General features: G+C 65.5%; 46 protein-coding genes. 12 read left to right on the plus strand and 34 right to left on the minus strand.

Annotated features, from left to right (window positions below):
* The 16 genes from EZM81_RS16225 to EZM81_RS16295 all read right to left on the minus strand — a co-directional run.
* The coding region (locus tag EZM81_RS16225) for a phage tail tape measure protein (protein ID WP_136646437.1) at window positions 1-1,693 on the minus strand (1,693 nt) is incomplete at its 3' end.
* Window positions 1,686-1,817, minus strand: a complete 132-nt coding sequence (locus tag EZM81_RS18695; protein ID WP_256371634.1) for a hypothetical protein — start codon at window positions 1,815-1,817, stop codon at window positions 1,686-1,688. The genes EZM81_RS18695 and EZM81_RS16225, both read right to left, overlap by 8 nt.
* 98 nt (window positions 1,818-1,915) lie before the next feature.
* A complete protein-coding gene (locus tag EZM81_RS16230; protein ID WP_136646438.1) occupies window positions 1,916-2,353 on the minus strand; it encodes a hypothetical protein in 438 nt (145 codons plus the stop codon).
* A 2-nt stretch (window positions 2,354-2,355) separates the two neighbouring features.
* Entirely contained in the window at window positions 2,356-3,294 is a 939-nt protein-coding gene (locus EZM81_RS16235; RefSeq protein WP_136646439.1) for a phage tail tube protein, read from the minus strand.
* A gap of 22 nt (window positions 3,295-3,316) precedes the next feature.
* Window positions 3,317-3,739 carry an acyl-CoA transferase gene (locus tag EZM81_RS16240; RefSeq protein WP_136646440.1) on the minus strand — a complete coding sequence of 141 codons (423 nt, stop codon included), beginning with the start codon at window positions 3,737-3,739 and terminating at the stop codon, window positions 3,317-3,319.
* A gap of 3 nt (window positions 3,740-3,742) precedes the next feature.
* Window positions 3,743-4,261, minus strand: a complete 519-nt coding sequence (locus EZM81_RS16245) for a hypothetical protein (protein ID WP_136646441.1) — start codon at window positions 4,259-4,261, stop codon at window positions 3,743-3,745.
* Between the two features lie 20 nt (window positions 4,262-4,281).
* Window positions 4,282-5,139, minus strand: coding sequence for a phage minor head protein (locus EZM81_RS16250; RefSeq protein ID WP_136646442.1), 858 nt, complete (start codon window positions 5,137-5,139; stop codon window positions 4,282-4,284).
* 88 nt (window positions 5,140-5,227) lie between these two features.
* Complete coding sequence (locus EZM81_RS16255) at window positions 5,228-5,848, minus strand: DUF6441 family protein (RefSeq protein WP_136646443.1); 621 nt, start codon at window positions 5,846-5,848, stop codon at window positions 5,228-5,230.
* A gap of 6 nt (window positions 5,849-5,854) precedes the next feature.
* Complete coding sequence (locus EZM81_RS16260) at window positions 5,855-6,169, minus strand: hypothetical protein (protein WP_136646444.1); 315 nt, start codon at window positions 6,167-6,169, stop codon at window positions 5,855-5,857.
* 11 nt (window positions 6,170-6,180) lie between these two features.
* Window positions 6,181-7,203 carry a major capsid protein gene (locus EZM81_RS16265; RefSeq protein WP_136646445.1) on the minus strand — a complete coding sequence of 341 codons (1,023 nt, stop codon included), beginning with the start codon at window positions 7,201-7,203 and terminating at the stop codon, window positions 6,181-6,183.
* A 27-nt stretch (window positions 7,204-7,230) separates the two neighbouring features.
* On the minus strand, window positions 7,231-7,611 hold the full coding sequence (locus tag EZM81_RS16270) for a head decoration protein (RefSeq protein WP_136646446.1): 381 nt from the start codon (window positions 7,609-7,611) through the stop codon (window positions 7,231-7,233).
* 40 nt (window positions 7,612-7,651) lie between these two features.
* Complete coding sequence (locus tag EZM81_RS16275) at window positions 7,652-8,962, minus strand: S49 family peptidase (protein ID WP_136646475.1); 1,311 nt, start codon at window positions 8,960-8,962, stop codon at window positions 7,652-7,654.
* Window positions 8,962-10,473 (minus strand): phage portal protein, encoded by a 1,512-nt coding sequence (locus EZM81_RS16280; RefSeq protein ID WP_136646447.1) that lies wholly within the window; start codon window positions 10,471-10,473, stop codon window positions 8,962-8,964. Before EZM81_RS16280 ends, EZM81_RS16275 begins: the two co-directional genes overlap by 1 nt.
* Before the next feature lie 2 nt (window positions 10,474-10,475).
* Window positions 10,476-10,691, minus strand: coding sequence for a phage head-tail joining protein (locus tag EZM81_RS16285; RefSeq protein ID WP_136646448.1), 216 nt, complete (start codon window positions 10,689-10,691; stop codon window positions 10,476-10,478).
* On the minus strand, window positions 10,691-12,799 hold the full coding sequence (locus tag EZM81_RS16290; protein ID WP_136646449.1) for a phage terminase large subunit family protein: 2,109 nt from the start codon (window positions 12,797-12,799) through the stop codon (window positions 10,691-10,693). The genes EZM81_RS16285 and EZM81_RS16290 overlap by 1 nt, the downstream gene beginning before the upstream one ends.
* On the minus strand, window positions 12,747-13,283 hold the full coding sequence (locus EZM81_RS16295) for a hypothetical protein (RefSeq protein WP_136646450.1): 537 nt from the start codon (window positions 13,281-13,283) through the stop codon (window positions 12,747-12,749). The genes EZM81_RS16290 and EZM81_RS16295 overlap by 53 nt, the downstream gene beginning before the upstream one ends.
* Window positions 13,284-13,398: 115 nt before the next feature.
* On the opposite strand from EZM81_RS16295, the gene EZM81_RS16300 reads away from it, so the two are divergent.
* Both EZM81_RS16300 and EZM81_RS16305 read left to right on the plus strand, forming a co-directional pair.
* A complete protein-coding gene (locus EZM81_RS16300; protein ID WP_136646451.1) occupies window positions 13,399-13,626 on the plus strand; it encodes a hypothetical protein in 228 nt (75 codons plus the stop codon).
* Window positions 13,627-13,721: 95 nt separating this feature from the next.
* The gene (locus EZM81_RS16305) at window positions 13,722-14,279 is read left to right on the plus strand and encodes a DUF3489 domain-containing protein (RefSeq protein ID WP_136646452.1); all 558 of its coding nucleotides are present in this window, start codon (window positions 13,722-13,724) and stop codon (window positions 14,277-14,279) included.
* Between the two features lie 51 nt (window positions 14,280-14,330).
* On the opposite strand, the gene EZM81_RS16310 is transcribed toward EZM81_RS16305, so the two are convergent.
* From EZM81_RS16310 to EZM81_RS16335, 6 genes are all read right to left on the minus strand, one after another.
* Window positions 14,331-14,528: a hypothetical protein gene (locus tag EZM81_RS16310; RefSeq protein WP_136646453.1), complete on the minus strand. Its 198-nt coding sequence runs from the start codon at window positions 14,526-14,528 to the stop codon at window positions 14,331-14,333.
* A 17-nt stretch (window positions 14,529-14,545) separates the two neighbouring features.
* The gene (locus EZM81_RS16315) at window positions 14,546-15,064 is read right to left on the minus strand and encodes a hypothetical protein (RefSeq protein ID WP_136646454.1); all 519 of its coding nucleotides are present in this window, start codon (window positions 15,062-15,064) and stop codon (window positions 14,546-14,548) included.
* Between the two features lie 523 nt (window positions 15,065-15,587).
* A complete protein-coding gene (locus EZM81_RS16320; protein WP_136646455.1) occupies window positions 15,588-16,916 on the minus strand; it encodes a site-specific DNA-methyltransferase in 1,329 nt (442 codons plus the stop codon).
* Window positions 16,913-18,175 carry a site-specific DNA-methyltransferase gene (locus EZM81_RS16325; RefSeq protein ID WP_136646456.1) on the minus strand — a complete coding sequence of 421 codons (1,263 nt, stop codon included), beginning with the start codon at window positions 18,173-18,175 and terminating at the stop codon, window positions 16,913-16,915. The genes EZM81_RS16320 and EZM81_RS16325 overlap by 4 nt, the downstream gene beginning before the upstream one ends.
* Before the next feature lie 528 nt (window positions 18,176-18,703).
* A complete protein-coding gene (locus EZM81_RS16330) occupies window positions 18,704-19,714 on the minus strand; it encodes a substrate-binding domain-containing protein (RefSeq protein ID WP_101754935.1) in 1,011 nt (336 codons plus the stop codon).
* Window positions 19,711-21,081 (minus strand): ROK family protein, encoded by a 1,371-nt coding sequence (locus EZM81_RS16335; RefSeq protein WP_211195432.1) that lies wholly within the window; start codon window positions 21,079-21,081, stop codon window positions 19,711-19,713. The genes EZM81_RS16330 and EZM81_RS16335 overlap by 4 nt, the downstream gene beginning before the upstream one ends.
* Window positions 21,082-21,304: 223 nt before the next feature.
* Between EZM81_RS16335 and EZM81_RS16340 the strand changes: the two genes are divergently transcribed.
* The 8 genes from EZM81_RS16340 (at window position 21,305) to EZM81_RS16375 (ending at window position 29,569) form a co-directional block, all read left to right on the plus strand.
* Entirely contained in the window at window positions 21,305-22,126 is an 822-nt protein-coding gene (locus EZM81_RS16340; RefSeq protein WP_136646457.1) for a sugar phosphate isomerase/epimerase, read from the plus strand.
* 55 nt (window positions 22,127-22,181) lie between these two features.
* Window positions 22,182-23,303 (plus strand): substrate-binding domain-containing protein, encoded by a 1,122-nt coding sequence (locus EZM81_RS16345; protein WP_136646458.1) that lies wholly within the window; start codon window positions 22,182-22,184, stop codon window positions 23,301-23,303.
* Between the two features lie 110 nt (window positions 23,304-23,413).
* Window positions 23,414-24,580 carry a Gfo/Idh/MocA family protein gene (locus tag EZM81_RS16350; protein ID WP_136646459.1) on the plus strand — a complete coding sequence of 389 codons (1,167 nt, stop codon included), beginning with the start codon at window positions 23,414-23,416 and terminating at the stop codon, window positions 24,578-24,580.
* Window positions 24,577-26,148: a sugar ABC transporter ATP-binding protein gene (locus EZM81_RS16355; protein WP_136646460.1), complete on the plus strand. Its 1,572-nt coding sequence runs from the start codon at window positions 24,577-24,579 to the stop codon at window positions 26,146-26,148. The genes EZM81_RS16350 and EZM81_RS16355 overlap by 4 nt, the downstream gene beginning before the upstream one ends.
* Window positions 26,141-27,097: an ABC transporter permease gene (locus tag EZM81_RS16360; protein WP_136646461.1), complete on the plus strand. Its 957-nt coding sequence runs from the start codon at window positions 26,141-26,143 to the stop codon at window positions 27,095-27,097. Before EZM81_RS16355 ends, EZM81_RS16360 begins: the two co-directional genes overlap by 8 nt.
* Before the next feature lie 2 nt (window positions 27,098-27,099).
* Entirely contained in the window at window positions 27,100-27,399 is a 300-nt protein-coding gene (locus EZM81_RS16365) for a putative quinol monooxygenase (RefSeq protein WP_136646462.1), read from the plus strand.
* Entirely contained in the window at window positions 27,396-28,460 is a 1,065-nt protein-coding gene (locus tag EZM81_RS16370) for a sugar phosphate isomerase/epimerase (RefSeq protein WP_058099352.1), read from the plus strand. Before EZM81_RS16365 ends, EZM81_RS16370 begins: the two co-directional genes overlap by 4 nt.
* A complete protein-coding gene (locus tag EZM81_RS16375; RefSeq protein ID WP_058099351.1) occupies window positions 28,457-29,569 on the plus strand; it encodes a Gfo/Idh/MocA family protein in 1,113 nt (370 codons plus the stop codon). The genes EZM81_RS16370 and EZM81_RS16375 overlap by 4 nt, the downstream gene beginning before the upstream one ends.
* Before the next feature lie 77 nt (window positions 29,570-29,646).
* Here EZM81_RS16375 and EZM81_RS16380 read toward each other — a convergent pair whose 3' ends face one another.
* Genes EZM81_RS16380 through EZM81_RS16400 form a run of 5 tightly spaced genes read right to left on the minus strand, consistent with a single transcriptional unit; the run spans window position 29,647 to window position 32,195 of the window.
* The gene (locus tag EZM81_RS16380) at window positions 29,647-30,324 is read right to left on the minus strand and encodes a hypothetical protein (RefSeq protein ID WP_136646463.1); all 678 of its coding nucleotides are present in this window, start codon (window positions 30,322-30,324) and stop codon (window positions 29,647-29,649) included.
* The gene (locus EZM81_RS16385) at window positions 30,321-31,328 is read right to left on the minus strand and encodes a helix-turn-helix domain-containing protein (RefSeq protein ID WP_136646464.1); all 1,008 of its coding nucleotides are present in this window, start codon (window positions 31,326-31,328) and stop codon (window positions 30,321-30,323) included. Before EZM81_RS16385 ends, EZM81_RS16380 begins: the two co-directional genes overlap by 4 nt.
* The gene (locus tag EZM81_RS16390; RefSeq protein ID WP_136646465.1) at window positions 31,325-31,720 is read right to left on the minus strand and encodes a VRR-NUC domain-containing protein; all 396 of its coding nucleotides are present in this window, start codon (window positions 31,718-31,720) and stop codon (window positions 31,325-31,327) included. Before EZM81_RS16390 ends, EZM81_RS16385 begins: the two co-directional genes overlap by 4 nt.
* On the minus strand, window positions 31,717-31,956 hold the full coding sequence (locus tag EZM81_RS16395; protein WP_136646466.1) for a hypothetical protein: 240 nt from the start codon (window positions 31,954-31,956) through the stop codon (window positions 31,717-31,719). Before EZM81_RS16395 ends, EZM81_RS16390 begins: the two co-directional genes overlap by 4 nt.
* Window positions 31,956-32,195, minus strand: coding sequence for an AlpA family transcriptional regulator (locus tag EZM81_RS16400; RefSeq protein ID WP_248298252.1), 240 nt, complete (start codon window positions 32,193-32,195; stop codon window positions 31,956-31,958). The genes EZM81_RS16395 and EZM81_RS16400 overlap by 1 nt, the downstream gene beginning before the upstream one ends.
* A gap of 592 nt (window positions 32,196-32,787) precedes the next feature.
* Here EZM81_RS16400 and EZM81_RS16405 point away from each other — a divergent pair.
* Window positions 32,788-34,053, plus strand: a complete 1,266-nt coding sequence (locus EZM81_RS16405; RefSeq protein ID WP_136646468.1) for a site-specific integrase — start codon at window positions 32,788-32,790, stop codon at window positions 34,051-34,053.
* A 25-nt stretch (window positions 34,054-34,078) separates the two neighbouring features.
* Here EZM81_RS16405 and EZM81_RS18580 read toward each other — a convergent pair whose 3' ends face one another.
* Together EZM81_RS18580 and EZM81_RS16410 are read right to left on the minus strand one after the other, a co-directional pair.
* Entirely contained in the window at window positions 34,079-34,261 is a 183-nt protein-coding gene (locus tag EZM81_RS18580) for a hypothetical protein (RefSeq protein ID WP_248298253.1), read from the minus strand.
* On the minus strand, window positions 34,258-34,677 hold the full coding sequence (locus tag EZM81_RS16410) for a hypothetical protein (protein WP_248298254.1): 420 nt from the start codon (window positions 34,675-34,677) through the stop codon (window positions 34,258-34,260). Before EZM81_RS16410 ends, EZM81_RS18580 begins: the two co-directional genes overlap by 4 nt.
* Before the next feature lie 461 nt (window positions 34,678-35,138).
* Between EZM81_RS16410 and EZM81_RS16415 the strand changes: the two genes are divergently transcribed.
* On the plus strand, window positions 35,139-38,948 hold the full coding sequence (locus tag EZM81_RS16415) for a hypothetical protein (RefSeq protein WP_136646469.1): 3,810 nt from the start codon (window positions 35,139-35,141) through the stop codon (window positions 38,946-38,948).
* A 496-nt stretch (window positions 38,949-39,444) separates the two neighbouring features.
* Here EZM81_RS16415 and EZM81_RS16420 read toward each other — a convergent pair whose 3' ends face one another.
* The 5 genes from EZM81_RS16420 to EZM81_RS16440 all read right to left on the minus strand — a co-directional run.
* Window positions 39,445-40,446 carry a hypothetical protein gene (locus EZM81_RS16420; RefSeq protein WP_136646470.1) on the minus strand — a complete coding sequence of 334 codons (1,002 nt, stop codon included), beginning with the start codon at window positions 40,444-40,446 and terminating at the stop codon, window positions 39,445-39,447.
* Window positions 40,447-40,572: 126 nt separating this feature from the next.
* Window positions 40,573-40,917: a DUF2190 family protein gene (locus tag EZM81_RS16425; RefSeq protein WP_136646471.1), complete on the minus strand. Its 345-nt coding sequence runs from the start codon at window positions 40,915-40,917 to the stop codon at window positions 40,573-40,575.
* A 2-nt stretch (window positions 40,918-40,919) separates the two neighbouring features.
* Complete coding sequence (locus tag EZM81_RS16430) at window positions 40,920-41,129, minus strand: phage head-tail joining protein (RefSeq protein ID WP_136646472.1); 210 nt, start codon at window positions 41,127-41,129, stop codon at window positions 40,920-40,922.
* Between the two features lie 2 nt (window positions 41,130-41,131).
* Window positions 41,132-42,934 (minus strand): prohead protease/major capsid protein fusion protein, encoded by a 1,803-nt coding sequence (locus EZM81_RS16435; protein ID WP_136646473.1) that lies wholly within the window; start codon window positions 42,932-42,934, stop codon window positions 41,132-41,134.
* Window positions 42,927-43,766: phage portal protein (locus tag EZM81_RS16440; RefSeq protein ID WP_136646474.1), on the minus strand; the 840-nt coding region annotated here is incomplete at its 5' end. The genes EZM81_RS16440 and EZM81_RS16435, both read right to left, overlap by 8 nt.

A 43,766-nucleotide genomic window follows, 5' to 3' on the forward strand; every position in this document is an offset into this window, starting at 1 on the left:
CATCCTTCAGCGCCTGCCAGCTGGCGAGCGGCCGACCAGCGGCGTCGGCGAGCATGCCTGCGGCCTCACGATAGCCGTCGGCTCGTGCTCGGGCGTCGTCGGCCATGGCACCGAGGCCCAGATCGGGCGGCTCGAGATAGGTGCGCGCCAGCGCGGCGGAGAAGGCATCTGCGGCGGCGGCACCAGCCGCTGTCGCAGCCCCCTCGAACGGGTTGCCGATGCGACCGAGTTCCACCGGGTCGAGGGTGCCGATCCGCACGCCGCCTTCGCCGGTGGCCCATTCCGGCAGCAGCGCCAGCGCGGCGTTCAGCGTCTCGATGAAGCTGTTGATGCGGGTGACGACGCCGTTCAGCATCGCCTCGACGCCGGAGATCAGCCCGTTCGCTGCCTGGAAGGCGAAGTCGCCGATGGCGCCGGGCAGACTGCCCCAGATCGCGACGGCCGCGTCATAGGCCCCCTGGAAGATCGCAGCTGTCCGGTCGCCGAAGCTGACCACGCCCGCGATGGTGCCTTCGAGCGCCGAGAGACCGGCGGCCTTAAAGCCCTCCCACCCGGCCGCCACGCGCGCCAGCGCCGCGTCCAGAGACAGGCCGATGCGAGACCAGACCTCCTTGGCCAGATCGCCGAGCAGGCGGAACGCTTCGCCCACGCCGCCGACCCGCGCGACGAGTTGCGAGAACTGATAGACCAGCTCGCCCGCCCCGACGATCAGCGCGCCGATGCCGGTGCGGATCAGGGCGCCGCGCAGGAACACCAAGGCCGTCGCAAGGCCCCTTACCGACAGGGCCGCCGCAGCCATTCCCGCGACCCAGCGCCCGGCCATCACGGCCGCGAAGGTCGCGGCATAGGTGGCCAGCCGCCCGAGGTTGTCGAAGAGCGCTGTGATCGCCTGCCCGATGGGCCCCGTCGCGCGCGCCATATCGGCGAGCTTGGTCGCGACACCCTCCAGTGCCGGGGCGACGGCGACGGTCAGGCGGTTGACAAGGCCGGTCCAGATCAGGCCGAGCCGTGCAATGGCGTCGCCCGTCCGCTCGATCTGGGCGGCATCCGCCGCGCTGACCGCCACCCCGAAGTCCTGCACATCGCGCGCGGCATCGCGCAGGGTGGCGCTGTCGATCCGCAGGAACGCGAGCGCTGCCCGGTCGCCGAAGAGGTCCGAGGCCACCGCCGCCCGCTCGGCCTCGGGCACGAAGCGGGCCAGCGCTTCCTGGATCGCCACAATGCGCTGGTCGAGCGGCAACGCCTGCAACTCGGCCGCCGTCAGGTTCAGCCGCCGGAGCGCGCCGACCGCGGCGCCCGACCCGCTGGCCGCCTCCGACAGGCGCGTGGTCAGCTTCTTCGTCGCCTGCTCGATCTCGCCCATCGAGACGCCCGCAAGCTCCCCGGCCCAGGTCAGGGTCTGGATGCTCTCGACGGTCGTGCGCATCGACTGCGCGAGCTTCGCTTGCGCGTCGATGTTGGCGAGGCCCGAGCGCACCATCGCCACCCCGGCCGCCGCGGCAGCCGCAGCGACGGCCGCCAGAGCAATCCCGGCCCGGCGCGCGAAGTTCGCGAGGCGCGTGTTGGCCAGTTCCATCTCGGAAGACAGACGACCGAAGCCGCGCGCTCCGGCCTCACCGATCCCCTCCAGTTCGGCGCGCACCTGGCGCCCGCCCTCCGCTACGAGGCGGACGGAGACCTTCTTCTCAGCCATTCCGGCGTCCTTCCATCTGCTCGTTCAGTTTGCGCACCATCACCGCCTCGATCTCGGGCAGCAGTTCGGCGGCGATCAGCGGCGCAATGCCCAGCGCCTGCGCCAATGCGAGCGCCGAGCCCATGTCCCATCCGATGACGGCACCAGGCGAGACCCGCAGCTGGCCGCCAAGGCGCTGGGTCAGGTCCCAGACCTGCCAGCCCTCGACGGTCTGCGGCCGGTTCAGCCTTGCGGGGCAGTCGGGGCAGGGGCCCGTGCAGGCCGCGCAGTAGCTGTCGCCCCCGCCGAAGGACCAGTCGGCGAGGGCGCGGAGGCGTTTTTTTCCGCATCCAGCATCAGGCCGCGGGCGACGTATTGCGCCTGGAAGGCCTCGAAGACCGGCCAGATGTCCAGCAGGGCGTCGATCCCGGCCGGGCTGACGGGCACAAGGTTGCCGTCATCATCGCCGACACCTTCCCATTCCAGCAGCGCGCGGCGCGCGACGGCCTTGGCCATGGCCAGCGCCATGTCCTCCTGGCTGGCGGTTTCCGACAGGCTGTCGATTGCCGGGTCGGCGCGCGCCGAGACCATCAGCGCGGTTGTGAGCGGCGCCACCAGGACGCGCAGGCCGGGCAGCAGGTTCAGCCATTCGGGTCGGTTCGAGAGGTTCAGGCGGATCATGGTCAGTATCCCGTGACGGTGTTGACGAGGACGGCGGTGCACATGCGGGCGGGGCTGGTGGCCTTGGCGGCCTGCCAGTCGAAGGTCGCCTGGATGCCCTGGGGCCCGGGAATCTCGATCCGGGGGACCGGCAGGTAGACGGCATGGGCCGTGAAGGTGAAACTGGCATTCGCGCCGAGGCTGTAGGCGAACTCCAACTCGCAAGGCGTGCCGTCGATGGCTTGGGTGACGAGGGCAGAGTCCGCGAAACGGACCTCGATCCGGCCGGTCAGCGCCGCCATGCCCGGATCGGCACCCTCGATCTTGCCGTCGTTGCGGATGGTCTCGATCCGGTCGAGGCCGTTGGCATAGGTGATCTCGGCCGAGACGACGTTGCCCAAGGCGGAGCCGTTGCGCTTCACCACCCCGTTGAAATGGCCGAAGCGTTGCAGGCCCAGCGCGGTCGGCGTGCCCGCAGCTGTGGTGGCAGCGATGGCCTCACCCTGTGCGATCAGCCGGGCGGTTGCGGTCAGAAGGCCGGAGCGGTTCATCTGCCAGCTGAGCTGGTCCATCACGCAGCCCGCATACATCGCGAACCGCGGCACCTCGGGCATCGCCACTTCGATGGCCATCGAGGGCAGTGTCCAGTTGCCCGACTGGAAGGTGTGGGTCTTGGGCGTGGTTCCCGTGGTGGTCGGGGCACCGAAGGCCGCCTTCAGCCAGAAGCCGAAGGCCTCCACATCGATCGGCACAACCACATCGCCATCGGAGGTGACGGCATCCTTGATCGGGGCCAGGGGATCGCGGCCGTAGCCGAGCGATTCCGAATTCAACAGCGGCTGCTCTGCGCCCAGTGTGGTCCGGGCGAAGGGCATCAGGCGGTAGCCGCTGGCGGGCGGGGTGCCGTAGACGGTTTCGAACGCAAGCGCCATCTGCGCCCGCGCGCCGTGTGCGCGTGCCATGGGGGTCTCCTATGTGGGGGTGTCAGGCCAGAGGGCCGGTCGTGGTGTAGTGCAGGACGACGGTGATCACCGCCGCCTTCAGGGCGGCTGCGCCCTCGACGGGCAGATCTACCGAGGCCGGGGCCTCCGGTTCGACCCAGTCGCAGAGGCCGCCCAGCGTCCGGTCCGCCTCAAGCGCCGCGCCGATGGCGGCGACCAGGTCGTCAAAGGCGCTTGCCCGACCGTTGCCCGCCTGGACGACCACCTCCAATTCCGCCCGGTGCTGGTAGTGGTAGCGCAGGGGCGACAGCGTCACCTCCGGCTCGCCCGGCTGGCCGTCGCGCAGGATGATCAGCCCGGCCGCCGGGATTCGTTCGGGCAGTACCTCGTCACGCAGGACAAGGGCGGCAAGCGGCTGCAGCCGCGCCTGCAGCGCGGCGAGGATGGTTTCGCGGGTGGTGGTCATTCATCACCAGGTGAGAAGCGACGTAGGGCAGCGGTCACTTGCAGGCTGCCGCCGCCTGAGTAATTCGTTGAGGAGCCAGCCAGTGTCTACACTGTCAATATCAATATCTAAGCTTGCAGGACCAGCCTCAGCGATCAGGGCGTCGTAGGTCGCGTGATTGTCTTGCTGACGTACCAAGCCAACGTCTGATCGCCATGCGAAGCGAAAGTCCTCGTCGGGCGACGGACCCATGGCCAAACCATATATGGTTGTTTCGGTCACATAAATTGCCCATGTCTCGTCGCGGATCAGCGGAGTTCCGTCCGGGAACTTCGGCACGGCGATGGGCTTGAAATATGGCCTGCTCAAATCGAAGATTGCCTCGTAGCCTAGGTACAGCCCGTTTTCCAGCGGTACACAAACCCGGTACTGCCTGTCGTAAGCATTGAACAGCCATGCGGCCGGGAGCAAAAGGGCAATCAAGGCGAAGGCAATCGCTGCCTTTGCCGTTCCTGCCAGATGGCTGTTTCCGTGGCCCTTCAAGCGAGTTGCCCACCCTTCCGCTATCGGAATGCGCTGTACCGCGGATCGGTGCGGACCTGTCCCTCAAAGCGCCCCGACCATGTATCTGTTATCGCATATGGCTCGCCCGTATGGATGCCCAGCCTCTGGGGGCCGCTGGAAGGTAGGCCCAGACGATTGCGCCCGTGATCCTCGAGAGGTCGGAGCAGATTTTCGAAGATCGTTTCAGGGATATCGATTGCCTCCACGCCGATATCGAGCGGGTCTGCAAATTCGTCCCTGAGGTAGAATTCGAGTTCGCCGAAGACGTAAATGTTGCCGCTGCGCTCTCTTGCGTGCCCCATGAACGTCCCGCCAATTGTTGTGTCACCCACGCTGAAGACGAGGCCTGTCATGTCATAGGTTCGAACGAAATCGCCTGAAACTGCCCCGTTTCGAACTTCTCTCGCCTTTTCTGCAATTTGCCTTTTGATCCGATCCTCTGCGATCTCCATGTATCTTGCGACCACCCGCCCAAGATTGCCCGTCTCACGCACCGTTACAGCGCGACCACCTCCCTGATAATAATGCCTGACAAAGTCGCGGCTGCCCCAAATGGTCGAACTGTCGGAAACGCCGTGCAATGAAATTGTGAGGCTTTCGGCTGTCTCAGGATCGTACGGCTCGGCCGTGCAACGGCACCCATAGTCTTCGCCAGGATGGCCTGTCGGGGGCGGATCATCCCACGCAAACACCTGTCCGTTGTTGGCAGCATGACTGGGACGCACATTTTCGTCGCCTTGGGTCCGCCAGATATAATGCGTCGTGGGGCGTTCCTGCTTGATAGACCATTCGATGGGCGTCCCCTTGCGCAGGTACGCCTGAAACGCCTTTTGATACAGTTTCTGGTCAACAAACATGAAACGGTCCCTATGAAGGTTTTGGGCTCCTGCCTATCAGGATTTCGTTAAGGATTTCGTAACCGTCCGAGCGCTGAGTCCTGCTTGCTCACCCACCCCACCCCGCCACGATCCGCCCCGGCACGCCGTCGATGGCCTGTTCTGCATCCCGCGCCAGATCGAGCCGCTTGCGCAGCCTGACCTGTGGTACCAGCAGGAAGATCGGCACGGTGGTCAGCCCACGGCCGGTCTTCGACCGTGACGCAACTGCACGTCCCTTGCTGTTCAGCCTCCCCTCAGCCACCAAAAGGCTCGTACCCCTGCGCCGGTAGATGAAGCGCAGGCGCAGGCCGCTGCGGCGTTCCCATTCGCCGGGGGTGATCCGGCCGCCGCGGGAGGATTTGCCCGCGGCCGGGGTGGGGATGGCCAGCCAGAACCCGTCGCGCGACCGGATCAGTGGCCCGGTGTCATGCGCGCCGACGATCACCGGGGCGTTCGACCAGACCAGCGCAGCGGCGTTCAGGCTATCGCCGCCCTTGGGATAGGTCACCAGCCGGATCGAGTTGCCGAGCCGGGTACCAAGCCCAGCGCCGCTGATCTGGCTGCGCCAGGCGGATTTGAGGCCCGCGCCCGACGCGCGCATGGCGTTGGTGACAGCCTTGTCGCCCGCGCGGATTTCGGCCTGCATCATCGCGACGATGTCGGGATCGATGGTGAGCTTCAGTTTCATCGTGGGTCACGCCGGGCGGAGATCGAGGGTCCAGATCAGTCGTTCGCGGTCGCGCAGCGGTTCCCCCTGGATGACGTGGCTGTCCGCGCCGATGACGATCACATCGCCCGGCCGTGGGGTGGGCAGGTCGGCGACGCGCACGTCGACCACCGTTGTATCGCTGACGAACCGGCAAGCGCCGAAGTCGTTGACTCGGTCCGGGGCGCGGCGGATGATGCGGATCGGGCGTTCCTCGGACGTCGTGGCCGAGATCCAGAGGGCCGGGGCCGCCATGTCAGCCTGGGTGAAGATGCGATCCATGGCGGCGGCAAAGGCGAACATCTGTCGGTCCGTCAGTTCGACGTATGCAGGCGGATCGCCAGCCGGGGCCGCTTGTTCACCGGCAGGATCGAGGCCTCGGTCATCACGTCGATCCAGCGGCCCTTCTCGTCGAGATGCTGGCGGGCGTAGAGCGGCAGGCCGATGGTGTTGGCGGTTTCCAGCAGGTTCGCCGGGCCGCCATAGGTGGTGAAGGTGTCCATCGTGCCCAAGGGGAAGGCGATGCCCTCGTTCGCCGGGACCAGCCGTTCGGTGGCCTTGGTCGAGAGGGTCACCGTGCCCGAGTATTCCTCGAACAGGATCCCGCCGAAGGGGAAGTTGCGACGGACATCCTCGCGCAGGGGCTGGGCGCCGGTCGAGGCATAGAACTTGTAGGCCTCTTCGGTCTTGGGGTGCGCGATCAGCTTGTCGAAGAACTCGCGGCTGACCAGCGCATGGACCGAGGTCATCGCCTCACCCAGAAGATTGTCCTCGATGGCGCGCAGCACCTCGCGGACCTTGCCCTGCACGTTCGTTCCGGCCGTGCCCAGCACGAAGTCCACCGAGATCTGCGCGAGGCCGAACTCGGTGAAGTAATTGTAGAGCGTGGTGCCTGCCCCGTCCTTCACGATGCCGCGCAGCGCGTTCATCTCCATGTATTCCCGCGTCTGAGAATGCTTGCGGCGCATCAGCAGGAGTTTCCGGTTCATCACCTCGACCAGGGGATCGGCCGCATCGAACGCCCCGAGCGCTGGCTGTCCCTGGATGTCGGCAGGCAGGACCACATCGTCATGCGGAATCCACGGCAGGGCGAAGGACCGCATGGACCGGCCTTCTCGGGTGCCGACGGTGGCGGGGCCGCCGAGGGGGACGGAGGGCAGAAGGCTCAGGACGCCTTCGTACTGCTCGATGATGACCGAGCGCTGGCTGACGCCTTCGAAGCGGAAGAGGCCGATCTGGGCGAGGCGGGTGTAGAGGTTGGGCAGGATGTTGATGGCCTGCGTCATCTCGGCCAGCGAATAGCCGCCAGCGTCGAAGGGATTGCGGACGAGGGTCATGGTGGGGCTCCGGTGGAATAAGGGGGATCAGACGCCGTCGCGGGCAATGATGCCGACGGCGGCGAGCTGGGTGAGTTTCGCGGCGATCTTGGTGCCGTCATCGACGGTGGCGCCGTAGGCGAGGGCCGCGCGCGACACGATCGAGGGGCCGCGCACGAGGACGATACCCACGGCATCGGCCAGCGTCGCATCGACGGCATAGAGCAGGACGGCCGTTGCGACCTGCGATCCGTCGGCCCCGGTCGCGGGAGATAGCGTGTACTTGCCGCTGGCCGTGATCTTCCCCAGCACCGAGCCGACGGGGTAGGGCATGCCTGCGAGCAGCGTCACCACCTCGCGGGTGTAGTTCGGGTTGACCTCGTATTTGAGGACATCGCCCATGCTGGGCGGTTTCGTCAGGACGGGCATGGTTCAGTCTCCGGGATGTTGGGGATGGGATGCGCCGGGATCAGCGCGAGGCGGCGGCCGACTTTTTCGCGGCCGCGACGATGGGGCTTTCCTTCGCGCCAGCCGAAGGAGCGGTGGCGATGATGCCCGCGGCATCACTCCGCGCGGCGAGATCAGCCAGGATTTTGGCGCGCAGTCCCTCGGGTTTCACGCCCTTGGCGACCGCATCCGCAGCGTCGATCTGAATGCCAAGGCGGGCGGCCTGCGCGACCTCGGCCGCCTCGGCGCGGATCGCCTCGGGCGAAATGGCGGCCGCCGCGGTTTGCGGCGGCGCGCTTGCCGCGGGCGGGGCCGGTTCCGGCGGGGTGCTCGCGGCAGGCGCAGTCGCAGGCTGCGCATCGTCTTCGGGGGCAGTGGTCATCATCGGGCCCTTTCCCTTGGGGTTGGATTTGAGGGTGGATGTGCCGCGGGGGGCGGCGGCGAAAGCGCGGAAGGCGGTGACGGGATCGGCCACCTCGTCGGCGAGACCTGCGAAGACCGCCGCCTCGCCGCGGAAGACGGCGGCCTCGGTGCCGAGCGCGCGTTGGGTGTCGAGGCGTCGGCCGCGCCCTTCGGCGACGGTTTCGGCGAAGAGCTGGCGCAAATCCTCAAGTTCGCCTGCGATCCGGTCGCGGACGGCCTCGGGCAGCGGCTGATAGGGATTGGCATCGACCTTGCGGGCCCCGGCGTGGATCAGCGTGACGGCGATGCCCTTCTGATCGAGCGCCCCGCTCATGTCGCTGTGCATGGCCACGACGCCGATGCTGCCGACAGCACCGGTGCGGGGCAGGATGATCCGGTCGGCCTGGGAGGCCAGCGCATAGGCGGCCGAAAGGGCGTGATCGGCGACGAAGGCATGGACCGGCTTCTGCGCCCGCGCGGCGCGGAGGCGATCCGCCAGATCGAAGGCTCCCGCGACCTCTCCACCGAAGCTGTCGATATCGAGGGCGATGCCGCGGATCGCAGGATCTGACAGCGCCGCCTGCAACTGCGCAGCGATCCCCTCATAGGAGGTCAGACCGGAGGATTGCCCGATCCATGCCCCGCGATGCACCAGAGTGCCCGCGATCTCGATGACGGCGATCCCGTCCACGACCCCGAAGGGTTGGCTTCCGTTCCGCGCCTGGCGGTTGGTCAGGTCGTCGCCGAACAACGACGCCCGGACGGGCAGGGTGGCGGCCTCCTGCGCTTCGGCGGCGATTTCGACTCCCTCCACGCTGATTTCGCTGCCGGTGATCCGCGGACCAAGCCCGGCAAGGAAGGCCAGCGCCTTGGCCGGATCGACCATCAGCGGGGTGTTGAAGACGCGCTGGGCGATCTGGGTGTGATGCATCATTCTTCCTCCGCAGGCCGGGGTTCCCGGTCCTCGCCATCGTCTTCCCGATCACTGGCGTTCTGCTGATCTTGCTGCGGGCTTTCGGTGCCGCTTTGCCCCGCGCTGCCGCCTGCAGCCTGCGCTGGGGATCCCGGCCGCCGGAAGTCGAGACCAAGCTCCGCCTCGCGTTTCCGTTCTGCCGCGATTTCCCGGTCTACCTGCTCGGCGTCGTAACCGCGTTCGGCGATGGCCTGCGTGCGGGATTTCAGGCCCGCCTCGATCTGCAGGATCTCGGCCGAGGCGTCTTTGGCGGGGTCGATCCAGTCCCATTTCGTGGGTAGCCAGTCGCAAGCGAGGTATTGCCGCCGCTCCGTTGCATAGCCGGGCAGGTCGATGGCGCCCGCCAGCACCGCCATGTCCATCCAGCGGGTCCAGACCGCGCGGCAGAGCTGATAGACCATCACTGAATGCTGGAAGGCCGAGATGCGGCGGCGGAAGTCGACCAGCGCGATCCGGGTGTTGGAGAAGTTGCCCTTCGCCGTATCGCCGGTCAGATAGCCATAGGGCACGCCCAGCGCCGCGCCGATCTGCAGGAGCGTGCGGTACTGGAAGGGTTCGTAAGTGGACCCGGAATCCGGGGTGGATGGCGTGGTCACGTCTTCACCAGGATCGAGGCGCACCACCTGGCCCGGTTCCACCTCCAGATCGTCCTCGGCCGGGTCGAGGGCCGTTTCCGGGGCGGGGGAGGTGATGAACATCGCAAACATCGCTGCGGTCTTTTTCCGCTCCAGCTCCGCATCGTCGTAGAGGTCGAGGGTGAACAGCTTCACCACGGCCGCCGCAAATCGGGACACGCCGCGCAGCTGCCCCGCCTCGACCGGGTCGAGGATGTGTATGACCTCGGATGCAGGCACGCGCACCGTCTCTCCCGCCAGCCCCGGATCGGTCATGTCGCCTGGGTGGCGGCGCAGGAAGTGGTAGGCCACGCGGCGTCCGATGCCGTCGAACTCGATGCCCTGACGGATCGACCCAGCACCGGGCAGCAGGCGGGTCATGTCCTGGGGCAGCATTTCCGATGGCAGCATCTGCAGCTGCATGGGCACCGTCAGCCCGTCCTCCGGCCGCCGCGTGCGGATGCGCAGGAAAACCTCGCCCGCCAGAAACACCTCCCGCGCGGCTCGGCGCTGCAACCCGAAGAAGTCGGTCAGCCCCTCGGCATCGGCCTCGTCGGTCCAGGCGAGCCAGAGCTTCTGTAGTTCCTCCTTCTTTGCGGCATCGGCCAACTTGGACGAGGGCTTGATCCCGTCGCCAACGACATGGTTCGCAAAGGCGTCGACCGCGTTCGCGGCGTAGCCGTTGTTCCGGACCAGCCAGCGGGCCCGGGCGGTGATGGTCTCACCCGAGGCGGCGATCAGCGTGTTCACATGCGCCCGGCTGGCCCGGAACCCGCGCATACGGCGATGGGATTGCGCCGCATCGAACCCGCCGATGATGTTGCCGAGGCGGGCGCGGAAGGCGTCGAGCACCATGGTCACAGACCCTTGGTCGCGACGGTGCCCCATCTACGGCGCCGGGCAGAGGTGCCGCTGGCGGTGGCCATCCGCGCTTCCAGATCGCGGATGGCAGCGGCCAGTTCGGCATCCGAGCCATAGGTCACGGTCTTGCCGTCATAGCTGACGCTGCGCAGCCCGGCGAAGCGGGCTTCCTGCAGCGCGGTCAGCAGGGCCTGCATGCGTTCCAGGTCCATCAGTCCCTCATGAAGTTCGGGGTGTAGGCCCGCCGTTTCCGGCGTGGCGTAGTCAAGGTTCCGGCCTTGACCTGGGCCGGGTCCGGAGTGGTTTCGGCCGCCATGGCCGTTGGCATGCGCGTTTCTACGCCCGCCTGCGCCTCGAGCCGCCGCCAGGTCGCCTCGTCCCATCGGTCGGCACCGAGGATCCACGCCGCGGCACGGGCGTAGACCCGGCAGTCCAGCGCCTCGTTTCGCTCGCGGATCTTCTGCCATTCCTGATGGGCATAGCCGCGCTTGTTGCGGATCGTGACCAGCTGCTCGGCCACCAGCTGCTTCAGCCATTCGGTGTCGGCCCAACCGGGGATGTGCAGGGTCCCCGGCGCATCGAGGACGCCCAGCGCGCGGTCCTCGTCGGAGGGCCGTTCGATCCGCAGGAAGCGGTAGGTCTCCGTCTTGAACGTCGCCGTGGCCACCGACCAGAGCCGCGCGCCGCGGCGCAGGCGCTTCCCGCCGATGGTGGCGTCGACAAAGGTCGGGCCCGAGACCGGAGCCGACCGGTTGAAGCCCTCAAGCCCCTTCAGCGGTGCCACCTGTTCGAAGCCGACCTTGCGCGACCAGGCATAGACGGCCGCAGCTTCGTAGCCGGTGTCGATGCCGAGCCGCGCCACGGTCATGAGGGCGCCGTTGGCATGTTGCCAGGAGCGGCCGAGCAGGGCCGTCAGCTTGTCCCAGGCGCCCGCATCGTCAGGCCCGCCCGGAATGACGATGTGATCGACGAGCCAGCTTTCCATGCCCCGGCCCCAGGCCCAGATGTCGACTTCGATCCGGTCCCTCTGGACGTCGGCACCCGCGGTCAGGAACAGCCCGGCCATCGGAACAGTGCCCGGTTTCCAGGATTCACGCCGATCCGCAAGCCGCTGCCACTCCGGCGCGTCGCCCGACTCGACCCATGTCTCGCCCAAGAGCGTGTTGCGTGCGGCGCGCAGCGTCTCGTCCGATCCTTGGGCCGCCAGCCATTCCCGCGCGACGTCGGACCAGCTTTTCCAGCCCAGCGGCGAGTAGAGCGCCGAGAGATGGAAGCCGATGGCCTTCGGATCCCTGGAGACCGCTGTCGCCCGCCATTCGCCGCGGGCGAGCATTTCGGTCTTGTGGTGCTCGGCGATGGGGCGTTCGCAGCCTTCGCAGAGATAGGCCGCCGTTTCCGGCTTTCCCTTCGCCCAGCGCAGCCGGTCGAATTGCAGCCATTGCATCGCCCCGCAATGCGGGCAGGGCACGAAGTAGCGCCGCTGGTCGGAGGCTTCGAATTCCCGCTCGATCCGGCTCAGCCCCCGGATCGTGGGCGTCGAGACCATGAACACCTTGCGCCGGTGCGAGAAGGTGGTGGTCCGGGCTTCCGCCAGCGTGACCGGATCGCCTTCCTCGTCGGCCGAGGCCGGATAGGCGTCGACCTCGTCGAGGAAGACATAGCGCGCGGGCATCGACCGCAGGCCGGTGGCGCNGTCGACCTCGTCGAGGAAGACATAGCGCGCGGGCATCGACCGCAGGCCGGTGGCGCTGTTCGCGCCGGTCAGCACCAGGATGCCGCCGGGGAATTCCTTCGACAGCATCGAATTGCCCGCATCGCGGGATCGGACCGGGTTCACCCGTTCGCGCAGCGCCGGGCTATCCGCGATCAGTGGATCAAGACGGCCGCGCGAGGTGCGCTTCGCCAGTTCCAGGCTCGGCAGCACCGCCAGCATCGGCCCCGGCGCGTGATGGATGACGAAGCCGATCCAGTTGTTGCCCGCCTCGGTCGCGCCCACCTGCGCGGCCTTCATGAAGGTGATGCGCTGGGCCGGATGGCCGGGCGAGAGCGCATCCATGATCTCGCGCAGGTAAGGGGCCCGGGCGGTGCGATAGCGCCCCGGCTCGGCCGCGCCGCGCGACGATAGCCAGCGATGCTGATCCGCCCATTCCGATACCGTCAGGTTCGGGTCGGGGCGCAGCCCCTGCCGCCAGACCCGGAGCAGGTCCTCGGCCCCGTCGAAGCCGAGGTCGAGGTCGGCCGTCAGATCATTGTCGGCCAGTTCATCGTCACCCGAGGGAAACCCTGAGGTCGGCGAGGGCGTCGAGCTGTTCGCGGACATGGGCTTCCAGCACCCTCTGCATGATCGCGGTCTCGATCGTCACCGATGCCCCGGATTGCCGTTCCACCTCCGCCATGATCTGCGCCGCCATCAGCGCGGCCACCCGTCCGGGCCAGGTCACCCAGACATCCCGTTCCTGCCGCGCGAGGCGAAACACCAGCGTTTCTGCCCGCGCGCGGTCGACCAGCGCGCCCTTCTTCTTCTGGACCGCCAACTGGCGCTCCTGCGCCGCATAGACCGTCAGCGCCGTGCGGGCCTTGATGTAGGACGTCGTGTCGCCGGGGCCGCTGGCCAGCCCATCGCCACCAATCGACCGGCGCTGCTGGTCGGGGTCCGTCATCTCTGCCCGTCGCACATCCGAGGCTGCGGCGTTGATCGACCCGTCGTCGAAAACCACCAGCCGCCCGTTCTTGCGCGCCTTCTGCACCCCGCCGCGCGACAGACCGGAATGGGCCGCATACTCGCGTTCGCTCATGCCCTTCATGGCGCAGATAGTCCGATCAAGCCAATGATATCGCTTGGTATTCAGTTGATTAGAGGGCGCGACAGAGCGAGTCTGATCGCAAGGAAACGATGCAACTCACTTGAGGAACCCCGCCATGACCACCCGCCGCGCCGCCTCGAACGACAAAGCCCTCGACGCCTTCATCGCCGCCAAGGCCGAGATCGACACCATGCTGGAGCGCCTGAAGGCCCTCAGCGACGACCATTTCGAGACTCACCCCGACGAGATTCATTGGGGCCATGTCGGGACGCTGAAGCACTACGCGGGCCTGCTGCGCCAGATCACCGACAGCGCCTTCAAGGAAGGCGAACACGCCGCCTGACGCGCCCACGACGCGCGACAGCCGCCCCGTCTGACGACGGGGCTTGCCTCCGTAGAAGGCGCGCACACCGCGTGCCACAGCGCCCGGAGGCCCCGATGACCATCCCGTCCGACACCCAGTCCCTGATCCTCTCCCGCGCCGCGACCCGGCCCGGCAATCTCGCCCTGCCGCTGCCCGAGGGGCTGGTCGGCGCCGCCGCCAAGATGGTCGTCGGCAAGATGATCGCCCGCGGCTGGCTCGAGGAAGTTGAGGCCAACCTGCGCCGCAGCGAGCCGATGTGGCGCGAGACTGGCGACGGCCACGGCACCACGCTGATCGCGACCGAGGCCGGGCTGGAGGCCATCGGGATCGAGCCGCTGGCGGCCAGCGCTGTCGCGAGTGCGCGAAAGGCGAAGCCGAAACCGGTGCAGATGCCCGACGACCCCGACACCGCGAAACCCGTCGCCATCCGCGCTGGCACCAAGCAAGCGCAGATCATCGCCATGCTCCAGCGCCCCGAGGGCGCGACGGTCGCCGAAATGGTCGAGGCCACCGGATGGTTGGCCCACACTTTGCGCGGCTCGATCTCGGGGGCGCTGAAGAAGAAGCTGGGTTTGCCCATCGCCGCGGAGAAGGTCGAGGGCAGGGGGACGGTCTACAAGCTGCCCGCCTAACCATTCCCTGCCAGCCGTATTACCCCGCCGCCCCGCCCGGGCGGCGGTCCTTCATTGCCATGACAGCAGATCGCGTGCCGCCGCCTGCAGGATGTCCTGCGCCATCCGCGGCTCGCAGGTGTAGACCCCGCCCGGTTCCGGTTCGCCCACATTGTCCTCGAACCACGCGCGGCCCTCGTCCGAGATCGGACGCAGGACGACGATGGTCCCGTGATCGTTGACTTCAATGTGCTGCCAGCCTTCGGACATGGGAGAAGGCTAGGCGGTTAGGGCAGATGGTTCAACCGGATCCCGACATATGCGCTTTCGGCCTTTCGGGGATCCTTTTGCATGGCCGCATCGCTCAATGCCCCGATGGCCCAGACCATATGGGAGAGGATGCGCATCACGTGCTCCAGGTCGGCATGCGTGTGCTTGCGCGTCTCGCCGTTCAGCTCCGTCTCCAGATGTGCGTCCCCACGATTGCCAAATGGATCGGCGGTGATGCCGACCAGGCCGTGGGTAACGCGGTTCCTGAGCTCCAGGGCCATCACGAGGCGGGAGCGCACCTCGGTGAGAAGTTCGCGATGTTCGGGGCGTTCGTCACAGATGGCGGCTTGCAGACTCTCCCAACGTGCAATTTTCTGCGTCAGGGTATGCGGCACGGTCCGGCTTGCCCCGTCGTCCAGTTTTTCGATGCGCTTGGTGATCTCGCGTTCGATGGACGACCATAGAAAAAGGAGCGAGCCGACGTTCGCCTTCATTTCCACAAAGGAAATCGGCTCCGGTTTTGGGTCTGTTTCCATCTTGGCCTTTATAGAATTCAGGCCCTTTCGGGCTTCACGAAAAACCTTGCTTACTCACAAACCGTTGGGTTCGAACGTCCATCCCAGTCAATGTAGCAGTCAGGGTTCATCAGACTATCAAGCTGATCCGACACTCCGAAGAACTCGCCGAGTGGCCCCTGAGCCAAAACGCCAGTGACGAACAACCCGACTCCAAATGCCCATGCAATCCAAGCCTTTCCGGTCCGACCTATAATCTTCGGGCCAAGCCAAATCCCCATTGCAATGCTTCCGAACATCAAGCCGTAGTGCAGGCCCAATGCCACGAAGTTCTCGCCAAACGCTGCCGCTGGATTGCGCTCTCTGACGGCTGGAAGAAGAGCGGAAACAATCCAAAGTGCCCCAATGCCCGAAATCCATCGAGCGGCGAGTGGCCAATTCATCCAAGCGTCAAAGATCCGACTCACGTTCCCTTACCCCCACACAGTGGCCGAAGAGCCGCCGACTTTTGGGAACCGTAGCTTAAAGGATCATTTACAGCAACTTACGGTGGTATGTTGGTCGCCCTCTGCCCCGTCGCCATCTCCCACCGCCGGACGGCGACGTCGCAATAGACCGGGTCCAGTTCCACCGCACGACAGCGCCGTCCGGTGCGTTCCGCGGCGATCAGCTGGGTGCCGGAGCCGCAGAACGGCTCGAACACCAGGTCGCGGGTGTCGGTGAAGGCCTCCAGTACCGCCTCAACCAGCGCCACGGGGAACACGGCAGGGTGTGAACCGGCCGCGCCAAGCCCGCCCTTGTGGCGCATGATGCGGAACACGCTGTCCGGGATGCGGTGGCTCTGGATCGCGTTGCCATAGCCGGTCTTGCGATGGACCGTGCCGTCGGCCCCGCGCAGGCCGCCGCCACCGAGGGTTTCGCCCGCATGCTTGCTTTCGACCGTCTTGTTCGGCTTCCGCGGCTGGCGGTTGAAGTGGAAGATGAACTCGTGCGACGGCGCCAGCCGCCCATTCCAGTCGCCGGGCAGGCCGGGCCCCTGGTCCCAGACATACCAGCCGAACCGCCGCCAGCCCTGCGCGCGCATCCAGTCGACCCAGCCCTCCCAATACGGGATCCACTCGCCGTCACGGTGAACAAGGCCGAGGTTCACCAGCAGCTGGGCCTTTGCGGTGACGGGCGCCGCGGCGAAAACGCCCTGCATCAGCGCATCCCAATCGCCGACCTTTTCCTTCGCCGCGCCATAGTCGCGCTGCTGGGCATAGGGCGGGGACGTGAACATCAGCGAGGCATGTGCCCCGTCCATCAGCCGCGCAACTACCGCCGGGTCGGTCGCATCGCCACAGATCAGGCGATGGTCGCCCAGCGCCCAGATGTCACCGGGTCGCGTGATGGGATCGGTCGGGGCCTCCGGGATGGTGTCGGCTGTGTCATCGTCGATGGACGCGCGGTCGTCGGCATCGTGCAGCAGCGCATCGAGTTCATCCTCGGGGATCCCGATCAGCCCGAGATCAAAGTCCTCGGCCATTAGGCCCCGCAGTTCCTCGAGCAGCAGCGCCTCGTCCCACCCGCCCAGTTCGGTCAGCTTGTTGTCGGCGATCCGATAGGCACGACGTTGCGCCTCGGTCAGATGGCCCAGCACGATCACCGGGGCCTCCGGCAGCCCGAGCTGGGCCGCGGCTAGGATGCGGCCATGGCCCGCGATGAGCTCGCCGTCGGCAGCGACAAGGCAGGGGACGGTCCAGCCGAACTCGGCCATGCTGGCGGCAATCCTCGCGACCTGGTCGGCGTCGTGGGTCTTGGCATTGCGGGCGTAGGGCCGAAGACGGGCGAGGGGCCAATGCTCAATCCGGCCGGGCAGGAGGGGCGCGTTCATGCCGTGTGCCGCTTGGCCTTGAGGACGGCGAAGGTCTCGCCAGTCTCCGCCAGAACGGCTTCCCGTCCTGTGAAGGACTGCCAGCGCTCGATGGCCACATCGACATAGGCCGGGTTCAGTTCTATTCCGAGGCAGACCCGACCGGTGGTCTCGGCCGCGATCAGCGTGGTGCCGGAACCCATGAAGGGCTCGTAGACTGCCTGGCCGGGGCTGGAATTGTTCAGGATCGGGCGGCGCATGCATTCGACCGGCTTCTGTGTGCCGTGTACCGTGTCGGCGTCCTGATCCCGGTTGGCGATCTGCCACAGCGTGGTCTGCTTGCGGTCGCCTGCCCAATGGCCTTTGCCCTTGGCGCGCACCGCATACCAGCAGGGTTCGTGCTGCCAGTGGTAATCGCCGCGGCTGAGGACCAGCCGGTCCTTGGCCCAGATGATCTGCGACCGGATCGCGAAGCCCGCGGCCGCCAGGCTGTCGGCCACAGTCGCTGCGTGCAGCGCCCCGTGCCAGACATAGGCCACGTCGCCGGGGAACAGCGCCCAAGCCTCGCGCCAGTCGGCGCGGTCGTCGTTCAACACCTTGCCGGTACGTCTCGTCTTCGCGGCCCCGGCCTGGTTGCGCCAGGACGGGTCATACTCCACGCCATAGGGCGGGTCAGTGACCATCAGCAGGGGGCGCACATTGCCCAGAAGTCGCCCGACCACATCGGCCGCGGTGCTGTCGCCGCAGATCAGCCGGTGCGCGCCCAGTTGCCACAGGTCGCCCGGCACCGACACCGGCTTGCCGGGAAGCTCCGGAATATCGTCTTCACCCTCGACCGGCCCGTCACCGCCCAGCGCCTCGGGATCCCGAAGCAGCGCATCCAGATCGTCGTCACTGATGCCCAAGAGCGTCAGGTCGAAATCCTCGGCCAAAAGCCCCGCGATCTCGTCGCGGAGCATGGCCTCGTCCCATTCGCCCAGTTCCGTCAGCTTGTTGTCGGCGATCCGGTAGGCGCGGCGTTCGGCCTCGTCGAGATGGCTGAGCCGGATCACCGGCACCTCGGTCAGCCCGAGCATGGTGGCGGCCAGCACCCGGCCATGGCCTGCGATCAGCTCGCCGTCGTCGGCGACCATGCAGGGCACGGTCCAGCCGAACTTGGCCATGCTGGCGGCAATCTTGGCCACCTGGTCGTCGCCATGCATCTTGGCATTGCGGGCATAGGGGCGCAGCCGGGCAATCGGCCAGGACTCTACCTGGCTCGGTGCGAAGACGAGGTCCATCGGGCGGGGCTCGGGATGTGGGGGACGGGAAATGAAAAGCGCCCGCGAGGGAGTTCCTCCGGGCGCAATTCTTCGATGATCAAGGGGTAGGTCAATGGGGGCAGGTCTGTCAACCGGAAAAGTGAAGCCGATTCAACAGCTTCTAACGAATTGGCTTTCTGGGGTGGCTTCCGGCCACTTGGCTTCCCCGGAGGTGGATTCCCTGGCTTCCCGCCGGGAGTCCACCCCGGCCAGATCGTGATTCCGCAAGCCGCTGATCTGACTCACGAATTCCGGCTCCGGGTCGCAAGGTGGCTTCCGCCTGGCTTCCCCGGTGAAAACGCCTCACGCTAGCGAACCGCCGCGCTGCGCCCCCCCGCATACGTTTGGCGCCGGGGAGGAACCAGAGGAGGGGGGAGGAGCGGCTCCTGAGCGATGCGACCGGCCCAAAGCGGACGGTCGCGGCGATATGTCGATGGACAGTCGTAATGGAACTTTGGCGGATTCAAATCCGCCGGTGAGCCTGTCGCATCGCTTCCATGCCGGCCTTCATTTGCCGCGTGACAGGCCCAGCACGCGGAGCACTTCGCGCGGGGCCGGTTGCCGCCAGATCGTCTGGAAACTTTCGACCACGTTGTCCCGTGTGACGCCAATGCCGGGTAGGGCGATCCAGGCGGGAACGGGGCGACCGAGAAGGCACAGGATCACGGTCTGTGCGGCTGTGATCCCTTGGAGGAAAGGCTGCTGGGCTGCGATGCAGCAGAAGGAATTGCCCGTTGCGAGGGCGATGGCTGCGGCCTCTCCGAGGTCCACGGTTGCCATGGACATCGTTGCGCCGCGTTCTGCAAGGCGGGTGGCTGCGGCAAGGGCAGGCGTGTCCCAAACGACGAATAGCCCGGCCAGATCGGGGTTTGCCGACAGAAGGTCATCCGCGGCTGCGGCTGAGTCCTCGATCCGCGCGAAGCGGTGGATGCGCGGTGTGATGTCGGGGCGGTTCACCTGAAGCCATTTGGTGAAGGCGATCTCGCGTTCGTTCGTGGCGAAGAAATCGGCGGCGAAGCCGAGGACGCCGACTTTCGCCCCGTCGGGGATGCGGGGAGAAAGTCCGGCGGCCGCGATCTTGCCCAGACCGAAGTTGTCCGAAGACACCAGCGCCGTGTAGTCCTTGCCCGGCAACAGGCCGGTGGGCGCGTTGTCCAGCAGGACCAGCTTTATTCCCGCCTCGGACACCCGGCGGTGCGCGGCGGCGACCTGTTCATTCGCCACGGGAAGGGAGATGATCGCATCGGGGCGTTGCGAGATCAGCCGGTCAAGTTCGGCCACCTGCATGTCGGGGGAAAAGGCGCAATCCACGACATCGATCACCGCCGCGCCGCAATCGCCGAAGATACCCATCATGCCGGCAAGTTGCTGCTTGGCCCAGTCGCTTTCCAAGGTGTGCAGGACCACGGCAACGCGCCATCCGGCCGCCTTGGCGGCGGTGCGGTCGTCGGGCAGCAGGCTGACCCGTTCGGGCGGGGCGGCGCGTTCGCCATGCGGGCCGAGGCCGGATATCGTCATCTCGGAAGCTCCTGTCCGGTCCGCGCCCTTGGCGGCGGAGGGGGCGGTGCGGTTTGCGAAAGCCGATCCTGCAGGGCGGCGAAGGCCGGATGGGCAAGCGGGCTACCCTGCATCACCCATTCCTTCAGGAAACTCGGCGCGAACAGCTGTTCCGAGGCCACGCGGGCCGCGCCGACAAGTCCGGCCGAACTGCCCATCTGCGACCGGATGATCCGCAGGTCGCGCGTGACGAAGGGATGCGATGCGCCATAGACCGCCTCGCGCAGCGCGGCGAGGAGGATGTCGTTCGTCTGCACGATGGACCCCGACAGCACGATCAGTTCCGGGTTCAACGCATTTGCCAGCGTCGCCACGACCTGACCGATCAGGTGGCCCGCCTCGGTCAGGATCGCGACCGAGGCGGGATCGCCGATCTGTGCGGCTTGCGAGACTTCGATGGCCGTGATCTCGCCACCGCGGCGCTGGATGTCGGCCAGCATGGGGCTTCGCCCGTCCTGTGCCGCCGATAGACCTTCGCGCTGGATCATGTCCGATCCTGCGAGGGCATCGAGAGGGCCGCTTCGCCCGCCTGAGGTGACTGGAAGCGATCCGATCAGGCCTGCCGCGCCATGCGCGCCACGATACAGCTGGCCGTCGCAGACGATGCCCGCGCCGATGCGGCGGCCGACCTTCAGGAAAAGCATACTGCGCGTGCCGATCGCCGCGCCTGCGTACAGCTCGCCCATCGTCATCGTCTCGACGCTGGACCGCATCCAGACCGGCACGCCGAAATCGCGCGTCAGCGTTTCGACAAGTGGAAACCCTTCCCAGGCGGGAAGGACCGGCGGCGTGGCGGTCAGGAAGTCACCCTCCGTCGCGCCCTGAACGGCCCCGGGGACGGAGAGGGAGATGCCCCATATGCCGCCCTGCGGTGCATGACGCTCCATCGACCAGCGGAAGAGTGCTGTCAGACGATCGGCCAGTTCGGCGGGCGGGGCGGTCAGGTCGGCGGCTTCGTGATGTTCGGTCAGGAGTTTGCCGGAAAGGTCGGCCACACCTACCCCGATCGCGGTTTGATCCAGCGTGGCGACAAGGATCGCGGCGCGTCGCGCGGCAAAGCGCACCAGTCGCGGCGCTCGGCCGCCCGTGGCGGTGCCCAGTTCGCTTTCGTCCACCAGTCCCAGATCGCCCAGCATCGTCAGGCGATCCGCCACCACGGCGCGGCCGAATTCGCTTTGGCGTTCCAGTTCCTGCCGCGTGTTGGCGGCACCCGTGCGGACGAGGTTCAGGAGTTCGACCAGCGATGGCGCAGCGGTTTCCACCGTGCGCGGCCGTCCCTTGCCGCGGGGGCGGGGCGATTCGGTCAGGTCCTGGGCAGTCAGGGGCAAAATCGCGTCCTTGCAGGGTTTCAGAAGGGATAAAGGGCGTCCTTCTGCCGTTCAAGGAAAAACTTATGCTGTAAAAATGCAGAAGTAGTCAGACATAAGCAGATTTATTATTGACCAAAGCGGAATCGAGGCTTAATGAAATTGCCACGGTCAGAGGAGGCCGGCAGGAAAGCAGGCAAGGCGGGCCATCCCGCAGCGCCTGCGGCACGGGGAGGGGATACCGATGACAGCGTGGAAGCTGGCCTATCACGCCAATTGCTGGGGGGGGCTCGGGGGCGATGCCGTGGGCGTCACCTCGATCACGCAACTGGCCTACCGCACCTTCGGCGATATGGACCGCGCCTGCGCCGACATCGCTGCCGCTGGTTATGCCGGGGTGGAGCTGTTCGACGGCAACCTGCTGGACTACAGCGCCGCCGAGATGCGCAAGCTTCTGGCCGACAACGGGCTGGAACTGGTCGCCACCTATGCGGGCGGGAACTTCATCTTCGACGACATTCTGCCCGAGGAACTGGCCCGCGTGACGCGCGCCGCCGACCGTGCCGCCGAACTGGGCGCGCCGCATCTGGTGGTGGGCGGCGGGGCCAAGCGTTTCGACGGCACGCGCGAGCCGGATTATCACAAGCTGGGCGCAGCCCTCGACCGCGTGAAGGCGCTGGCCGAGGCGCGGGGGTTGCGGGCGCATTACCACCCGCACTTGTCGACCATCGTCGAAGGGCCGGGCGAAGTGGCCAAGATCTTCGACCTGACCGCCATCGATTTCTGCCCCGACACGGCGCATCTGGCCGCAGCCGGTGGTGATCCGGCGCAACTGATCCGCGACCACGCGAAGCGGATTTCCTACATCCACCTCAAGGGCTTCCAGCGTGAACCCTTTGCCTTCACCCCGCTTGACCGCGGCGATGTGCCGACGGGGCCGATCCTGAAGGCGATGCGGGATGTGGGCTTTGCGGGCTGGGTCTGCACCGAACTCGACTCCTGGCGTGACCCCGCCGAAGGGGCGCGGCTGAGCATGGACTACCTGAACCGGGCAATCGCGGGCTGATCCGCCTGTCCACCAAACGGGGGAAACCCCGACACTTCTCTGGGAGGAAGAAGTTATGTTGACCAGACGCAGCCTCATGGGCTCGGCGACCGCGCTTGCGCTTTTGATGGGGATCGCCGCCCCGGCCTTTGCGGATCCGGACGCGGCGCTTGCCAAGTTGCAGGAAACCGTCCTGTCCAAGGGACCGAGCGGTGAAGACCCCTCGCCCGCCTCGGATGTCGTGCTCACGGACGAGGAACTTGCGCAGATCAGGGACATGGGCGCCACAGCGGCCATCGTGATGCACTACGGCGGCAACGACTGGAGCCGGGCACAGATCAACGGGCTGCAAACCCAGTTCGACGCCATGGGGATCAAGGTGATCGCCGTCACGGATGCTGGCTTCAAGCCCGAAAAGCAGGTCAGCGACCTGGAAACCATCATGGCCCAGGCGCCGGACATCATCGTGTCGATCCCGACCGATCCGACCGCCACCGCCAGCGCCTATCGCGCGGCTGCGGGGGCTGGGGCGAGACTGGTATTCATGGACAACGTGCCCACCGGCTTTGTGCCGGGGACCGATTATGTCTCGGTCGTCTCGGCTGACAACTATGGCAATGGGGTCGCGGCCGCCCATCTTATGGCCAAGGCCCTTGGCCCCGACGGCGGCGAAATCGGGCTGGTGTTCCATGCCGCCGACTTCTTCGTGACAAGGCAGCGCTACGATGCCTTCAAGGCGACGATCGAGAGCGATTACCCCAACATCACGATCGTGGACGAAAAGGGGATCGGCGGGCCCGACTTCTCGGGCGATGCCGAAAAGGCTGCGGGCGCGATGCTGACCGCGAACCCCAACATCAAGGGCATCTGGGCGGTCTGGGATGTCCCTGCCGAAGGCGTGATGTCCGCGGCGCGGGCGAACGGGCGGAATGACCTGATCATCACCACCGTGGACCTCGGCGAGAACGTGGCGATCAGCATGGCGCAGGGCGGCTTCATCAAGGGCCTCGGCGCGCAGCGCCCCTTTGACGCGGGTGTCGTCGAGGCGAAGCTGGCCGGCTATGCCCTGCTGGGCAAGGAGGCACCGGATTTCGTCGCGCTACCGGCGCTGCCGGTGTCGCAGGACAATCTGCTTGAGGCCTGGAAACAGGTCTACTCGACCGAGGCGACCGAGAACATCAAGGCCTCGATGCAATAAGCCCCTTGCGCGCGGGGTGTCCCTATTCCCCGCGCGCTACCCGGGCCTTCGCGGAGGCGAGTGCTCCCCGCGCGCGAAGGCCCGCCACCCTTTTGCCCCGGAGACGGACAATGACCAAAGTGATGAACGTCGCCATGATCGGCGGCGGGTTCATGGGCAAGGCGCACGCCATGGCCTATGCCTCGATGCCAATGTTCTTCTGGCCCGCCCCGGCGATCCCGCACCGCAAGGTCGTCGTCGATGTCACCGACGGGGCCGCCGAGGACGCCCGCCGCCGCTTCGGATTTGACGAGGCGTCCAGCGACTGGCGCGCCGTGGTGGCCCGCCCCGATATCGACGTGGTCGACATCTGCACCCCGAACAATGTCCATGCCGAGATCGCCATCGCGGCGGCGAAGGCCGGGAAGCACATCATCTGCGAAAAGCCCCTGGCCCGCACCGTGGAAGAGGCCCGCGCGATGACCGCCGCCGCGAAGGCTGCCGGTATCATCCACATGGTCGCCTTCAACTACCGCCGCACGCCCGCCGTGGCGCTGGCCAAGAAATATATCGAGGAAGGCCGCATCGGCCGCATCCTGAACTTCCGCGGCACCTACCTTCAGGACTGGTCTGCGGATGAGAACGGGCCGCTGTCCTGGCGCTTTCAGAAGAAGATCGCGGGGTCGGGCACGGTGGGGGATATCGGGACCCATGTGGTGGACCTTGCGCATTACCTCGTCGGTCCCATTGCCGAGGTGATCGCCATGACCAAGACCTATGTCACGACGCGCCCCATCCAGCAGGGCGGGGTGGACAAGCTGGGTGCGTCGGAGAAATCCGCTGATGCCGAACGTGCTCCGGTGGATGTGGATGACGAGGTGGTGTCGATGCTGCGCTTCGGCAACGGGGCCATCGGCAGCCTGGAGGCCACGCGCAACGCATGGGGTCGGAACAACTTCATCACGCTGGAAATCCACGGGACGAAGGGGTCGATCCACTTCAACTACGAACGCCGTGACGAGTTGCAGGTGATGCTCGCCGACGACCCCGCCGATGCACGCGGCTTCCGCACGGTCTACACTGGTCCAGCCCATCCCTATGGCGGCGGTCTGTGGCCGATCCCCGGTCTGGGCATCGGCTATTCGGAAACGAAGATCGTCGAATGCTTCGACCTGTTCAGCGCGATTGCCAGCGGCAAGCAGCCCAGCCCGAATTTCGAGGATGGTCTGCTGACGGAACTGGTGGCCGATGCCCTGCTTCGGTCGGGTGAAACCGGCAAGTGGGAGCGGGTGGAATGACCGCCCCCGCCCCGGTTGCCGTGCGGATGACGGGGATTTCCAAATCCTTCGGCGGCATTCGCGCGCTGGATGGTGTGGATTTCGAGGTGTTTGCCGGTGAGGTCCACGCCCTGCTTGGCGGTAACGGGGCGGGGAAGTCCACCATCCTGAAGGTCCTGAACGGCGTTCACGTGCCGGAGGAGGGCGAGATCGAGGTTGGTGGCCAGAAGCTGGCCGCCCGCACGCCCGAGGCGGCGCGGGCGGCGGGTATCGCAATGAACTTTCAGGAAATGTCGCTGATCCCCACGCTGACTGTGGCGCAGAACATCTTCCTGACCCGCGAAGCCCGCGATGCGCGCGGGATGATCGACGATGCCGATTCCGTCCGGCGGGCGCAGGCGATTTTCGACATGTTGCAGGTCGAGGTAGATCCCGCTGCGCTGGTGGGCGATCTGGGGGCGGGTCAAAAGCAGCTGACCGAGATTGCGAAGGCGATCAGTCAGAATGCCCGCGTCCTGATCCTCGACGAACCCTCAACCGCACTTTCGGTGTCGGATGTTGAACGACTCTTCGTCTTCCTGCGGCAACTCAAGGCCAAGGGTGTGGCGATCATCTATGTCAGCCACCGCATGGACGAAATCGCCCGCATCGCGGACCGCGCCACGATCCTGCGGGATGGAAAACATGTGATCACCGCGCCGCTGGCCGATCTGCCCATCGACGTGATGATCGAACATATTGTCGGCAAGAAATCCAAGGGTCTTTCCGATGTCACCCGGGGCGATGCCACACGGGGCGAGGTTCTTCTGGACCTTGCAAACGTGACCGGCCCGCACAAGCCCGAAAACGTCAGCCTCACCCTCCACCGGGGCGAGGTTCTGGGTCTGGCCGGGTTGCTCGGCTCTGGCCGGTCGGCCTTGGCCCGCGTTATCGCAGGCATCGAACCTGCCGTTTCCGGCGAAATCCGGATCAAGGGCACGACGGTGGCGATCCGCCGCCCCGCAGACGCCATCGCCCAAGGCATCGCTCTGGTGCCGGAGGCGCGGGCGACACAAGGCATCATACCGGCACATAGTGTGGCCGAAAACATGGTCATGGCGGTTCTGGGCCGCATCGCGCCGCGCGGGATCGTGGACCGTGATCGCGTCCGCGACATCGCGGACCGCATGATCGCCCGCCTGTCGATCAAGACCGCCAGCCGCGACCATGCCGTGTCCACCCTGTCGGGCGGCAACCAGCAAAAGGTGGTGATCGGCAAATGGCTGGCGACAGAGCCGGATATCCTGATCCTCGACGAACCCACCGCAGGCATCGACATCGGATCGAAGGCCGAGATCATCCGTCTGGTCCGCGACCTCGCGCAGGCAGGGAAGGGCGTCATCGTGATCTCTTCGGAACTGTCGGAACTGCTGACGGCCTGCGACCGCATCCTCGTTATGGCGGATGGCCGTGCGCATCAGATTCTGGATCGTGCCGATCTGGACGACCCGACCGAGACGAACCCCGAACACGCCCTGCAAGCGGCCGAACGCCGCCTTCAGATCGAAATCCAGAAAGCCCTGACCATCAAGGAGGCCAGCCATGGCTAAGGCAGCAACCGCCCCGGCCGGGGCATTCTTCGCCAATTGGCGGCAGAACATCATCTATATCGGCTTCGTGGTGATCTTCGTGGTCTTCGCGCTGACGCTGAACGACAAGGGGTTTTTGAACCCGAACAACCTGCTGAACATCGTGCGGCAGACCGCGATGATCGCGGTGATGGCGGTGGCCATGACCTTCGTGCTGTCGGCGGGCGAGATCGATCTGTCGGTGGGCGCGGTGGCGGGGCTGACCACGGTGACGGTTGCCATGGCGATTGCCGTCGCCGGGCCTGTTGGCGGTGTCCTTTCCGGGTTGGCGACAGGGCTGGCCGTGGGCGTGTTCAACGGCTGGCTCACGACGCGGATCGGCATTCCGTCCTTCCTGACGACCCTTGCCATGATGGGCATCGCCAAGGGCGTGGCCATGTGGATTTCCGACACGGCGGCGGTGCCGATCCTGTCCCCCGGTTATTCCTGGATCTTCGGGGGCGGCTCGGTCGGCCCTATCCCGGTCCTGATGTTCTGGATGGCGGTAATCGCGGGCGTCGGTCATGTCGCGCTGCGCCGGTCCGGCTTTGGCCGCAAGGTTCTGGCGACGGGCGGGGGCGAAATGGCCGCGCGCTACTCCGGCATCGACACGCGCAGCATCAAGTTCAAGGTGCTGGTCCTGTCCTCTTGCGCTGCCGCGCTGGCCGGGATGCTTTACGCTGGCCGTCTGCAATCGGGCCGCTTCCAGCTTGGCGAAGGGGATGAGTTGTCGGTCATCGCCGCGGCCGTCCTTGGCGGGACGAGCCTGTTCGGCGGCAAGGGGACGGTCATCGGCACCATCGTCGGCGCGTTGATGATCGGGATGATCAACAACGGGCTGATCCTGATGGGGCTGGAGTTCAGCCAGCAGCTGATCGCCAAGGGCGCGATCATCATCCTTGCCGTTGCCTTGAGCCAGAAGCGGGGCTGACCATGTATACGATCATCGGAACCCTCACCGCCCGCCCGGAAACGCGCGAGGAACTGGCATCGCTGCTGATGGCGCTAGTGGCGCCGACGCGGGCCGAGGCGGGTTGCATCAACTACGACTTCCACGTCGATGCTGCCGATCCTTGCGTCTTTGTCTTCTACGAGAACTGGACCGACCGCGCGGCGCTGGACGCGCATCTGGCGATGCCGCATCTGCAACCGCTGGTTTCGCAGCTTGACCGTCTGCTGGCCTGTCCGGTGGAGATCCGGCCCCTGACCATGCTGTCGGAGAGGGCGGCATGACGGGCAGTGCGATCAAGGGTCCGGGCATCTTTCTGGCGCAATTCGCTGGGAATGATGCACCCTTCGACAGCCTGCCCGCGATCACGGCCTGGGCGGCAGGGCTGGGCTACAAAGGCGTGCAGATCCCGTCCTGGGATCGGCGGTTGTTCGATCTGAACCTCTGCGCCGAAAGTCAGACCTATGCTGACGAGGTGGTGGGCATTTGCGCCGAAGCGGGCATCGCCATCACGGAACTGTCCACGCACTTGCAAGGACAGTTGGTCGCGGTGAATCCCGCCTATGACGCGGCCTTCGATGCCTTCGCGCCGGAAACGGTGCGGGGCAATCCCGGCGCACGGCAGGCATGGGCGGTCGATCAGGTGACCAAGGCCGCAACGGCGGCGCGGCGTCTGGGGCTTTCGGGAACGGTCAGCTTCACCGGATCGCTGGCCTTCCCCTATCTCTATCCTTGGCCGCAGCGCCCCGCCGGACTGGTCGAGACGGCATTCGCCGAACTTGCCCGCCGCTGGACCCCCATCCTTGATGCCTATGACGATGCGGGTGTCGATATTGGCTTCGAACTGCACCCCGGAGAGGATGTGTTCGACGGCGCAAGCTGGGAGAGGTTCCTCTCTGCCGTGGCCGAACACCCCCGCGCGAGGATCAACTACGACCCGTCGCACTTCCTGTTACAGGCGATGGATTATCTGGCCTTCATCGACATCTATCACGACCGTATCTCGGCGTTCCACGTCAAGGACGCCGAGTTCCGCCCCGATGGTCGGCAGGGCGTCTATTCCGGCTATTCGCCCTGGGTGGAACGGGCGGGGCGTTTCCGCAGCCTTGGCGACGGGCAGGTGGATTTTCCGGCCGTCTTCACGCGGCTGACCCAGCACGGCTATCGCGGCTGGGCGGTGATGGAATGGGAGTGCTTCCTGAAATCCCCGGCGCAGGGTGCCGCCGAGGGTGCGCCCTTTATCGCCCGTCATCTGATCGAGGTGACGGGGCAGGCCTTCGACGATTTCGCAGGCGGGAGGGCCGATCAGGCGGTGCTGGACGCAATGCTGGGGATCCGGTCATGACACTGAAACTGGGCATGGTCGGCGGAGGACAAGGGGCCTTCATCGGCGGGGTCCACCGCATGGCCGCAAGGCTGGATGGGCGGTGGGAGTTGGTTGCGGGGGCGCTGTCCTCCGACCCGGCACGGGCCGCGGCTTCGGCGGCGGATCTCGGCATTGCGCCCGACCGCAGCTATTCCGATTTCGCGCAGATGGCTTTGGCCGAGGCAGCCCGTCCTGACGGGATCGCTGCGGTGGCGATCGTCACGCCGAACCACCTTCATGCCAAGGTGGCGACGGCCTTCCTGCGGGCAGGCATTGCAGTGATCTGCGACAAGCCGATGACCGCGACGCTTCCCGAGGCCGAGGAACTGGCTGCGCTGGCAGCCGAAACATCCGTGCCGTTCGTGCTGACCCAGACCTATACAGGCTATCCGATGGTGCGCGAGGCGCGCCGGATGATCGCCGAAGGGGCAATCGGGGCGGTGCGTCACGTGCAGGTGGAATACTTGCAGGACTGGCTGGCCGGACCCGTGGAACAGAGCGGGCAGAAACAGGCCGTCTGGCGCACCGATCCCGGCTTGTCGGGCGAGGGCGGCTGCATCGCGGATATCGGAACGCATGCCGTAAATCTCGCCACATTTGTTTCGGGGCTTGGAGTTCAGGCCGTTCTTGCCGACCTCACCGCCTTCGAGCCGGGACGGCGGCTGGATGACAACGCGGCAGTCCTCTTGCGTTTCGACGGCGGCGCGAAGGGGATGATCTGGGCAAGCCAGATCGCCCCCGGCACCAAAAACGCGCTGCGGTTCCGCATCGCCGGCGAAAGGGGGGGGCTGGCATGGGATCAGGAAGACCCTGATCTGCTCGAATTCACCCCGCTTGGCGACACGACCCGCCTGCTGCGCCGCGGTGACGGCTTGACCCAAACGCCAAGCCGCATACCGTCCGGCCATCCCGAGGGCTATCTGGAGGCGTTCGCAACTCTATACGCCGATGCGGCGGATCTGATCGAAGGTAAGGGCTTGGCGTCGACGCGAGCGCTGGCTACCGCCGAGGACGGACTTGCAGGAATGCGTTTCATCCGCGCGTGTGTCCGCTCGAATGGGGCGGGTGGAATGTGGACGGCGGCCTAACACTCGGGGGCGGTAGGCACATCTGAAAGATGTTCTCACCGCTCACCCGACCGTCCGCTTTCCGCCCATACCGACTGTCAACACCTCGAGAGCCACGGGGCGGCCTTCGGCATCGCATCAGTCACCTCGACCTCTCGCAGCATCCCGCCCGTGATCAGCCCCTCCCGCACCCAGCCCAGCGCCTGCCACCAGTCGCCATAGCCGCGCCTGGCCGCTTCGATCTGCTGCGGGTGGGGTGAAAAGGTGACCGGGCAGGCGAGGATGTCGACGGTTTTCCATCTAGCTCGAGCGCCCGGGCCACGCACGCGGATGCGCTCGGTGCCCGCGACGACGGCGCCCGCATGCGTGCCGTGCTGGTTCTGCTTGACGATGGTCGGCACGCAGCGCGGAATGGCGCCCGGCATCCAATCCGGTGTCAGCCCGGCGTGGGCCAGCTCGGCAACGCGGATCGCCATGCGCTTGCCGCCGAGGCTGTCGGGGATCCCGGCGACGGTGGCGGCGATCACCTCGGCGTCCTCGTGGGTGTAGCCGCCGATCTTGTGCTGGCCGCCGTCGATCTTGCAGCCCAGCACGGCGCGCTGCAGCAGGACGTATTCCAGGCCGAAGCCGAAGCCTTCCTCGGTGACGTCCGGGGGCAGGGGCAGCTCAAGCTGCGCTTGTTCGATCCGGAATGCCCATTCGAGCGCGGCCTGCACGCCCAGCGCTCGTTTAACGGATCGAACGCCCGCACGGCTGATCGGTCGTTGCAGAGTCATCGAACACCTCGCTCGCGCAGACGCTCGGCCGTGACCAGCCCCCTCGCCAGCATCGCGTCCCGTATTGTGTTGCTGATCGCACTGACCGGCAGGTAGCGGTCGCCGTTCACCAACTCGGCATAGAAGGCGGGAAGGTCGGTGATCGGCTTCGAAGCCGGGGCAGGGGGTGTCTTGGGCTTCCGGCGCTTCCGCCCGGCATCCTCGACCTTGCGCTGGGCAGCACGCTGCATGGCGCGGTCCAGCGCCTTTGGGCCATCGGGCGGTTCGGGATGTTCCTCGCGGCTTGCCTCGGCCGCGGCGACGATCTCCGCCTCGGTCAGCCCCAGTTCGTCGCGCCAGCGCTGGACGTGCAACCGGGGCGGCCAGCCTTGCCACCAACCGGGCAGGGCGACAGGATCGAGGCCCAGCGCGTCGAGCAGGTCCCCGAAAACCTCATCGGAAACTGCTTCGCGCGCCTGCGCGCCCTCCTCCTCCTTTACTGGTCTACTTAGAGGTTCCCTTACAGGGTTAGTGTCCGAAATCCGGACACGGCTTTCGGCATTTTCCGGACACGGGTCGGCCGGAAAATCGGACACGGGCCTCGTGCCATCCCCGTGTCCGAAATCCGGACACGGCAGGTCGTTGGCCATGGCATCGCCAGTGCAACCGTCGGCATCGTCGAGCGTTTCTGCTCCACCATCCTCCCCGTGTCCGATTTCCGGACACGGAGCTACAGCCACAGGTGTGAAGCCCGGCTCGAACCCCAGGATGTAGCGGGTCGGCAGCTGGCGCTTGGTGACGGGATCCAGCCGCGGCACCCGCCGCAGCAGGCCCACGGCCTCGAGCTGGCCAAGGTGATCGTTCAGCGTGGACCGGCTGATCTCGCAGTCATGCGCCAGCCGGTCCTGCGAGGGGAAGCAGCCGTAATCCGGGTTGAACCGGTCGCAGAGGTGCCAGAGCACGATCTTGGTCGTGGGCTTCAACCCGCGCTGCTTGATGGCCCAGTTGGTGGCCTCGTGGCTCATGGCGCGGGCCTCCGTGGGGCAGGGGCGATGCGCGTGGTGAAGCCGTGATCGGCCAGCGCGCCCAGCGCATCATCGAGACTGCGGACAAGCGCCCAGCCGAACCCATGAGCCAGAACGGCATCGCGGAACGCTTCCTGCTCCGGCCGCAGTCGCCCCTTCGGGGCTTTCAACTCGAGGAACAGGACGCGGCCGTCACAGATCACCATCAGGTCCGCGAAACCGGCGTGGACGCCCATGCCGACCAGGATCGCCTGGCGCTTGGCCCCGCGAGGCCCGGCCTCGGTCACCTCGTTGGCGCAGTGATGGATGATGGCGCTGCGGGGGAGGGCGATGCGCAGCGCCTTTACGACCGTGCGCTGCAAATCGGCCTCGGGGGTGCCACGGCGCATCATCGCGCTGCCCTCCCCTGGTCTTCGCGCTGGGCGCGCGCTACCCCTCGCCGCGCATTGACGACCACCAGCAGGCGCTGGGCATCAGCACGCTCACCCGGGGTCTCGCCATGCTGGACAAGCACGTTGCAAGCGAGCCGGATCAGAAGATCGCTGTGATGCGCGACGTCGGCGATCACGGCGCGGGCCTCGGCCACGCGGTCGGCGGGCCAGGCGGAACTGCGGGGCTGGATCGTCATCACCGGCGCCCTCCGGCTCGACGGCGGCGCGGGGCGGCCTGTTCCTGCTCCTCCAGCCATTCCTCGACGGCGGCGCGGCGGTAGTAGACCTTGCGCCCGGCGCGCACGCAGGGTGGACCCGTCCGCATCGCCTCCCAGCGGCGCAGGGTGTCGACCGAAAGGCCGAGTTCCAGCGCGAGGTCGAGGCGGCTGATCCAGCCAACCAGCAGGCTGCGGGGTTTGTCTTGTCGGTCTGGCATCGATCCGAGATGCGGCATCGGGGTCTCTTGGTCCTGGCCCCGAAGATCGGGGACATCTTGCTGGGACCAGTGAGCGCAGAGCCCGCGGGGTGGCGGCGAGGCGGAGGGTGGCGGAAAGGACGTCCCCTTTGTGCCACCCCTTGTTTTGTTGGGGTTTGCGATGGTGGTCGGGTGGTGGGGGAAGATTACGGCCGGTCCAGCCAGATGGGCGGAACGGACGCCAAGGCCGCAAACACCAGCGAACAGCCGGATTGGCCGTGTTTGACCGTCACTGACGAGCAAAGAGGGGGTGGCACCCGACACGGCACCCCTGCCACCCTTTGAATTCCTTGAGGATTTGCCTCGCTGCGGCTTTTCAAAGGCCGGATTTTTAGCGCGACAACCGTGCCTGCCACTTCGCACGTCGCATTACGCCTATCGTGGCCAGTCGCGCATCGATCCGTCCAGCGCCACAATTCCAAGAAAACAAGGGGTGGCGCGGTTCTGGCGTCCTTCCTGCCACCCTCCGCCTCCCCGCCACCCACAGCGCCATGCTTGCCTTGATAACCAGGCGAAACCACGCCTCATGTCAGATGCAAGAAGGACCGAAGCCATGCCCGAACGCATCAAGCTGACCGAAAAAGTGCTGCGCGACGCCGAGCCGGTGCCGGGGCGGGACTACCAGATATTCGACACCGACGTGCGCGGCTTTGCCGCTTGCATCTACCGCGGCGGTGGGCGGGCCTTCACGCTGGATTACCGCCATGCCGGGCGCCAGCGCCGGATGACGTTCGGGCGCTGGCCGGAATGGTCGGTGTCGGCGGCGCGGGAGCGGGCCAAGGAACTGCGGCGCGAGATCGACGCCGGGGCCGATCCCTTGGGTCAGCGCGAGGCAAAACGCGAAGCCCCGCGCGTGACCGACCTGATCGAACGCTACTGCGCCGAGCATCTGCCGAAACTCTCCGCCCGCAGCGCGGCCGACCAGAGGTCGGCGCTGGCCAGGATGGTGGAACCGGTCTGGGGCCGGAAGCTGGTGACGGAGATCACCCCGACCGACGTTGACAAGCTCCTGACCAAGATCGCCGAGGGCAGGGCGCGGCCGCACAAGGAAAAGCCCAACAACCGGGCGCGCAAGCTGCAGGGTGCCAAGCCCACGCCAGTGCGCGCCAACCGTATCGGAGAGGTGCTGCGCAAGATGTTCACGCTGGCGGTCCAGTGGGGCTGGTGCGAGGACAACCCCGCCCAGCGCTTCCACCGCCGCACAGAGACACCGCGCGAACGCTTCCTGTCGAAGGAGGAAATCTCCAAGCTTGCCGCCGCGCTGGATGCGGCCGAGGACCGGCGCGCGGCCGACATCATCCGTATGTGCATGCTGACCGGCGCCCGCTTGGGCGAGGTGCGGCAGGCCCGGTTCGAACAGTTCAACCTTGAGCACATGAGTTGGTCTAAGCCGCCCACCATGACGAAACAGCGCCGCGTCCACCGCGTGCCGATCTCTGACGAAACCGCCGCCATCGTGCGGCAGCGGCTGCCGCTGGTGCCGAAGGGATCGCCGTGGCTCTTCCCCGGCGACACGCCCGGGCAACCGGTTCAGGAGGTGCGGCGGTTCTGGGCGCAGGTCCAGAAGCAATGCGGGCTGCAGGACGTCCGGAGCCATGACCTGCGCCACACCTTCGCATCGCTCCTAGTCAGTGGCGGGGCATCGCTGGAAATGATCGGAAAGCTTCTGGGTCACAGCCAGATGCAGACCACGCTGCGCTACGCCCACCTGATGGACTTGCCCTTGCGTGCCGGGGTGGACGCTGTCGCCAGCGCCTTCCGGCCGAAGCCCCGGCTGGTGCATGACGCTGATGATCGGGGCGGCCGAAAGTCTGCCTGATCCGGGCCAGCGCGGACCCTGGTCATCACGCTTCCTCCCGTCGCAGTGCCCTCCATATCGGCGTGATCCGGCGCCGGATCGAACGGCTGTCTGGCATCTTCTTGCCGTCCGACCGATCCGCGAACCAGTCCTGCATCTCGGCAACCAGCTCGGCTTGTGTGGCGGGCAGGCCGTGATCATGAATCCGCACGATCAGGGCTATGTTCATGCCTTCCCAATCGTAGGGCGTGGCAGCACCGGCCCGGCCGCCACCCGCCGCACCATGTCGTTCTCTTCCTCGAAGGCATGCACCTCATCAGCCATGATCATCATGTCCGCAACCGCCACAGTGACCCCGCCGACAGGATCGGTGATGATCTGCCACTGGCGCTTCTCGCCAGCCATGATCCGGCGCGCACAGCCCTCGGTCGGGCCGGTCCCGCAGCGGCGGAACAACGGCATGAGGTCCATGGGCGAGAGAACCACCCGACCGGCGACGATCTCCTCGCCGCAACGCACCAGGCCGATGCCGGTCATGATGTGGAACTTGCCCGCCGCGGCCCAGCCTGCGACGTCGGCGATGTTGCAGCCCCAACGGGCCGTGACTTCCTGAAGGGTGTAGTAAACGCGGGGCGGCAAAGCCATGACAGATCATCCTCACATGAACCGAGGACGGGCCGAACTCATACCGCCTGCAGCCCGTGCTGGGGGCGGCACGGGTTAAGTGATCGGGCGCAACGACACGAGAGGCGCTGATGCGCCTTCGGTCAGAGCGACTGGTGTTCCGATAGACCTGTTATGCTTTTGGTTGAGGGCTGCTCTCCTCAAGGATGCAACTTGGCGCTGGCCTCGATTCGGAGCAAGGGGGTGGGGTAGACGAAGCTGTGGATAATGAGGTTGTCGTGCGTGGCCAGCGATCGCAAAGGTGCACCCGCCTGGAGCGTTTGGCCTCTAGTTGAACGCCGCCCATATGGCCGAGTGGGTTGCACCGACTGCCAATCACAACGCGGCGCTCAATATGGTTTGCCTGTCCGCAAGCTCATCAATAGCTTGCCTGTGCTTGGCCCGGACGACTTTTCAACCAGTTGAGAGACCAGTGGAGGCACATGACCGTCTTTGATATTCCCGCGGCCCGAATAGCTGATCTTGATGATGCCGACCTGCGGGAGCTTGTGGCGCGTCTTTGCGAGGCAGAGCGTGAAAGGTACGGTGGCCATCGAACTGAAGTCAGTTGGGGCGGGGCCCAGACTACTCCAGATGGCGGCATCGATGTCATGGTTCAGTTGGCAACCGACTTCGTGCCCAACCCTGTATTGCCCCGCAGTGTGGTAGGCTTTCAGGTCAAGAAGTCCGACCTGCGTCAAGGTGCAGTCGTAGCTGAAATGTGCCCCGGCGGGAGTCTACGACGGAGCATCGAGGACATTGCCCGAAATTCCGGTGCCTATCTGATCGTTTCGGTCGGTGTCGATTGTTCAAGGACGATGCTGGAGGATCGCCGGAATGCAATGCGACAGGCACTTGGCGGGCATCCGGACTTGGCAGCGCTTCATACCGATTTCATCGATCGTCACGCCCTTGCGCGCTGGGTCAGCGCACATCCAGCCGTTAGCCTTTGGCTTAGGGAACGTCTCGGCCTGCCCAGCCTCAGGGGCTGGGCGGGCTACTCACAGTGGTCGTCGACGCCGAAGGGCGTTGATGACACCCTGATCTGCGAGGATGGCTTGAGTTTCACGCTGCCGGGTCGCACAATATTCAAGGCGGTGCCTGATGCCTTGGAGGCGATCAGAGCACTTGTTCGGGACAGCAAGAAGGCAATCCGGATCGCTGGTCTGTCAGGTATTGGCAAGACAAGGCTTGCTCAGGCTCTGTTTGAGGAAACAACTGTCGGAAACCCCATTCCTCAGTCTTGGGCGGTATACACCGACATCGGACGCGACCCCGAGCCGTCGCCCCTCCAGATGCTGGAAACTCTGATTTCACTGGATCGGCCTGCAGTGCTGATCGTCGATAACTGCCCACCCGACAGTCACCGGGCCCTCGCCGATAGGCTGGCCAAGTCGGACACCCGGGTGAGCGTAATCACCATCGAGTACGACGTGCGTGACGATCGACCGGAAGAAACCGAAGTCATCCGGATCGAGGCTGAGGGCTCAGATATCGTTGAGGCCCTAATTCGACGTCGCCATCCTGGACGTTCTCCAAGTGATGCGCGGCGGCTGGCGGAGCTGGCTATTGGCAACGCGCGTCTTGCGCTTGCCCTAGCTGCGGCTGCACCGGCAACTGGATCGCTTTCAGCCTTCGACGATGACGCACTGTTTCGGCGCCTTTTTTGGCAGCGAGAACAACCTGATCCTCAGCTTGAGCAGTCCGCAGAAGCCCTGTCGCTTGTCTATTCATTCGATGTGGAGGGTGTAGAAGACCCGGACGAACTGCTGTTCCTCTCCGAACTAACCGCGATTCCGCGTCTTCTGCTTTACCGGCATGCGAATACACTTGTAGAGCGGGGACTGGCGCAAGTTCGGGGGTGTTGGCGTGCCGTGCTTCCGCATGCGCTTGCAAACCGTTTGGCGCGTCGGGCGATCCACAACTTGCCATGGCGCGAACTAGGCATTGCGTTCAGCACGCCCGGGGCTGCGCGGCTGAGACGTTCCTTCGCGCGCCGGCTCGCCTACCTGCATGATGTCCAGGCGGTCCGACAGATCGTGGAACTCTGGATGCAGCCAAATGGTCCGCTCGACTCTGCCCAAGGTATCACAGGGTACGATCTCGATCTCCTGGAGCGCTTGTGTCACCTCGTGCCTGCAGAGGCTCTGAACCATTTGCGACTGCTTGCGGGACAACTTTCGGAAGAGCGCCACTCGACGCGAGGAATCGACCAGACAACGCAGCTTCTGGCGCGAGTTTCCCATTCGCCTGATCATTTTGACCGCGCGGTTGAGGGCCTTGTTGATCTCGCCATCTCCTCGGAAGAGCGTGATGCTGCAAACGCGGATCGCGCCATAGAAAGCCTTTTCGGCCTGTACCTTTCTGGCACCCTCGCGCGCACCGATCAGCGCATTGATGTGGCGCGGCGGACAGCATTTTCGCCGGATCCCAAGGTCGCCAAGCGTGGTCTTGCGATGCTGAGGGCGGCGTTGAAGACGTCGATGTGGAGCTCAGCATTCTTCTCGACGGAGGATGCCAGGCCCGAAGCCTTTGGCTGGCACCCGCGAGGCCACGAAGTTGTGGAATGGTTTCGTGGCTGGATGGCACTCGGGGAAGAATTTGCTCTTGGATCACATGATGAAGTCAAGAAGGAGGCAAGGGACATCCTCGCACAAGGATGCGCAAGCATCTGGCGTCGAGTTCCTTCGTTGCGCGATGATATCGAGAAGACCGCAGCACGAATGAGCTCAACTGAACCATGGGTGGAAGGCTGGAATGCGCTGCGGCGCATGCGAAGTCTCGAAATCAGAAGGTCGACGGATCATGAGAGTGTAGAACTTGAACGATTGTCGGCGTTGATCAGGGAAATGGAGCCTCTGGACCTGATTCACCGGGCGCGGGCCATATTACGTTCCGAAGGGTATCTCGGGGATGAGCCAGATGGGGAAGGCGATCGGGATTTCGCGGCAGCCATGCAACGGCATTCAGCGAAGCTGCGCGAGATCGGGGAAGAGCTGGCAGAACGGCCCGACGTCATCGATGCCTTAGCGGACGATCTGTTCGCGGCACGTCACAACAACCCTTTCGAACTTGGCAGGGGTCTTGGTTCGGTCACTTCTGACCCCCCCGGGCAGTGGAGTAAACTGCGCGACCTGTATCTTTCTGAACTTGGGCCACGCACTAAGCCATCCATTCTCTCTGGGTTCCTTGCCGCCATTGAGGAGCGAATTCCGGATCTTGCCGATGAAATTCGAAATGAATGCCTTCGAATACCAGCCCTACGGCAGACCTATGCAGCCTTTGCTCCGAGCGGGAAGGTCTCGAATGTTGAACTCAATCGCCTGACAGTAGCCGCCAGCGATCCCAATGTCTGGGCCGGGCAATTCAGTGGGTTCGTATGGTCCGACCAGCATGGGCTAAATGATGCTGATCGCGTCAGGTTACTCACAGCCATGCAGACGGGTCAGTATGGCTTGGAAGCCATCATCGATGCGCTGGCGATGTTGAGGCATAACGAAGAAAAGTCACCCAGTGACTGGCCGCCGGAACTGCGCGGTGTCGGGATCAACACGGTTGCATTAATGCTCACCCGCGGAGATGACAGGCTGAACAGCAATCTGGATTTTCACGCGGCCGAAGTGGTGCAGAAGTGTCTGGTCCCCGGGGATGAAGTCGGTGCGCGACGCCTTGTTGATGCGATGGTTGCTCATGCACATCGGCGACACGGCTCGCTCTATGATGTTGAAAGGACAGTTGCCGCACTGGCGGAACGAGCGCCGTTTGTCTTCCTCGACAGGGCACTTGGCGCATCAGACCCGAGGCTCAGGCTCAGCAGAGACTCAACCTTTGAAAAGTCGCCGCTGGGCGGTATCGAGCCTCAGCTGCTGATCGATTGGTGCCGAATGGGCGGAGCTGAACGCTGGATTTCGGTGGCTGACGCAATCCAGCCTTTCGGGCCAGACGACACTTCAGAAGCTGACTCACATACTACCGGACTGTCGTCACAAGCGAAGCTTTTACTAGCTACAGCGCCAGATCCCGAAGCCGTTGTCGCAGTTTTCTTCGGCCATGTTAGTCCGATGCGCTGGAGCGGTAGCAGAGCCGATATCATGGAGCGTCGGCTTCTTGCCATGGAGCAACTCGCCAGTCACCCAAATGAGAGGGTCAGGCAGGCGTTCGACCAAGGAGCGTTAGGGTTGCGCCAAATCATTGCTAGGGAACGCGAAAGGGAGCGCGCCGAAGACCGGGAGCGCGACGTCTCCTTCGAATAGGAAATGGAAGATATGGCGTGCTAGGGGACCTTACACAGCGGCATTTCGGCCCGACGGCCTGTCCCTCATGCCACTTCCTGAAACGAATCGGGTGGAGAGAGCGAAGGGCTACATCAACGCCACATCAACCTGCGACTGCGGACTTCCTGCCGGTCTTGCGTGTGAATCCGTGCGAACGCTGATGTTTGCGAGGGTGAAAATCAAGCTAAAACAAAGGCTTGCCTTGTAAGTCTCTGGTTTCACTGATTATTCGGTTTTGCCCTTCCATGGGCTCATAACCTGAAGGCCGCAGGTTCAAATCCTGCCCCCGCAACCAGAAATTCCGACAAGATATCAAACACTTAAGCCGCCCATCGGGCGGCTTCTGCGTGTCGCGTCGTGTCGAAAGCCCATCCCGAACACTCCCCAAAGATTCCAAAGCCTTACGATCAGCCCCGATTCCTCCGTGCAACACGGATGCGACACGGGAACGCGTCGATGTTCCATCTAAGTTCCATCAGCTGGGTGGCCATGCCTTCGGCCAGATGATCTTGAACGCGTCTTTGGATGGAAAGGCGATGCCGAATCCGTTCGACGTCGCGAGAGCAAGGTCTTCGTCACTCGGTTTGACCTCAACGACGATCAGCAGGGAAACATCACCATTCGCGCGTTGCCGGTAATCCAGCAGCTGCCCCATGGCCGTCCTGATCGCATATCGAGAACTTTCGGTCTCGCACGGCTTAATTTCAGCAAGGACTTGGCCGCGTGCGCTATCGCTGTAGCGGAGGTCGACACTCGCGAGATTCGGTCGGAGTTCGGTTGCACCCTTGCAGGAGAGAAAGCGCTCAAACCTTCCCTGAAGTTCGCTGTGTCGAGGCGTGATGCATGCCTCATAAGTTTGGACATATCGGACGTATGGATTACCGGCAGCACCGGTGCTCTTACTATTGTTCGTTCCGCCACTCTGCCCTCCCGGATCGGCCGTTGCAGCAGACTCAATTAGCGCTCTGGTGTGCTGCAGAAACAGCTGGACCTCTTGCGGACTGCTGTCGTCTGGCGACCACCATGGTGTGTGTCCCATCCAACCTTTGCCGCGACCCATTGCCAACGATCGATCTTCTAGATCGAGCCGGTGCGCATCGGAAGCCAATGCACGGATCCGGTAATTTCTGATGTCGTCCCGCTTGTGCTGCTTCGACGGGAAAGCTTCGAAGTCCTGGCGCTCGCGAAAAACTGTGGCGTTGCGATACCATCCGACAACGCGCCGACCTCGTTCATCGGGGTGGGTCGCCGTCCAAATGACATCAATGCCATCGAGTGAGTTCCCAGTTCCTCCAAGTCTCTCAAGCCGAATTTGACGATCATTCTCACCGTGGACTGTCTCAACGTGCCCGTAAACAAAACCGTCCGGACACGGTAGGAAATTGCAGACCTCGTGGCCGGATTCGTTTTCAGTGACCCATTTCCCGCCGCCGACGATCTTGTCAGGCTTGCCAACAAGACCTTCGTACCGGTTCATCCAGCCAATGTTACAGAACAGCAATGGCGGCCTCTCCACAAAGAACAGTTCGGAGAGTATTTCAGGCCGAGCCGCTCGGTCAATGTGAGCGTTACGTTGGCTCTTCGGGCGCGGTGCCGGAATTGCTCACGCCGCCGCCGTTGCCACCCCATCCAGCCGCACCGCGACGGAGGTTATCCCGTTCCCGGCGACTTCAGTCGCGGTGCCGATGGGGAAGCGCCCAGCGCCGGGCGTGTTCACCTGCTTGGCCGTGTTGTCCCAGGCAACGCGCGCGCCGACGGTTAGGACCGCCGCTGTTGCCTTCGGCAGCTTGTAGACGCCGGTGGTCGCCAATTCCAGCGGGTCGCCCTCGGCGGCAGAGTAGGCGGCGATGCCGAAGATGTTGCCCACGATCAGCCCCTCGCCCGACGCGATGCCGCCCGTGGGCGTGGACACGGTGATGACCTGGCCGTTCTGGAGGTAGTTGCGCATGGTCAGAGCCCTTTCGAGGATTGGATGCGGACCACGGCGATGCGCGTCGTGGTCCCGGTGATCTGCCGGTTGAGTTCTGCGAGTGCGGCGGCCATCTCGCCGTCGCTCGCGTAGGTGACGCGCTTGCCGTCGTATTCGACGGTGCGGACGCCCCGATAGCGCGCGGCCATCAGGGTGTCCCGCCAGGCGGTGAGCTGGGCGAGGTCGGCCATGCTCACGCCCCGGCGTTCATGAACCAGCCCCGATGGTCGATGAACCCGGCCCCGAAATCGAGGATCACCCGGATCTCGACGCCGTCGACGTCCCAGCCCGAGCGGCTCTCGACCTGCGGGCCTTCCGCCCCCGAGAGGTAACCGAACTCCAGACCGTCGATCTCGCCGGGTTCGGCGGTGACATACCAGCGCGTGGCCGAGGACAGGCGCGGCTCGACCACCAGCGACAGCGACCCGGAGAACGGGTTCACGTCCGCAGCGGTGGCGGGCGCGATGCTCGCCAGCCACTTCTCGGCCACGGTTTCCAGCGCGGGCGGCACGAGCAGGTTGCGCGGCGTCACGCGGATGGTGCGATCCTCGATGCCCTTCTGGGTGCGCAGCGCCAGCCGCGCGGCCGAGAGCGTCGCATCCGAGATCACCGCCCCGGTGCCCGCCTTGTTGCCGTGATCGGCATGGAACAAGGTCTTGCCGTCCGACATCGTGGGCCCGTTGCCGCTGCCCGCCTCGAGGAGGGTGACGAGGATCCGCGCCTCGGTTTCTGCCGCGGCCTGACCCATCCTGCGGGCGAGGTCCGCGAAGGCGCCAAGGTCGTCGTTCACCAGCACTTGCCGGGTGATGCCGATCTTCCGCGCCCAGGTCTCGATCTTGTAGGCCTCGCGCGCCTCGGCCATCGTCCCGGCCTTGATCTCGCCGTGCTCGTTCAGTTTCTCCAGCAGCGGTGCCTCACCCAGCATGATCTTGTTCACCGCCCGAAAATCCCGGGCCGAGGTCTGGCGGCCAAGGCGGCGGATGCCCGAGGGTGCGGCCTGGTAGGCGTCGCGCAGCACGCGGCCCACCGTGTCCCCGAGGATGATCGGGAAGTCCGAGGTGGTGTGCAGCGCGCGTGTGACGAGACTCGCGGGCGACAGCGACATGGTGGACTCGCCGCGCAGCGCCAGCAGCTCCTTCGCCATGTCCACGGGCGTGGAATAGGCATAGCGGCGGGCCGGATCGCTCAGCTCGTGGCGCGGGTTGATCCGCGCGTAGAGCGCCTCGCCCATCTGCCGGGCGCGGAGCGCGGACTCGTCCTGGCTCTCGCCCATCTCGACACGGACCTGTTCGGTGCGGATCGGCGGTGCAGACCGCTTCGCCAGCGCCTCGAAGGCCGCGCGGCGGGCAGTGTCGGCATCGGCGTTCGCGTCGATCTGCCCGTCGATCCAGGACTGATCCAGCCCGGCGATACGGGCGATGGCGCGGATCTCGGTGTTAATCGCGGCGCGGGTCTGCGCCTCGGGCGGGCCGGGGGTGACGGTCGTGTCGGGCATCTCTGTCTCCATGCGAATCTGGGCGCCGGGATCGGCGGGCGTCGGCACAAGGGAAATCTCGTGAGGGGTCCAGCGCACGGCGGTCAGCACGCGCGCGCCGTTCTCGGTGGTCTCGGCCCAGTCCTCGACCGAATAGCCGACCGAGACATGCCGCAGGATCCCCGCCAGCACGTCCTGCCAGATCGGCTCCACCTCGGGCCGGGCCGAGAACTGGATGACGGCCGTGCCGCGCTTGCCGTCGACTGCGGCGCTGCGGACGGAGCCGAGCACGTCACGCACGGCGGTCTGGCGATGTGCATCGAGCACGCTGGCGCCTTCGAGGCGCGACAGGTCCACGGCCTGCGGATCGAGGCTCAGCCGCTCGATGTACTGCCCCGCCATGTCGCGGCGGCGCACGGGTGCGCCGGTGGACCAGATCACCTCGACGGTGCGAGCCTCCGGATCGGCTGTGGCGGGTGCCAGCGTCGCGCGACGGGTGAGAAGTTCGAGGGCGTCAGTCATCGACAGACTCCTTCTGCTGCGGCGCCGCCGTCTGATCGAAGCTTAGCCCCAGCCCTTCCGCACGCTCGCGGTCGGCGGCGATCTCGGCATCAACCTGTTCGGCGTCGTAGCCCCGTTCGGAAATCGCCTGCCTGCGGCTTTTGAGCCCTGCTTTGATGGCAAGGATCTCTGCCTCGACGTCCTTCTTGGGATCGACGTAGTCGAACTTGGGCGGCAGCCATTCACACCCGAGATAGGCGGCGGGATCGCGGTCGAAGTCCCGGGCGGGCAGATCGCCCGACAGGACCGCCAGCCGCACGAAGCGGTCCCACACCGGGCGGCAGAACAGATGCACAGCGACATTGTGCTGCAACTGTTCAACGCACCGACGAAACTCGATCAGCCCCGCACGGATCGAGGAATAGGTGACGCCCTCCAGATCGCCCGAGACCAGTTCATAGGGCAGGCCCATGCCAGCGGCGACGGCGCGCAGGTGGTTCTTGACGAAGGGGCCGTAGGCATCGCTCTCGGTCGGGTTGGAAAACCGGATGTCGGTGCCGGGCGGCAGGGGGATCAGGCTGCCGGGTTCCATGCCGACCGTCAGCGCGCCCCCGGTGTTGGTGCCGGTCAGGCCGCCCGCCGTGCCGTCCGGATCGGTGATGAAGCCAGTGAACAGCGCCGCGATCTTGGCCTTCACCAGCGCCGCATCCTCGAACTGGTCCAACTCGTGCAACCGGAGCAGCACTGGGGCAAGCCAGGTGATCCCGCGCAACTGGCCAGCGGCGAGCGGCTTGAAAAGATGCAGGCAATCGGTAGTGAACTGCGCCGGGTTTTCCGGAGGCTCCAACTCTTG

Origin of the sequence: Tabrizicola sp. YIM 78059 (assembly GCF_004959785.1) — a bacterium.
GTDB classification, from domain to species: Bacteria; Pseudomonadota; Alphaproteobacteria; order Rhodobacterales; family Rhodobacteraceae; genus Tabrizicola; species Tabrizicola caldifontis.

Coding starts and splice junctions, on each gene's coding strand:
- EZM81_RS18695 (WP_256371634.1), bottom strand. CDS start 1,817: ATGGGCTCGGCGCTCGCATTGGCGCAGGCGCTGGGCATTGCGCCGCTG.
- EZM81_RS16230 (WP_136646438.1), bottom strand. CDS start 2,353: ATGATCCGCCTGAACCTCTCGAACCGACCCGAATGGCTGAACCTGCTG.
- EZM81_RS16235 (WP_136646439.1), bottom strand. CDS start 3,294: ATGGCACGCGCACACGGCGCGCGGGCGCAGATGGCGCTTGCGTTCGAA.
- EZM81_RS16240 (WP_136646440.1), bottom strand. CDS start 3,739: ATGACCACCACCCGCGAAACCATCCTCGCCGCGCTGCAGGCGCGGCTG.
- EZM81_RS16250 (WP_136646442.1), bottom strand. CDS start 5,139: ATGTTTGTTGACCAGAAACTGTATCAAAAGGCGTTTCAGGCGTACCTG.
- EZM81_RS16255 (WP_136646443.1), bottom strand. CDS start 5,848: ATGAAACTGAAGCTCACCATCGATCCCGACATCGTCGCGATGATGCAG.
- EZM81_RS16260 (WP_136646444.1), bottom strand. CDS start 6,169: ATGTTCGCCTTTGCCGCCGCCATGGATCGCATCTTCACCCAGGCTGAC.
- EZM81_RS16265 (WP_136646445.1), bottom strand. CDS start 7,203: ATGACCCTCGTCCGCAATCCCTTCGACGCTGGCGGCTATTCGCTGGCC.
- EZM81_RS16270 (WP_136646446.1), bottom strand. CDS start 7,611: ATGCCCGTCCTGACGAAACCGCCCAGCATGGGCGATGTCCTCAAATAC.
- EZM81_RS16275 (WP_136646475.1), bottom strand. CDS start 8,962: ATGCATCACACCCAGATCGCCCAGCGCGTCTTCAACACCCCGCTGATG.
- EZM81_RS16280 (WP_136646447.1), bottom strand. CDS start 10,473: ATGGTGCTCGACGCCTTCCGCGCCCGCCTCGGCAACATCATCGGCGGG.
- EZM81_RS16285 (WP_136646448.1), bottom strand. CDS start 10,691: ATGGACCTGGAACGCATGCAGGCCCTGCTGACCGCGCTGCAGGAAGCC.
- EZM81_RS16295 (WP_136646450.1), bottom strand. CDS start 13,283: ATGAAGGGCATGAGCGAACGCGAGTATGCGGCCCATTCCGGTCTGTCG.
- EZM81_RS16300 (WP_136646451.1), top strand. CDS start 13,399: ATGACCACCCGCCGCGCCGCCTCGAACGACAAAGCCCTCGACGCCTTC.
- EZM81_RS16305 (WP_136646452.1), top strand. CDS start 13,722: ATGACCATCCCGTCCGACACCCAGTCCCTGATCCTCTCCCGCGCCGCG.
- EZM81_RS16310 (WP_136646453.1), bottom strand. CDS start 14,528: ATGTCCGAAGGCTGGCAGCACATTGAAGTCAACGATCACGGGACCATC.
- EZM81_RS16315 (WP_136646454.1), bottom strand. CDS start 15,064: ATGGAAACAGACCCAAAACCGGAGCCGATTTCCTTTGTGGAAATGAAG.
- EZM81_RS16320 (WP_136646455.1), bottom strand. CDS start 16,916: ATGAACGCGCCCCTCCTGCCCGGCCGGATTGAGCATTGGCCCCTCGCC.
- EZM81_RS16325 (WP_136646456.1), bottom strand. CDS start 18,175: ATGGACCTCGTCTTCGCACCGAGCCAGGTAGAGTCCTGGCCGATTGCC.
- EZM81_RS16330 (WP_101754935.1), bottom strand. CDS start 19,714: ATGACGATATCCGGCCTCGGCCCGCATGGCGAACGCGCCGCCCCGCCC.
- EZM81_RS16340 (WP_136646457.1), top strand. CDS start 21,305: ATGACAGCGTGGAAGCTGGCCTATCACGCCAATTGCTGGGGGGGGCTC.
- EZM81_RS16345 (WP_136646458.1), top strand. CDS start 22,182: ATGTTGACCAGACGCAGCCTCATGGGCTCGGCGACCGCGCTTGCGCTT.
- EZM81_RS16350 (WP_136646459.1), top strand. CDS start 23,414: ATGACCAAAGTGATGAACGTCGCCATGATCGGCGGCGGGTTCATGGGC.
- EZM81_RS16355 (WP_136646460.1), top strand. CDS start 24,577: ATGACCGCCCCCGCCCCGGTTGCCGTGCGGATGACGGGGATTTCCAAA.
- EZM81_RS16360 (WP_136646461.1), top strand. CDS start 26,141: ATGGCTAAGGCAGCAACCGCCCCGGCCGGGGCATTCTTCGCCAATTGG.
- EZM81_RS16365 (WP_136646462.1), top strand. CDS start 27,100: ATGTATACGATCATCGGAACCCTCACCGCCCGCCCGGAAACGCGCGAG.
- EZM81_RS16370 (WP_058099352.1), top strand. CDS start 27,396: ATGACGGGCAGTGCGATCAAGGGTCCGGGCATCTTTCTGGCGCAATTC.
- EZM81_RS16375 (WP_058099351.1), top strand. CDS start 28,457: ATGACACTGAAACTGGGCATGGTCGGCGGAGGACAAGGGGCCTTCATC.
- EZM81_RS16380 (WP_136646463.1), bottom strand. CDS start 30,324: ATGACTCTGCAACGACCGATCAGCCGTGCGGGCGTTCGATCCGTTAAA.
- EZM81_RS16385 (WP_136646464.1), bottom strand. CDS start 31,328: ATGAGCCACGAGGCCACCAACTGGGCCATCAAGCAGCGCGGGTTGAAG.
- EZM81_RS16390 (WP_136646465.1), bottom strand. CDS start 31,720: ATGATGCGCCGTGGCACCCCCGAGGCCGATTTGCAGCGCACGGTCGTA.
- EZM81_RS16395 (WP_136646466.1), bottom strand. CDS start 31,956: ATGACGATCCAGCCCCGCAGTTCCGCCTGGCCCGCCGACCGCGTGGCC.
- EZM81_RS16400 (WP_248298252.1), bottom strand. CDS start 32,195: ATGCCAGACCGACAAGACAAACCCCGCAGCCTGCTGGTTGGCTGGATC.
- EZM81_RS16405 (WP_136646468.1), top strand. CDS start 32,788: ATGCCCGAACGCATCAAGCTGACCGAAAAAGTGCTGCGCGACGCCGAG.
- EZM81_RS18580 (WP_248298253.1), bottom strand. CDS start 34,261: ATGAACATAGCCCTGATCGTGCGGATTCATGATCACGGCCTGCCCGCC.
- EZM81_RS16410 (WP_248298254.1), bottom strand. CDS start 34,677: ATGGCTTTGCCGCCCCGCGTTTACTACACCCTTCAGGAAGTCACGGCC.
- EZM81_RS16415 (WP_136646469.1), top strand. CDS start 35,139: ATGACCGTCTTTGATATTCCCGCGGCCCGAATAGCTGATCTTGATGAT.
- EZM81_RS16420 (WP_136646470.1), bottom strand. CDS start 40,446: ATGAACCGGTACGAAGGTCTTGTTGGCAAGCCTGACAAGATCGTCGGC.
- EZM81_RS16425 (WP_136646471.1), bottom strand. CDS start 40,917: ATGCGCAACTACCTCCAGAACGGCCAGGTCATCACCGTGTCCACGCCC.
- EZM81_RS16430 (WP_136646472.1), bottom strand. CDS start 41,129: ATGGCCGACCTCGCCCAGCTCACCGCCTGGCGGGACACCCTGATGGCC.
- EZM81_RS16435 (WP_136646473.1), bottom strand. CDS start 42,934: ATGACTGACGCCCTCGAACTTCTCACCCGTCGCGCGACGCTGGCACCC.